The organism is Azospirillum agricola (genome assembly GCF_017876095.1).
Classification (GTDB): Bacteria; Pseudomonadota; Alphaproteobacteria; order Azospirillales; family Azospirillaceae; genus Azospirillum; species Azospirillum agricola.
Window position 1 is genome coordinate 1 of record NZ_JAGINM010000037.1, and the last position, 50422, is coordinate 50422.

Consider the following 50422-nt stretch of genomic DNA (forward strand, 5'->3'; position numbering starts at 1 on the left):
GAAGCCTCATCAGCCATCACGTTTCCACCCAAAGCCGCCTGAACAATGGCCACCTCAGCATCGCACGATTTTCCACCATCTTGACGGACGCTATCTTCGTCTCACGCGGATCACCAATCACGAAGATGCGCCGGTTCTGGTCCTTCGGTATGCGATCGAGCAAGTCATAAGGATCAAACCATGTCTCCGGCTTGGCCAGCCGGGCTTTGGCCCCGTGTGCTTCGAGATAAGCCCGAAAGGCAGATGCTCCAGAGGAGATAATGGCGCATCGCAGGTCGCTGCGGCTCGCCAAGAACTCGGCCACCAACGTTCCTCCGGCGCTGTGTCCACCAAGGGACCACTCGGCAATGCCGTAGCGCTTCTTGAGCACATCGAGGTGAGCATTCATCAACGCCGCTTCCCGAGGGGTGTGGCGGAGATCCCAAAACCGGCCGGAGCTTCCATAGGCGCCTGGGCGGGCCAGAAAGATGAAAGGCACACCGAAACGCTCGGACAACGCGCGTTCCTGCTCAATCATCGCGGTGACGCTGAGTCCCTCCTGATGCCCGATCTGGCTCGGCTTCCTGCCCATGATGTCGCCGTGCATCCAGGCAGCAACAACGGGGTTGGGGCCCGGGGCGGAGCGTAGCCCGGCAGCATAGAAGCGCAGGCATTCACCCTTGCCGTCCACTTCAACCCAGTTCGCAGTTTCCTGCACCTCCAGCAAAGCGCACGCCTTCCGCGTGAGGACAAGCCCAGCGGCCACGATCGCGTTCGAGAACGCTTCATTGTTCGGGCGCGACTGTGCTGATACCGGGTACGAAGGCAAGGTGTTGGCAAACCCAAGAATGCAGCCGAAGAGAACTCCCATCAGACGCATGGCTCGATGCTCCCGATACAAGGGACGATCATTTCTCGGAAGTGCTCAAGACCCGTCAAGTTCGACACCAGACGGATAACCCCGGAATCAGGGAGCGAGCCAGCTTACCAGCAGGGTGTCGAACCCTTGGGCGGTGGCGTCCTCCGCCAGCCGCGCGGCCGCGGTGGCATCGTCGCGTGGTCCCAGCGTAACGGTCAGCCAGCCACTGGGGTCGGGAGGGTCGGCGACGACGACGACCGGCTGGAAGCCCTTGGCCTGTGCTTCGGCCAGCCGGCGGGCGGCGTTGTCCTCCAGCAGGAAGCGTCCGACCGCAACCGAAAAGACCAGCGGCTCGGCTGGCGGCTCCTTCGGAGCGGGCGCGGGGGCTGATGTGGCGGCTGCCGCAGGCTGGGCTGCCGGGTTGGTGCCCGGTGCCGTGCCCGGCGCTGCGCTGGCCTGCTCCAGCAGATGGCCGCGCAAGGCCGAGGCGGGCGGACTGGACGGCGGAGCGCCGTAACCGAAACCCTTCACCTTCAGCGGTTTGATCGCCGGCGCCGCTTCCGGAGCGGCATCGCCGCCCTTGGCCGGTGGGGATGCGGGAGCCGGAGCCGCCGCATCGGGTGCGGGGGCCGTCGGAGCCGCTCCGCCGGAGGCTCCGACGGGTGCAGGGACAGGAGGAGCGGGCGCCACCGCCGCCGGGGTGCCGTTTCCTGCCTGCGGGGATGCCTGTGAAGATGCGGGAGCGGATGACGACAGGTTGAGTCCGACCAGCAGCCCCAGCAGGAACAGCAGAGCCCCGAACAGCAGCGTGCCGCCGAGAATGACGGGAAGGGAACTGCGCGGAATTGTCACTCAGCGTCCCTTTCCGCCGGGTGCGGGAGCAGCGCGTGCCGCTGCCTTCTCCGTTCCCTTGCCTTGCGGCTGCGGAGTCGGCGTCCCCGCCGGTCCGGTTCCAACGGATGCGGCCTTTGCGGGATCCGGCGATCGGGGGGCCGGCTTGGGCGTGGTGGCGCCCTCCGGCTTGGCCGGCACCGTGGAGGCCCGCTGGTCGGACAGCATGCCGCGTTGCAACCCCACCCCACCCATCTGAAGTTTCTGCCAGGGCACGAAACGCTCGTCCGGCAGATGGGCCTGTTGGCGGAAGGCGGCCATCGGCTGGTAGGTGCCGGAATAGTTGCTCCACCAGTCGAGCGAACCGCTGTCAAAACGCACCGTTCCGGCGTACAGCACCGGCCGTCCGGCGGCCAGCCCGGCATGGCCGCTGTTCGCCGACACGAAGGTGCGGGCCTCGTTGCGGGTGTTCCCCTGGACCCGGACGAAATTGTAGGTGCCGTCCGGCTTGACCCGCAGGTTGCGCTCGGCGGTGCTCAGCAGGAACTGGTCGCCCTGCATGCGCACAAGCTCGTCGCCGACCTTGCCGCGCTCCGCCTTGCCGCTGCGCAGGGCGTTGAAGGTCGTTTGCGGCTGCGCGACCTGCCGCTGGATCGCCGGCCCCGGCTGGCGCGGCGACGCACATCCAGGCCAGCTGGGCGGCGGTGGAGCGAAACGCTTCGGCGGAGCGGACATCGGTCGGCCTTGCGGTCGATGGTTTGGGGGGCGGGACCTCGCGTCATTATAGCGCCGATGCCTTGAACCGCAACCGCCGGGCCGTCCGCTGGGGTCCCGATCGCTCAATCCTGCGTCTGGAACTGCCCGGCCATGCTGACGCTGATGGAGCCGCCCCAAGCGCACATGCACTTGCAGCCGTCGTTCAGCGCCGGCATGCCGCCGATCAGCACCTGAGGAACGCCGGGCGTCCAGGGCGTGGTGACCGGGATGCAGGGCATCGGCGTCAGCACCCCCATCGCCGCCGCCGTCGCCGCGATCACCATCGGGTTGGCCGGGCTGTTGCACATGGCGAAGGGCAGGATGTTCATCATCGGAGCAAAATCCATGATGGTCGCGGCCGGCACCCCGCCACACATCACCCGGTTGGTCGGCAGCACCATCAGGCTGCTCGGCGCCGCCCCGAAGCTGCACTGGGTCATCGCCCCCATCACCACCTGAAGCCCCATGCCTGCCCTCCCCTACTTGCCGATCAGCCGGGCCAGCAGCGACGTCCTGCCCGGAGCGTCCGGATCGGCGAAGCGCTCCGGCCCCTCCACGACGGTTCCGGCGCGGAACAGGCTGCGCTCGGCCGGGCTTCCGCCGGGATGGAATTCGACCACCTCGCCATCCAGCCGGTCATCGGCGTAAAGGGCGCGTCGCCGCAGCGTGCCGTCCGGACGGTATTCCAGCATCGGCCCGTCCAGCCGGTCGTCGCGGTACTCGGCGGTCATCAGCAGCGCGCCATCCACCGTGAAGCACTCCATCCTGCCATTCTTGCGCCCGGCGGCGTAGCGCACCACCGAGAGCAGGCGTCCGGCCGGGTCGTAGCCGCGCATCTCGCCGTCGAGCCGGCCGGCGGCGTAGCCCATCTCGGTCTGCACCCGGCCGTCGCGATAAATGGTCGCCGGCCCATCCGGCTGGCCGTCGCGGTAGGTCATCCGCATCTGCACCGAGCCGTCGGGAGCGTAGGCGACGAACTCCCCGTCCGGTTGTCCCCCGGCGCCGAGCGTGACCAGCGACAACAGCTGTCCCTCCGCATCGCGGGTCTCGATGCGCGTGGGTTCGGACGGGAACCCGCTGGCGGGGGGCGTGTCCTGGTTCGTCGGGGGCATCGCCACGGGCTCAGTTCAATTGGACCAGCCCGCCCTTCACCGAGGTCATGCCGCCGCCGTCGATGGTGGCCTGGGCGCTGCCCTTCACGGTGACGGTGGTGCCGCCCTGGAGCGTGGCGCCGGTGTCGGCCTTGACCGTGGCGCTCATGCCCTGGAGCGTGGCGTCGCTGGTGGCCTTGGCGGTCAGCGCGGCCGACGAGGTGAGGGCCATGTCCTGGGTCGATTGCACGGTCAATCCCTTGCCGGCCTTGATGGTGACGGCGCCGCTGGCCGAGATGGTGATGTCGCCGTCCACCGTCAGCGTGAAATCCTTCGACACCGTCTGGGTGAAGGCGTCGCTGTTGGTGCGGGTCTCCGCCCCCGTCACCGTGACGTCGCGGGTGCCCTTGACCGAATGGGTCTCGTTGCCCTTGGCGATGCTGGAGGTGCGGTTGCCCTCGCTGACGGTCAGCGTGTCGTTGCCCTTGGTGATGGTGACCGAGCGGTTGCCCTTGTTCAGCGTCAGCGTGTCGTCGGCGGCGTCCACCGTCGTCGTCCGGCCATTGTTGACCAGCACCGTCATGTCCTTCTGCGCCTGGACGAAGATTTCCTCGGCATCGGCCTTGTCCTCGAAGCGGATTTCGTTGAAGCCGTTGCCACCCTCGGAGCTGTTGGATTTGATCGTGCTCTTGGTCTGGTCGTCGGTCAGGGTGTAGGGGGTGGTGTTGGTGCCGTTGTAGACGCAGCCGGTGACGATCGGCTGGTCCGGGTTGCCGTCGAGGAAACTGACGATCACCTCCATGCCGACCCGCGGCAGGAAGAAGCTGCCCCAGCTCTTGCCGGCCCAGCCCTGCGCCACCCGCACCCAGCAGGAGCTGTTTTCGTCGTTGCTGCCCTGCTGGTCCCAATGGAACTGCACCTTCACCCGGCCATACTGGTCGGTGTAGATCTCCTTGCCCGACTTGCCGACCACCACCGCGGTCTGCGTGCCGGCGATGCGCGGGGCCGGCGTCCGGCGTGGCGGGCGGTAGGTGGTGGCGGACGGCAGCGCCGTGAAGCTGTTCTCGTACTCCCGGAAGGTGGCGCGGTGGCTGACCGCGTGCAGCACCCACTCGGCGTTCAGGTCGCCGCGCGGGTGGCCCGACAGGGTGAAGCTCTGCCCGGCGGTGAAGGCGCGCACGACGCCGCTCCCCGACAGGCGCTTGGCTCCGGCCTGGAGGGCGGCCAGCCGGATGGCGGCCGCCGCGTCGCCCTGGTCTTTGCTGGTGTAGTTGCCGGGATATTCGTAGACCAGTGGCGTGCCGGTGACGCTGGCCTTCAGTTCGGTCGCCGGGGTGGTGAAGTTGTAGTCGTCGGCTTGGTAGCCGCCGCTGGTCACCGCCTGCTCCAGCGAGCAGGAGGTCAGATGCAGCCCGTCGATCCAGTCCTTGCCCCGCGGCAGCCCGAGATAAGGCACCGTCGACGTCCCGGCGATGGCCGCGAAGGCCGAGGAATCGTCGGCCAGCACCAGCGTGTGGGTGCCTGCCGTGTGCGTGAAGAAATAGCAGATTCCCTCCTCCTCCATCAGCCGGCTGACGAAGTTCAGGCAGCTCTCGCCATACTGCACGCAGTAGTCGCGGGTGGTGTAGGTGGCGGTCGTCGAATCCTTGAAATCGGTGTAGCCGAGGTTGCCGAACACCGCCTTGATGATGTCGACGGCGGTCTGGCTCTGATAGATGCGGTTGTCGCTGGCAAGCCCGAGCATCCACAGCCAGGGCCGCAGCTCCGCGACATAGGAGGTCGCGGTCTGCACGACGCGGGTGCAGATCCCGTCGACGACCCGCTGTGCCCCGTTGCCGTCGGTCAGAGTCACCGTCAGGTGCTGGCCGACGAGCTGCGTCAGGTCGAGGTCCATGGCGCCGGTCGCCGACTGCATGACCAGCGTGAAGTCGAACAGGTCGGAGACCGTCTCGGTGCCGCTGAACTCGCGCAGGATCAGCGCGTCCTTGCCGAGCGGCGTGCTGACCGACAGCGAGGCGGAATCCTGGGTCGTCGACTTATCGCTCATTGATCGCCTTTGGGGGTCGCCTTGGGGGAGGCCGCCGTTCAGGGCGCCCGCGATGCGGGCATGCCGAAGCTGTAGCGCAACGCCCCGGCCCCGTCGAGATCGACATGCACCAGATCGACCCCCCGTCCGTCGGCCAAGCGGTCGAGCACGCCCGCCGACAGGTCGGGCAGCAGCGTGTTGGTCAGCAGATGGTCGACGGCCCGCGCCCCGGCGTCGGTGGCGGCGCAACGCGCGGCGATGTGGGCGACCACCGAGTCGGCGTAGGTCAGCTCGGCACCATGCGTCTCGGCGACGCGGGCCTGGATGCGGGCCAGTTTCAGCCGGACGATGGCATGGACGCGCGCCTCGTCGAGCGGAAGATAGGGCACCACCACCATGCGGCCGAGCAGCGCCGGCTTGAAGTGACGCACCAGCTCCGGCCGGATCGCCTCGGCGACGCGCCCGGCGGTCAGGCCGCCGCCGCCCTGCCCGGCCAGCCGCCCGATCGTCTCGCTGCCAAGGTTCGAGGTCAGCAGGATGATGGTGTTCTTGAAATCGACCGCCATCCCCTCGCTGTCCTCCAGCGTCCCCTTGTCGAACACCTGATAGAACAGCTCCAGCACGTCGGGGTGGGCCTTCTCCACCTCGTCGAGCAGGACGACCGAATAGGGCGCGCGCCGCACCGCCTCGGTCAGCACCCCGCCCTTCCCGAAGCCGACATAGCCGGGCGGCGCACCCTTCAGGCCGGAGACGGAATGCGCTTCCTGATACTCCGACATGTTGATGGTGATCAGGCTGCGCTCTCCGCCGAACAGCAGTTCGGCCAGGGTCAGCGCGGTTTCCGTCTTGCCGACGCCCGACGGTCCGACCAGCAGGAAGACGCCGGTCGGCTTGCCCGGCTCGCCGAGCCCGGCGAAATAGGTGCGGATGCGCCGGGCCACCGCGTCGAGCGCCGCGTCCTGCCCGACCACCCGCTCGCCCATGCGGGCGCGCAAGCCGCGCACCGCCTCGACATTGTCGGTCAGCATGCGGCCGACCGGGATGCCGGTCCAACCAGCCACCACGGCGGCGACGGTGTGGCGGTCCACCGCCACCGGCACCAGCGGGGCGGCGTCCTCCTGCACCAGCTCCAGTTCCAGCCGCAGCCCGTCCAGCTCGGCCCGCGCCCGCAGATAGGCGGCGCCGTCCTGGTCCGGTAGCGAGTTCTCCAGCGCACGGATGCGGGCGACCGTTTCGGCCTCCTGGGTCCAACGGGCCTCCAACCGATGGCGCTTCTCCTCCAGGGCGGCGCGCTCGTCGGCGAGACGCTCCAGGCGCTCGGCGTGGTCGTGGCCGGCGGTGCTTTCGCGGGCGAGCTGGGCGATCTCGGCGGACAGCCCGGCGCTGCCCTGGGCGGCGGCCTGGAGTTCGGGCGGCGGCGACGCCTGCGCCAGAGCGACGCGGGCGCAGGCGGTGTCGAGCACGCCGACCGCCTTGTCCGGCAATTGCCGGTCGCTGATGTAACGGTGCGACAGCCGCACCGCGCCTTCCACCGCCGCGTCGAGGATGCGGACGCCGTGGTGCGCCTCCAGCCCCGGCACCAGGGCGCGCAGCATGGAAACGGCGGTCGCTTCGTCCGGCTCGGCCACCTTCACCACCTGGAAACGGCGCGCGAGTGCGGGATCCTTCTCGATGTGCCGCTTGTATTCGCCCCAGGTGGTGGCGGCGATGGTGCGCAGTTCGCCGCGCGCCAGCGCCGGCTTCAGCAGGTTGGCGGCGTCGCCCTGCCCGGCCGGTCCGCCGGCGCCGACCAGCGTGTGCGCCTCGTCGATGAACAGGATGACGGGACGGGGCGACGACGCCACCTCGTCGATCACCCGGCGGAGCCGGTCCTCGAACTCGCCCTTGACGCCGGCACCGGCCTGGAGCAGCCCGAGATCGAGCGTGCGCACCGCGACGCCGCGCAGCGGCGGCGGCACGGCACCCTCGGCGACCATGCGGGCGAAGCCCTCGACCACCGCCGTCTTACCGACGCCGGGATCGCCGGTGAGGATCGGGTTGTTCTGCCGCCGCCGCATCAGGATGTCGATCACCTGCCGGATCTCGGCGTCCCTCCCGACGATGGGGTCGATCCGGCCGGCACGGGCCTGGGCGGTGAGGTCGATGGTGTAGGCATCGAGCGACGGGGTTCGGGATGGCGTCGTGCCGGACGTTGCGGCGGGAGCAGGCTCCCCGGCCCCCTCCGGACTGCCGCGCAGCAGGTCGGGCAGATCGTCGGCCAGTTTGCCGCGCGGGATGCGGGCGAGCGGCGGTGCCGCCTCGACCAGCATGCCGCGCAGCGCGTCGTCCTCCAGCAGCGCCGCCAGGATGGCGCCGGACCGGATGCTGTGTTCGTCGAGCCTCAGGGACGACACCACCCAGGCGCGCTCCAGCAGACGCAGCAGATGTTCGGAGAAAGCCGGCGTCTGCCGGTTCCCGCGTGGCAGAGCCTCCAGCGCACGGGTGAGGTCGGCGGACAGGGTGCCAGCATCGACGCCGTAATGCCGCAGCAGCCGCGCCACGTCGCTGTCCGCCATGCCCGCGAGCTTGAGCAGCAGATGCTGCACCTCCACCGCGAAGTGCGTCTGCACGAGGCAGAGCTGCGCCGCCGTCTCCAGGGCACGCTTGGAAGTGAAGGTGAGTTTGCCGATCAGAGTTTTTAAGGAGGACATTGGTGGATTCATTCAGGATCTAGAGGGTACAGATCCCACCATTCGCTGCTGGGCATTTTCCAAGATGCATTACCGAGGTGTAAAGTCCGTAAGCGCCGCTTTTATGAGGTTCAGCGCCCACGATGCTGCGTGAGATGAAGCAGGCGGAAGAAAATGAGACGTCGTTGAAGCTGGTTGCAGCACCCGGTGCGGAGCAATAAGCCGGTTTTTATCATTCGGTTGGGGTGGTGGCAGAAGATTTTTCTTCATCGTGCTTCTCGGAGAGGTGGAGACATTCGTTTTGGCTCAAATCTTCCGATAGAAGTCTCGTGGTCCCCGCACCGGCCCTGCGCCGAACGCATTCACCCCCGCCGCCTTCGCCACGTCGCTGGCAAACGCCGTGCATTGGCGGTTCGCCAAGCTGAACCGGGCGTTGCCGCTCCGGTACTCGCCGATCTTCGCCATGGCGCGCTCCGCCTGCTCACGGCTGACGGCGATGCTGCGTGTGCGCACCCCCGGCTTGGAGAACGCCGCCTCGTCACGATGCACGCGCCCCGGCACGCCCGTGGTCAAGCGCCCGAGGTCGCGTTTCGGGTCCATGCCCGACAGTCCCGCCGGCGAGAAACCCCATGCCTCGCGCTTGCCGCCGGGGCGCTCCACCGCGACGAAGCCGTGGCCGGCCATGGCGTCGGGCAGCCCTTTCTCCTGGTGCAGGTAGGCGCCAACGATCAGCCGGTAGCCGGAACCTTCCTTCCTTTGGATCGGCGCGGCCAGCCTTTGCGGTGCCGGCTTTGCCTGCACGGTCGGCGGGGTGAAGTGCGAAGCCGCACGCATGCCCATGCGGTCGGCCTCGGCCTCCAGCGCGTGGTCCTGCACGACGGCCACGCCGCTGCCGAACGGGTTGCGCACGCGGCCCGCCCGCTGCTGCACCACATGGGTCAACTCATGGCCGAGAAGCTGCTGGCCATGGAGGGTATCCGGATTGTACTGGCCCGGCGCGAAATACAGGTTCGAGCCCAGCGTGAAGGCCAAAGCGCCGATGGCCGGCGCCTCCGACCCGACATGGACGCGGACGTCGGAGAAATCCGTCTTGAAGAAGGTCTCCATCTTCTGCCGCACACCGTCGGGCAGCGGCCGACCGCCGACGCCTCCCAGGCGCAGCAGGCCCGGCGGCAATTGCCGGGCGTTGCCGTTGGCTTGGGGTTGCGCGACCCGTCCCATCTCCGGTCCGGGCAGGCGCGGCCCCGCCGACAGGAAACGACCCTGGAGAACAGCGCAAGCGGTCATGGTGGCTTCCTCTCGCAATAGACGAAGTATCGGTCCGCCATGGTTTCCCCGTCAACGATGATCGGTGCGGCTACGGATGGAAACGCGAAACCGGGAGACAGAGATTTACCCGTGCGTGCCTCCTTGCCCGTCCATTGGCTGAACGATCCCCTCCGTCGTGCGCCGCCGCGTGACCAGCCAGCTCGTCCAGCCGAGCCGTGGAGCGTTCGGCCCGGCGCGCGTCAGCAACCGCCCATCCTCCGCGCCCAGCCGCACCCCCGCCGCGCGCGGCCGTTCGGCAAGAACGCGGGGGGAATGCAGATGCAGCCGGTTGGCACCCACCAGCCGGCTCGCCGGCACCCGTTCCGGCGCAAGCCGCAGGCGCAACGAGACGTCGGTGCCCGGTCCCAGATAGAAACGCGCGAGATCGCGCAACGCCCGCGCCGCGTGCCCGCCAGGCAGAAAGGCGCGGAACGCTTCCAGTCCCAACGGCCCCAGTTCCAGCGTCACCGCCGCCTGCTGGTCCCACACCCGCCGTCCCAGCACCGTCCCGTCACCCAGCGCCGAATTCAGTCGCCCCAGCCGTGTCACCTGCGTGTCGTCGAGCGCCAGCCAGCGCCCTTGCAACGGCACCGCCCGCACCGGCACGCCGAAATGATCGCCAAGCAGGCGTTCCAGCCCGTGCAGCGTGCGCGGCTGCTGGGCCAGCACCCCGGCGTGATCAAGCAGCACCCGGTCGGGCACCGCCATGCGGCCGCGCAGGCCTGGCGTCCCCAACCCGATCAGGCTGTAGAGATGCTGTGCCATCGGCCCCTGGTCGGGTGTGCCGCGGTTCAGCGCCGGCCGGTGCAGCCGCCGCGCCCGGTAGAGCAGCGAGACCAGCCGGTGGTTGAGAATGTCGAGGAAATCGCGGGTCGCCGTGTCGCCCGCCCGCACCCGCTGGACGATGGCCTCGGTGAAGGGCGCCGGCAGCGGACCGAAACCGCCGGCCAGCCCCAGGAAATTCACCAGCAGCTCCCAGCGCGGCTCGCCGGGGCCGGGCGGCGTCGCGGCGGCGAGGTCGCTCGCGGGAAAGGCGGTGGCCAGGCTGGAGCGGAACCGCACCGCCTCGTGCCGCGAGTCGGCGCCCTCGCCGACGCTGCGGGCGTCGGGCAGCATCCGCTCGATCAGGCCGATCGCCTGGAGCGCGTCGAAGCGGTGGGCCTCGGCGGCCAACTGCTCGATCACAGAACGGGTCGATCGCCAGCCAGGGGAGGCCATGTCTTCCAGTGTCCGTTGCGTTGGCGGCTGGTCAGGACCAGCTGCGTGAAGGAGTTGACGGCGGCGTAGAGCCCGAGGAAACGGTTGAGCACCGAGGCCAGAAGGAAGGGATGGCTGCCGACAAAGCGCTCCTCGTCCAGCTCCAGCGTCACCTCGGTGCCCCGGCAGAACCCCCGCCACGCCTCGTTGCCGACCCGCCGCACCACCGGGCGGCAGGACAGGCCCGACAGGCCGGCGATCTGCCCCGCCACGCTGGCATCGTCGAAGGCGGCGTAGAGCCGCAGGATCTCGCGCAGCGCCGCCAGCCCGCCCTCCCCATCCAGCGACAGATGGTTCAGCGACAGGTGCGACACCAGCCGCCACAGGGTCTGACCGGCCAGCGGCGGCGTGCGTTGGCGGGTCGGTTTGGTCAGACAGGCGATGCCGCTGAGCGGCGCGTCGACCTCGATCTCCAGCCGGGCGCCGGCCGGCATCTGCTCCGCCACCCCGCGGTTGGTGCACAGCGTGTGGGCGAACACCACCTGGGCCGGCGGACGGGTCGGCTTGAAATCGAGGTCGAGAAAGGACAGCACCAGATCGGTGCCCGGCAGGTCGGCCCGCCCGGTCGGCTGGCGCCGTGCCGTCCAGAAGGCCCGCGGACCGTCGCGGCCATTCTCCCGTCCGGTGGAATGGTCGAAGGAAAAGAAGGGTTGGAAGACCCGGCTGTCGTCCTCGTAGGCCGAGCTGGCCGAAACCTTGAGGATAGAATGGATTTCGGTCGAGCGCTCGCGGTGGCTGTCGGGCGGCAGACGGTAATCCACCTGGGTCTGGTCCAACCGCACCGGCTCCGTCGTCCGGCGGAACAGGTTGACGATCGGCGCGCAGTTCAGCCGGAAGGACTCGCGGTCGAGCGGAACGGCGCGTCGTGGCGGGTTGGACAGCAGGAACAGCAGCTCCGTCTCCTTGGCATCGCCCAACCCCTCCAGCCCTTCGATGTCGACGAACAGGTACTTCTCCGGAAAGACGAAATACTCCTGGATCAGCCGGTAGCCCTGGTGGGCGTGGCGCGGCCAGGGCAGCACGTCCTCGTCCGGCGCGAAGCCGACGGGCCGGACCTGGGCGCCCGGCAGTTCCCGCACCGCGCCGGCGGCTTCCGCCGGCCGCACCGCGATGCCGCGCACCTCGTTGAGCAGCAGCTCGTGCAGGCTCCCCGCCGCCCCGCCATGCAGGTGGAGGCGCAGCCGTTTCGGCGCCATGTCGGCGAAGGTCAGACGGCCAAGCCCGCGCAGGGTGACGCGCAGAACCGCCCCGATGTCGGTGCGCAGGTCGAGGAAGGAGAAGGCCGCCGGTGTCTGGATCGCGGCGTCCGCCACCTCGACCGGCCACAGCTCCACCGGGTAGGCGGTGCGGAAGCGGCAGGTCAGCCCGTCGAGCGCCTCGGCGAACAGCGGGGTCTCGTCGGGCAGGGTGAAGCCGGTCGCCGCGCGCGCCTGGTCGGGATCGACCGTGAACTGCGCGATGGCGAGGCTGGGCACCGGTGCCACCAGATGCGGGTAGAGCACCCCCAGCAGCGCCGCCGGGATCATCGGGAAGTCGGAATCAAGGGTCCGCTGGATGCGGGCGGTCAGGAAGGCGACGCTCTCCAGCAGCCGCTCGACATGCGGATCGGGCGATTCCGCCCCGCTGAGGTCGAGGCGCGCCGCCACGCGCGGGTAGCGGGCGGCGAAGGCCGCCCCCTCGTGCCGCAGATAGGACAGCTCGCGCTGGTAGTAATCCAGCAGGTCGTTGCGGTCCTCACCGGCCATCGACCCCGCCTCCCCCATCCCCCAGCCCGTCCCCTGGCATGTCCCCCAGCCCATCCTCGACGCTGTCGGTCAGCAGGATGGGAAAGCTCACCGGCTCGACCATGCCGTCCAGCAGGACGGATCCGGTCACCGTCGCCCGCAGCCGGCCGCGCTCGTTGCCGGCGCGTGCCACCGTCACGCGGGGATTCACCAAACGGGGTTCGAAGGCCGCGACCGTGGCGGCGACCAGCCGGGCCAGCCGGGCCTCGCTGTCGGCGTCGAAGGGCCAGAACAGCGACAGGTCGGGCAGCCCGTAGTCGAGCGTGCCGCGCGGCCGCCGGCCCAGCTCGTCAGCGGCGAGCGGCGTTCGCGTGTTGAGCAGCCGGTCCAGCTCTCGCCGGATCGAGGCCCGCAGCCCATCGCGGTCGAGCATCCGCCCGCCGCTCCCGCCGCCCTCCCGAGGGTCGGCGGCGAGGCGGTCGAACAGCGGCGCCCGGACGCCCTGCGCGATGCGCGGTCCCGGCATGGCGGGTTACGACACCGTCTGGGCGGCGAGATCGTGCTTGATCGGCTGGTTGCCGCCGGCGGTGCCGTCCGCCGTCTTCTGCTGGATGTAGGTGTACTGGACCGAGGAATAGCTGAGCGTCACGGTCTCCGTCGGAATGTCGCCGGTGCCGCCGCCGACCGAGACGTTGGAGACGATGACGTTGGTCATCACCACCTCCAGATACTTGATCGCCGTGTTGGCGCCATCCGAGCGGTAGGCGGAGAAGGTGGCGGTGCCGATCTGCTGGCCGCTCCAGCACATCTTCAGCAAATCGTCGGTCGCCGCGTCCATGTATTTGGTGAAGGAGAAGTCCGAGTGGTTGGCCTGCTCCACCGTGCCCGAACCGGCAGAGCTGCGCGTCGGCGAGGTCGGCTGGTTGAAGGAATGGCTCCAGGACAGGACCTGGATGGCGTTCGTGTTGTTGCTGTCGGCGCTTTCACCCGTGATATCCGGCGTCTTGAAGACGATGAACATATTGGAGGCCATGGCGGTCTTCCTTCTGTCGGCGGGCCTCGGTCGGCGGGCCGTGAAATCGGTTCGGTGGGGATCGGTCGAATGAGGATCGGCGGGTGTGCGCCCTCTGACGTCCGGCCGGCGGCACGGGCGTCAGAGGGGCGTCGGCGCTCAGGCGGCCGGCGGCGGCAGCTCGGCCACCAGACGGATCGACGCGGTCAGCTCCTCCAGTTGGAAGTGCGGACGCAGGAAGACGGTGGCGTTGTAACAGCCGGGCTTGCCGGGGATGTCCGTCACGTCGACGCGGGCGTCGCGCAGCGGGTACTGCGCCTTCAGGTCCTGCCCCGCGTCGTCCTTGCCCAGGACATAGCCCATGATCCAGGTGTTCAGGTAGGTCTGAACATTCTCCTTGGTCATGAAGCTGCCGATCTTGTCGCGCATGATCACCTTGATGTAGTGGGCGAAGCGCGACGCGTTCAGGATGTAGGGCAGCATCGCCGACAGCCGGCTGTTCGAGTTGGCGGCGGCGGTGTTGTAGAGCTTGGGCTTGTTGGTGGTCTGACCGCCGAAGAAGGCGGCGTAGTCGGTGCCCTTGCAGTGGACCAGCGTGATGAAGCCGAGGTCGTTCAGCTCCTTCTCGCGGCGGTCGGTGATGGCGATCTCGGTCGGGCATTTCAGGGCGATGTCGCCCTCGTCGGTGTGGAAGGTGTGGGCCGGCAGCCCCTCCACCTTGCCGCCGCCCTCGACGCCGCGGATCGCCGCCGTCCAGCCATGCTTGGCGAAGGCGTCGGTGATGCGCGTGCCCAGCATCCAGGCGGGGTTGCCCCACAGATACTTGGAATGGTCGCGCCCGTCGGTGTCCTCGACGAAGTTGATGCCCTCGACGGGCACGGTGTCCGGCCCGTAGGGCAGGCGCAGCAGGACGTGCGGCAGGCACAGCGTGACGTAGCGCGAATCCTCGCTGGCGCGGAAGGAGCGCCACTTGATCAGTTCGGCGCTCTCGAAGATCTTCGACAGGTCGCGCGGAACGCCCAGCTCGGTGAAGCTCCCCATGTCGAACAGCATCGGGTTGGCCGAGGCGATGAAGGGGGCGTGCGCCGCCGCCGCGACGTTGGAGACCTTCTCCAGCAGCGCCATGTCCTGCGGGTGGCGGCCGAACTCGTAGTCGCCGATCAGCACGCTGTAGGGGTAGCCGCCGAAGGTGCCGTACTCCTCCTCGTACACCTTCTTGAACAGCGCGCTCTGGTCGAACTCGACGGCCTTCTCCAAATCCTTCAGCAGCTCGGCCTTGGTGATGTTCATCAGCCGCAGCTTCAGCATGGTGCCGGTCTCTGTGTTGAACACCAGATGGGCGAGGCCGCGCCAGGAGGCCTCCAGCTTCTGCAGGTCGGGGTGGTGCAGGATCTCGTTGAGCTGGAGCGAGATCAGGTCGTCGATCTCGGCGATGCGGTCGGTGATGGCGGCGACGACGTCGCCGCTCACCGTGCCGCCGGTCTCCGCCAGCACGGAGGTGACGAACTCGTCCACCAGATCGCGGGCGTAGCCGCGCTGCGTCTCGTCGCGCGCCAGCTTGCCCTCGACCAGGATGCGGTCGAGGATGGACAGGGTCTGGGTTTCCGTGGCCGTGCCGCCGCCGGCGGTTTCGGTCTCGTCAGCCATGGCAAGAATCTCCTCACGCGGGCGTCGCCGGATGGGTTCGGGCCGGCGACGGTCGGGATTGTGGTCGGTTCCGGGACGTCAGCGGCTCATTCGGCCGCCGGTTCGGCGGGCGGCGCGTCGCCGGATGCGGCGGGGGCGGATGAGGCGGGGCCGGCGAGTTGGGTCTTCAGCGCCTCCTGCTCCTCGGTGCTCTGCATCACCTGCTTCAGCAGGGCGTCGAGGTCGTCGTTGCCGTCCAGCTTGGTCAGCAGGTCGCGCAGGCGCGAGCGCGCCTCGAACAGGCGCTTCAGGGTCGGGACCTGCTTCAGCACCTCCACCGGACCGAAATCGTCCATGTGCTTGAAGCGCAGTTCGACGTTCAGGACGTCGTTGCTGTCGGGCTGTAGCCTGTTGGGCACGCGGAAGGCAACGCGCGGGCCGATCGAGGACAGCACGTCCTGGAAATTGTCGCGGTCGATCTCGACGAACTTGCGGTCCTTGACCGGCGGCAGCGCCTCGGCCGGCTTGCCCGACAGGTCGGACATGATGCCGACGATGTAGGGAAGCTCCTTCTTCTCGATGGCGTCGCCGATCTCCACGTCGTAGGTGATCTGGACGCGGGGCGGGCGGACTCTGCTGAGTTTGTGCTGGGTGCTCTCGGCCATGGTTCGACCTCTGCCAGATGTTGCAGCGCACGCCCAACGCGAGTATCAGGCGCGATTATTGACCATTCGTATTAGGCTAGAATTTCCTGACGCCCATAACAAGAATGATTACGCAACAAATTCCCTCATTTTCCCGTCCTCCCTCCATTCTGTTGCGACATCTCGGAAAAGTTGAAGCCGAGCAGGTCGAACACCGCCGACAGGTCGTTGCGGCCGCGGGTGACCTCCAGCAGGACCTCGTGCAGCGGCATGTTCGCCCAGCCCAGCGCGCGCTGGATCAGGTAGGGGGTGGGACTGTGCGGTTCGGTCCGCATCAGGAACTCCGACGCCTCGGCCAGCCAGAAATACGCCTCGTCGCGGGTCTGGATCGGGCCGCTGCCGTAGTGCGGCGGAACGGCGCCATCCTCGAAGGACTCGTCGAAGGCTTCGAAAGCCTCGTCCGTCGCCGCGCCATTGCCGTCGGCGCTCAACGCTGTCGGGACGGGCATCTCGGGTTCCTCCCCCTTCGCGCGCAGCATGGTGTCGATCCAGCCCTGAAGTCCGGCGCAGGTGCCGCGCAGCCCGACCAGCCCCGGCGCCTGCCGTCCGCAGCGATCGTCGAGCAGCGCGGACAGCGTGTCGATGGCGACGACCGCCTCGGCCAGCCGGGCGTGCAGGGCGCGGTGAAAGGCGACCGGGGTGCCGGCGGCGCTCGCCTCGATGTCGGCCAGGGTTGCGCCGCCCTTGGCAAGGATCGCCGCGGCCCCGCGCGGATCCCGCGCAGCGGCGAGCTGGCGGCGCTGGGCGTTCTCGTAATCGGCGTAGGAATGGCTCACCACCGGCGGGCCGCCCGAGCGGGTCAGCGCCAGCGTGTGCAGCAGCGCCGGCAGCTTGCCGTTCAGCCATTCCAGCGGAGCGACGCGGGCGGCCATGTCGCCGTCCTCCGGGTCGATCTCCGGGTGCAGCCCGTCCCAGAAGGCGTCGCACAAGCCGGCCAGCAGGCGCAGCGCCGGCGCCAGCGCGGCGAGGCCATGGCGCTGGACCAGCGCCTCGGCCAGCCAGCACGCGACCTGGAGATCCTTGGAACGGGTTTCCAGAACCTCGCGGCACAACCGGATGGCAAGATCCCAGTCGGCGCGCTTGGCGGTGGTCTGCCAGACTCCCTGCGGCAGGCTCGGGTCGTCCTGCCGCCGCGCCTCGCGGATCGCGTCGTAGACCGGGTCGTAGCGAAGCGACGGGCCGGCCGGCGACTCCCCCGGCAGGGGCGCCAGGATCGCGGCGGCGTCGAACGGCAGCCCGTGGGGCTCCGCACCGGTCATCGCTCCGTTCATCGGCTGGCTCCCTTCGGGGCAGGCTTGCGGGGGACCAGACGCGTCGGGCGGGGGGCCAGAGGGTCGTCCAGCTCCGCGTCGTCGAACCGCGGATCCAGCGCCACCCGCGCGCCGGCCGGCACATCCAGACGCGGGGCGGCGTAGGGGAAGACCGGCAGGCTGTAGGAGGTCCGGGTCTTGCCGTCCGGATTCGCCGTGGACAGGGCCAGACGCAGGAACACGCTGGTCCGGCCGCCGGGCGCCGCCCGCGCCGGCGGCTCCTCCCCCATCACCGGAACGTTGCCGGTGTCGGCGGAGAATTTCAGCGTGTGCGGCTGCGGATCGGTCAGCTTCGGCAGGTCGGCCGGCGGCGCCCGGTGAGCCTGGAGCAGACGCACCAGCGACCAGCGGTCGGTGAAGGAAAAGGCGATGGCGCGGTCGGGCTGGACGCTGCCGTCGGGGCCGATGATCGACAGCGGCACCACCGGCGCGTCCTTGGCCCAGCGCAGCGACACCGACACCGGCTGGCCCGGGCTCCAGCGCGCCGCCTTCGCGTCGCCGCCGCGCTGAAGCCGCTGGTCGCCCACCGTCACCGCCCAGTCGATGATCTGGTTGCCGCCGCTCTCGCGCGGGCGGTTGACGCGGAAGTCGGCGGTCACGTCATAGCCCGGCGGGGCGGCCGAGCTGGCGGCGAGGAAGGGCGCCAGGAAGTCGCGCACCGCCGCCATGCGACCGACGAACTCCAGCGCCTGGGCCGTCGGCGTCCCGGGGGCGGGCGTTCCGAAGCCGCGACGGATGCCCGGCTCGGCGATGGCGAAACGCTCCAGGAAGGCGGCGACGGCGTCGGTGTCGGCCTGCGGCGTGTCCGGCCCCTGATATTCGGCGAAGGGGTAGCGCCCGGCCAGCAGGCCGTTGAAATCGGCGGCGAGCCGCGCATAATCGGTCGACATGGTGCGGGCGGCGACCCGCTGGCACTGCGCCAGGGCCAGACGCCGCAACGTGTCGCGCCGCTGGAGGAAGAAATCGGCGCCGCTGCCGAAGCCACCACCAAGCCCGCCGCCGGCCGCGAGTTGCTGGAGGCAGTTGTCCGGTTTCACCGCCTCGCCCAGATCGAAACGGATGGTGCGCTCCAGCGCCGCCAGCGAGCTGTTCGGGTTGTCGGCCTTGTAGCGCTGCTGCTCGATCAGGATGCGCTGCCATTTGGTGACGTGCGGATCGTTGCGCAGCGCGCCCGGCGTCTGTTCGCGCAGGGCGAAGGTGACGATCGGCGCCGCGATCTCGTTGCCCAGCCAGTCGAAGCGGCCGCGCGTGTTGTCGAGATACTGCGACAGCTCGACGTCGCTCAGCACCTGCCAGCCGTCGGCGTTGAGCGGCAGCGTGCCGTCCCAGTCGCGGAACTCGTCGATCGGCAGATAGGGCGCGCCCTGGTCGGCGATGCGGTCGGCCTGCTCCAGCATGCCGACCAGATGCTGGACGACGATGGCGCTGACGGTGGTGTAGCCCTGCTCGAAGCCACGCCGGCCGAAGGCGCCCAGCAGATCGCCCAGCGGGCGCGAAGCGCGGGCGAACTGGCGCACCTCGCGCAGCAGCCCGGTTTCGTCGGCGACCATCCGGAAATCCTGGCCGCGCTTTTCCACCACCCGCGCCTCGGCCACGGCGGTCAGCATGGCGCCCTGGAGCCGTTGCGCCACCAGCGCCTGAAGCATCGGCCGCAGCGCCTCCGGCACGCGGGCCAGCGATCCCGCCTCCATCGCCTCGAAGGAACGGTACTGGCGCACCGCCTTCTCGAGCGGCTCGGGCATCCACTGGATCGCGGCGCCGCGTTGCGACGGCACCTCCGGTTGGCGCACCGGGATGTCGGCCATGAAATCGTAGCGCAGGATATCGGGCAGCGCCGTCGCCAGATCGGCCAGCGCCGGGGCCAGCCGCAGCAGGCCGTCGGCCCCTTCGTCGGAGACCAGCAGCGGTCCCAGTCCCGGTGCGCGGATTCCAAGCAGGTTGGCGCGCAGGGTATCGACATGCTCGATCGCCTTCGCCAGCGCCTCGCTGGCGGCCTCCGGACCGAGGAACAGATTGCTGCGGATGCGCGGCAGCCGGTCCTGCCAGACGGCGTCCCGCTCCGGATTCCTCACGAACAGCCAGCGCAGGTTGGGATCGTCCAGCACGGCCTGGGCCCGTTGCAAGGCGGTGCCCAAATCCTGAAGCGCGCCGCCGGCGCCCTCGGGCGGGCCGAAGCGGGCGAGTTCCACCCGCTCCAGCGTGCTGGCCAGCACGCTGAACGGGCGCACCAGCGGGCCATCCTGCACGGTGATCAGCCGGGCCGCGTCACCTGACAGCCGGGCCATCGTCGCCCGCGAGGGCGCCAGATTCCGCTCCGTGTCCAGCGGCCGGATGACGACCCGGTTCATCACGTCGGCATAGAGCAGCGGATCGTTGCGCAGCGCGGCGCCCAGATCGATGCCGAGCAGCTCCTTGACCAGCGCCGCGACGTCGCGCACCGGCAATTGCTTGGCGTTGCGGTAAAGGGTGACGGCGACCGCGAGCCGGTCGATCTCGTCCAGGTAACTGCGCGCGCGCTGGAAGGCGACCATCTCGTCACTGCCGGCCGTCAGCGGCTTGGCGTTGCGGGCCTGAAGGTCCGTCCAGCGGCTGATCAGCTCGTATCGCAGGGAATCGAGCACCACAAGGCGGAAGCCTTGGACGAGCTGCTCCTTGACCTCTTCCGCGATCGGGCTGATCCAGGAGGTGGGGATGAAGGGCACCCACAGCGCGCGGTCTCCGACCGTCTTGAAGGCCCCCAGGATTTGCGGAGCCACTTCGCGCAGCTTGCGGTAGGCGGTCAGGCTGTCGCCGGCCTGCCGGGCCTTCTGCATGTCCTCGATCGATTCCTCGATGATGCTCATGGGCTGAGCCAGGGAGGCGATGGCGGCGCCAGCCATGCGGTGGGAGTGCCAGAGCCCGGCGGCAAGGACCAGGATGGCGCCGCCGATCGCCAACTGAACGTTGCGCACCGCCCGGCTGCGCGCCACCAGACTGCGCCGGGCCGGCTGCACCACCCGCGCCTCGCGGAAGATCTTGTCGCCGAACAGGCTGGTGACGAACAGCGGGCGGGCGCCTGGCGGCTCGACCATGACAGCGTCGCCCAGCGCCGGAACGGCCAGCGGAGCCGACTCCAGAGGAACCGGCAGGCCGCTCCGCCCACCGGCGCCCGCCAGGGCGCCGCCGTCGCCGGTAACGAACAGGCCGCGGAAGAAATGCGGATCCTGGAAGGAGTCGGCACGGAACAACCCGTCGGCCAGACGGCCCAGCGGGGCCGCCAGCTTCTGGAATTCGGCCGGGAACAGGAAGGCCATGTCGCTGATGCCGCCGGTCGCCGCCGCCCCGCCGATCAGGGCGCGGTGCAACGCCCGGCCCATCGCGTCGAAGGCCTCGCCGACCAGATGCGGGCCATAGGCCGTCTCCAGCGTCTGGCCGTTCGACCAACCGAACATTTCGGCGCCGCGCTCCGCCGCCAGCGGCTCGCAGAAGCTGGCGAAGCCCGGCAGCGCGTCGCATTTGGTCACCACCAGATAGACCGGCAACCGCAGGCCGAGCTGCTGCTGAAGCTCGCGCAGGCGCAGGCGCAGGCGCTTCGCCCGCGCGACCAGCATGGCCGGGTCGAGCCGGTCCGGCCCCACCAGATCGGTGCAGGGGACGGTGACCACCACGGCGTCGAGCCCGCGCTCCGCCCGGTGGCGCAGAAGAAGTTGCAGCAGCCGGCGCCAGCCGGCCTCGGCGCCGCCCTTGCGCCCGTCACCCCACAGGATGCCGCCCGGCGGGTCGAGGACGATGCCGCGTTCGAACACGTGCCAGGCGCAGCCCTGCTGGGCCAGCTCCGGATCGGCGTTCAGGTCGAAGGGCCGGTGCAGCCCGATCGCCGAGGCCAGCGCGCTCTTGCCCGAGCCATGGTCGCCCAGCAGCAGCACCCAAGGGGTATCGTATTTCCAGGCGGCCCCGGGAACCGCGGTCTTCAGGGTCCGCAAGGTGGCGATGAAGCTGGCGGACAAAGCCTTGATGTCGACCGGCCGCCGCGCCGCCGCCGCGTCCACCGGATCGAACCCGACCGTTCCGGCCACCGATCCGGCCGGCGCCTTCCACTCGGCGCGCCACACCGCCCAGGCCAGCAGAAGCAGCACGATGATCGCCAGCAGCGCGAGGGCGAGGCCGACCAGCAGATGGTTCTCGGGAGGAATGAGCGGAGTCCAGGTCGGCATGGTCCCGTCACTCCGCCGGCTGACCGCTGCCGGCGTGATCGATCCGCTCGATCTTCTCGATCCGGTGGACCGTCTGGTCGAGGTCGAAGATCAGCGCGATCCACAGCGTGTGGCTGCCGGCGAGATAAAGGACGAACAGCGCCGACGCCACCAGCAGCCAGGGCCGCAGATGCGGCAGCCGGACGGCGCGGCCCTGCTCGATGGTGTGACCGTAGGCTTGTTCGAACAGCGGGGCGCCCTCGCGCGCCAGGGCCGGGTCCTCCCTCGCGATGATGCGGGCCAGGGCCGTGCGGTAGACGCGCAGTTCCCCGTCATCCTCCGGCCGCCAGCAGCGCCCCCGGAAGCCAAGCGCCAAGGCCACCAGATAGATCGTCGCCAGATCGGCCGGCACCCGCGAATCATCGGCCAGCAGCGCGTCCAGCCGCTCGAAGACCCGTTCCCCGGCGACGCGGGTGCCGAACAGGGCGGTCTCCAGCAGCCGGTCCTGCCACACCGCGCGCCCCTCCCACTGCACACGCAGCAGCATCGTCTCGTCGGCCAGCGCCGCCATGACGTATTGCGCCTCGCGGTACAGCGATTCACCATAGCTGCCGCCCCAATGGCGGGCGCGCGCCGCCTGCGCCTCCAGAAGAACACGCAATCTCTGGTGGACGAGCCCGGCGAGATCCGCGGGGGTCAGCCCCCCTTCGTCGCCGTTGGCCGCACCGTGCAGCCGGCCGGCGGCCAGCGCGTATTTCAGGCGCAGCAGCTCGGCGAAGAAGTCGCCGAACTGGACCAGCAGCGAATCCCCGCCGCGGCTGCCCATCAGCAGCGATGCCATGGCGACGCCCGGATCGGCGCTTTCGACCGGCAGCGTCGACGTGTCCAGGCCGGATCGTTCCATGGTGGACGCCTCCCCGTTCCGGCGGCTCAGGCCGGCTCGCCGGCCGGGCGGCTGCCCGGCGGCATGACGAACAGGGTGATCTCGGCGGGGCGGCGGGCGCCCATCCGCTCGCCCGGGTTGGCGATCTCCAGCACCCGCCCGGCCTCGACGTAGGACGGGTCGGCGGCGATGCGGAACAGCAGGACTCCGCGCTCCGGCGTCAGGTCCAACCGGTCGTCGCGCTCGATCCGCTGGCGGGCGACGCCGCGCAGCCGGCGTTCGCGCAGCACCCCCATGTTCTCTCCCGACGCGACCAGCGCGTCGGCCATCCAGGACTCGGCCTCCGCCTCCGTCTGGCCGGGGGCGAGGCGCAGGCCGACGGTCAGGCTGCCGCCCTCCAGCCAAGCCGCCTCGATCTTCAGGCGGAAGCCGGCCTCCTCGACGGCGAAACGGACGGCGACGTAGGTCTGGCTGACCGTGTCGATCATCCGCTCGATGAACTCCATCACCGGGCGCAGGGAGGCCAGCGGGTCGCGGTGGTCGTAGCGCTCGAAGATCGGCGGCAGCAGCCCAGGCCCCAGCGTTGCGACATGACCGGCGACCCCGCACAGGGCCGCATGCAAGGCGAAGGGATGCAACGGGCCGGCGGCCAGCAGCGCCTCCAGCGGCGGCAGGCCGGCGACCATGCACTGCACGGCGTGGCGGGTGTCGGCGAGCACCGGCGCCTGCATCGCGCCGCCGGGCGCCCGCAGCCGGCCGGCAAGGAAGGACGCCTTCTCGCGCAGCCGCTTGGCCAGCGTCCGCCCGGCCTCCGCCAGGGGCGAATCCGCCGCCGCCGCGAAGACCGGCGGCACATAGTCGGTGAGTTGGAAGCTCTCGTCGCGGTAGACCACGCGGGCGATGGGCAGGGCGACGAACTTGCCCGGCACCTCCTCCCCCACCAGCAGCGACAGGCGGGGACGCAGGCGGGGCATGTCCTGCTCGTTGTCGCCGGTGTTCTCGTCGACCACCGGCGGGCCGTCGACCGAGCGGTAGCGCGACAGTTCGCCCCCCGCCGCCGAACCGGGCCGATGCACCGGCACCACCAGATGGACGGTCGCCGGCGCCTCCTTCACCCGGTCGGCGTGCGGCAGCAGGCTGACTTGCAGATCGTCCGCCCCACCGGACGGGTGGCTGACCACCAAGCCGTCGGGCAGCACCGCCTCCAGCGCCACGATGCGGAGGATGCCGACGACCAGCATCGCCTGGTCCACCATCAGCGTGCGCAAACCGTAATGGAAGGGCGACAGCCGCGCCAGATGGTAGTGGAGCAGGTCGTCCTGCCGCAGCCAGGATTGCTGGAAATGCTGCGGGGTCAGCAGCATGCCCTCGTACCACTGGATGGGGTCGGGAAGCGGGGCGGAAGGGCTCATGCCGTCTCGGGATCGCGGATCGGAAGGGTTGCGGGGCGGAACAAGGGGTCAGGAGGGTGGCGCGGCCACGGCGAAATCCTTCTCGCCAAGCCTCAGCAGCACGGCGGGAAGACCGTCGATCCGGGCACGGTGCGGGCCCGGCGTGTCGTAGTTGGCGAAGACGAAGGCACCGAGCGCGTCGCCCCCCCGCCCCTCGACGGCGTAGCGCGGCCCCTTCTGGCCGGGAACCACCTCGAAGGACTGGACCTCCAGCCCGGTCGGATTCGCCAGCCTCAACTGGTCGCGGGTCTTGAACCAGACGGCGGCGGCCATGTCGGCGAAGGCGGGCAGCAGGGTGGTGTCGTAGACCAGCACGAGATCGACGGCCACCGCGTTGTCGGCGTTGGCGTTGGGGGCGACCTCTATGTCGAGCGTCCGGGTCTTGATCCGCGAATCCGTCAAGGAACAGCCGACCAGCGTGGCCGCCAGGACCGCTCCGGTCAAAACCGCGCGCACGCATGCCTGTCGCAATGCGGCACAAGACACGCCGATTCCTCCCCATTCCCGCGTATTGACTACCCCCGATTTGCCGATGGTTGCAAAACGGGATATGCCAGGAAGGCTATGGAAGAAACGATCGCGAGTCTATTATCACGAGCATGCGATTCGAAAAAATAGATCTGGATTTATTCGATTCGACGGATTCGCCCCAGGGAGGAAAGAGGTCCGGCCGCATCAGCCTGGGAGGAGCTTCCGCAGCAGCGACTTGACGGAATCGAGCAGACGGTCGCCCAGCTTCCGGTGCTGCTCCTCGATACCGGCAAGCAGTCGTTGCTCCAGGTCCTGCAACGCCCGCTGGTGCGCGGCTTCGGCGGCAACCAGCTGCTCGACCCGGTGGAGCAACGCATGGTTCTGCGCCATCAAATGGTCGAGAGCCGGCGAAGGCCGCCCGGTGTCCGGAGGACTTGCGTCCGGCAGGGTGGCGGGCGATGACGGAACGGACGGCGCCGCCGACGGGCGCGGCGCCCCCAGACGGGCGGGCAGCGGCGGCAACGGTGGCACGGCAGCCTCCGCCCCGTCGAGCCAGCGGGAGACGGTGGCGTAGCTGATGTTCAACTCGTCGGAGATGCGGCGGTAGCTCCAGCCCTGGCCGCGCAGCCGGGCAACCAGGGCCCGCCGCTCCTCCTCCTTCAGCCGCCGCCCGGCGCTGAGCGGCAGCCGGTTCGCGGGGTCGGGCATCCCGGCGACGACCCGCATGTAACCGCCGTCGCCACGCTCCATCCGCCCCACCTCCATCCATGCGCCAGCCGATCCGCCAGCCACGACCGGCAGGCGAGCATGGTAGCCGGATTTCCCGCGAGAGCAAGCGGAACGCCGGAAGCGCTGCGCCGGTTCAGGGATAGCGGACCGGCGGCGGCGGGGTTTCCGGGAGGGGGATGACCTCGCCCTCGCCGGGCACCGGGGTGAAGCGCCCGGCCCGCCAATCCTCCTTGGCCTGCTCGATGCGGTCCTGCGAGCTGGACACGAAGTTCCACCACATGCGGCGCGGCCCATCGAGCGGTTCGCCGCCGAGCAGCAGGACGCGCGACGCCTCGCCAGCCTCGAACAGGATCGGGTCGCCCGGCCGGAACACCAGCAGGCGCCCGGCCTCGAACAGGTCACCGGCCACCGTGACCCGGCCGGACGCGATGTAGGCCGCCCGTTCCTCGTGCGCGGCCGGAAGTTCCAACCGCGCGCCGGCATCGAGCGCGGCGTCGGCGTAGAACATGTCGGACAGGGTCGGCACCGGCGACCGCCGGCCGTACAGATCGCCGGCGATCAGCCGCACCCGCGCCCCTTCGCCCTCGACGACCGGCAGAGTGTCGGCCGGGTGGTGGGCGAAGGCCGGGGCGATTTCCTCCAGCGGCCTGGGCAGGGCGACCCACATCTGGATGCCGGCGAGCGGGTTGTCGGCGTCGCGCGCCTCGGCGGGCGTGCGTTCGGAATGAACGATGCCGCTGCCGGCGGTCATCCAGTTCACCGCGCCCGGCCGGATCGTCCGCACCGTGCCCAGGCTGTCGCGGTGCAGAATCTCGCCCTCGAACAGGTAGGTCACGGTGGCGAGGCCGATGTGTGGGTGCGGCCGCACGTCCAGCCCGCTGCCGGCGCGCAGCAGCGCCGGGCCCATCTGATCGAGGAAGACGAAGGGACCGACCATCCGCCGCTGGATGGAGGGCAAGGCGCGGCGAACCTCCAGCCCACCGATGTCGCTGGTCCGCGGCACGACGATGGTTTCGATCGCGGGGTTGGGTTCGCTCATGTCTGCCCCTCCGTCCATTCGCGCGGCGGTGCACCCCGCCCATGCCTTGCGCATCCGGAATATGGGGGACGCGCCACCCGATGGGAACGGCGGTGTGCGGAACGGGTCCGCCCGACGCTGGAAAACGACAAAAAATGACAGAAATCGACAAAATCCCTCATTGGGAGTTTCCTGGAAAAAAATACTCGTTTTAGGAAGTTATCTTCGGCAAATTTCTCTGAAAAATACAGAGCGGCGCTGCCGTGCACGAACCGGATGGATGGAAATGCTGAAGAACTGGCTTGAGAAGCGCGCGATCTCGCGGCGGTCGGCCCTGCTGGGCGGTACCGCCGTTCTTGCGGCGACGGCGGTGGCAGGCGGAACGGGCGGCGCGCAGGCCCAGGTGGGCGGTCATGTCGGACACGCCGCGACCCATCCCGGCCTGCTGGGCAGCCGCATCCGCACCCCCGCCCAGCGCACCCGCGCGGCGCTCGCCCGCAACGCCCAGCCCCTCGGGCTGGTGGCCGACGCCCTGCCGACGCCGCCGGTCCTGGCGCTGGCCTCCGGCGTTCCCGGCACGCTCGGCATGAAGGCGCAGAGCTACCAGCTCGGCGACCGCGCGGCCAGGAACCTGCGGGTCTACGACAACGTGTCCGCCCCGCAATACCTGATGGGACCGACGCTGGAGATGGGGCAGACCGGCAGCTTCCGGGTCCGTCTGGCCAACGGCCTGCCGCTGAACCCGGACCAGGCCCAGCCGCATATCGTCAACATCCCCAGCCAGTTCAACACCACCAACCTCCACACCCACGGCCTGCATGTCTCGCCGCAGGGCCATGGCGACAACGTCTATCTCGAAATCCTGCCGCAGGGCACCGACGCCAAATACGCCGACAACAGCGGCAGCTTCGTCGGCGGGTTCGACTATGTCTACGACCTGAAGGACCACACGCCGGGCACCTTCTGGTACCACCCGCACCGCCACGGCTCGGTCGCGGTGCAGGTGGCGAGCGGCGCCGCCGGGGCGCTGGTCGTCCGCGGCGGACCGGGCACCGTCGACGCCGTGCCGGGCATCGCCGGCATCACCGAACAGGTGCTGCTGATCCAGCAGGTGGTTCTGAACGCGGCCGGCGAACTGCCGGATTTCGACACGCTGTGGAACGCCGCCGGGCCGGATACAGCCGCCGACTGGACGGTCAATGGCACCATCGGCCGGACGCTGGGCATGCAGCCGGGCGAGGTGCAGCGCTGGCGCATCGTCAACACCGGCTTCCAGGCCGAGGCGAAGTTCGTGCTGACGGCCCAGAACGGCTCCGGCGCGCCGACCCCGCTGCCCCTGTCGCTGATCGCCATGGACGGGGTGAACTTCAGCCCGAAGGCGGCGTCGGTGAAGGCGGTCTATCTGCCGCCTGGCGGGCGGGCCGACATCCTGGTGCAGGCGCCGGCCAAGCCGGGGCAATTGCTGGCGCAGGTCGGGCGCTACGTGCAGTTCGACAAGAACGGCGCGCCGCTGCCGGCCGGCCTGACCGCCGGCTTCGAGATCGGCGGCGTCTGGCAGGAGGCCCCCTTCAACGGCGACCCCACCACCCTCTTCGCCGTCGCCGTCGCCGGCCCGGCAAAGCCGATGCCGCTGCCGACCGCCCCCCTGCCCCGCCCGCTGGTGCCGGCCATCACCGCCGCCAGCAAGCCCGACGGTTACCGCTACATCAACTACGACGTCAACGCCTTCACCAACCCGACCAAGCCGCCAAGCGACGGCCTGCCGAGCTATCGGCCCGACGCCACGCCGACCTCCCTCAAGTTCCAGGTCAGCGGCGAGCTGTTCTGCCCCGGCCGCGTGCTGTTCCAGCCGCCGCTGGGGTCCGTCGATCAGTATTTCGTCGACAGCCCCGGCCTGCATGTCTTCCACATCCACGTCAACCCGTTCCTCGTCACCGAGGTGGCCGGGAAGACGCTCTCGACCCCGATGTGGCGCGACACCATGCTGGCCGGCCCGAAGGGCTACAAGGCGCTGACCCAATACACCGACTTCTCCGGCAGCTTCCCCATCCACTGCCACATCCTCGACCACGAGGACGTCGGCATGATGACCAACGTGACGGTGGTGGATCCGGCCGACCGGGCGGCGTCCTTCCCCAAGCACACCGGCCACTGAAGGCTGCCCCGTGCGGGCCGGCCAGGAGCGTTGACAAATTTTGCCAGCGCTCCCACTCTTCCCTGCGGAATCCGCGGGAGGGAACGCCGATGCCAACCATGAATGTCAGCCTGCCGGCGGAGTTCGTCGCCTTCGTCGAAAGCGCGGTGGCGTCGGGCGATTACGGCAGCGCCAGCGAGGTGGTGCGCGACAGCCTGCGCCTGCTGCGGCGGGAGAAGGCCGTGCAGGACGAAAAGCTGGCGATCCTGCGCCGCGAGGTCGGGAGCGGCCTGGAGCAGGCCCGCGCCGGGGACTTCTCCGGGCGGACCATCGCCGACATCGCGGCGGCCGCCCGCGAGGCGGACGACGGGCTGAATTGACCGGCCGGCCGGCTGGACGGACGCCATGACGCCCTACCGCCTCACCCGGCTGGCCGAGCGGGACGTGACCGACATCCTGCGCGAGAGCGCGCGCCGCTTCGGCCCGCTCCAGCGCGACCGCTACGCCGCCCTGATCGAACGCGCCGTCCTGATGGTCGCCGACCGGCCGGAGCGCCCCGGCTCGCGCCCCCGCGACGAGCTGGCCGAGGGGGTGCGCTCCTTCCATGTGGAACTGGCGGCAGGCCGGCGGGGGGCGGCGTCACACACGCTCTATTACGTGCCGGGATCGTCGATCGGCCTCGCCGACGCGGTGCTGATCCTGCGCGTGCTGCACGACGCCATGGAGCCCGGCCTGCACCTGACCGGCGGCGTCGAGTGAACGCCGCCGGCACCGCCGCCATCAGGCGGCGTTGAGTGAGCGCCGCCGTCAGACGGCGGCGGTGACCACCACCTCGATCTTGATCTCCGGCGCGCCCAGGTCGGCGACGCCGATGGTGGCGCGGGCCGGCAGGTCGTCGCCGTTCAGCCAGGCGAGCCACGACTCGTTCATCTCGTTCTTCAGCGACATGTCGGTGATGAAGAGCTGGGCCGAGAGCAGCTTGGTCTTGTCGGTGCCGGCCAGCGCCAGGACCTGGTCCAGCTTGGCGCAGATCTGCGTCACCTGACCGCCCATGCCGACCGTGACGTCGTCGGCGATGATGCCGCCCAGGAAGGCGATGCCGTTGTGGGTGACGACGCGGTGCATGATCTTGGTCTTCTCGATGCGCTTGATCACAGGAACTCTCCCGGTTTGTGTTTGGTGATGGTGGAGTTATGGAGTGATGGAGAAATCGACGTAGCGGGCGGCGATGCGGGCCAGCGTGCCGTCCTTGACCACCGACTGGATGGCGGCGTCGAAGGCGGCCTTCAGCTCGGCATCCTCCTTGCGCAGGCCGACGCCGATGCCGGGGCCGAACACCGCCGGGTCGATCACCGGCTGGCCGACCAGACGGATCGACTTGGCGGCGTCGCTCTTCACCCAGTCCGACGCGGTGGCGCCGGTGGTGATGGCGGCGTCGATGCGGCCGGCCTTGAGGTCGGCCAGCAGGTTCGACGCGGTGTCGTAGGTCTTCAGCGTCGCGGCACCGCCGAAATGCGTCTCGACGTAACGGGAATGGGTGGTCGAGATCTGGGCGCCGATCGTCTTGCCACGCAGGCTGCCGGGCGAGCCGTCGACGGCGGAGTTGGCCGGGGCGACGAAATAGGCGGGCACCACCATGTAGGGCGTCGAGAAGCCGATGGCCTTGGCGCGCTCCGGCGTGATGTTCATCGTCGCCATGATGGCGTCGTACTTCCTCGCCAGCAGGCCGGGGATGATGCCGTCCCAATCCTGCACCATCACGGTGCAGGGCCGCGCCATGCGCTCGCACAGAGCGTTGGCGAGGTCGACCTCCAGCCCGGCGACCTTGCCGTCGGGCTGGGTGAAGTTGAAGGGCGGGTAGGCGCCCTCGGTGGCGATGCGCACCGGCGCGGCGGCGTAGACCGTTGACGACAGGCACAGCAGGGCGGCAACGCCCAGCGCGAGGCGTTTCATGGTGGGCTCCGTGATGGGTGGAAAATGGTCGGGACGGGCCCCCGCCCTCCCCCACTCCGGCGGGGAAGGGTTGGGTGGGGGCAAAGTGGCTGTTGCTTGTCAGCGCGCCGCGACGACCAGGATTTCGACCAGCAGCGCCGGATCGGCGAGCTTCGCCTCCACCGTCGCGCGGGTCGGGGCGTTGGCCGGATCGACCCAGGCGTCCCAGACGGCGTTCATCTCGGCAAAGGTCGCGATGTCGGCGAGGAAGACGGTGGCGCTGAGCAGGCGGTCCTTGCCGCTGCCTACCTCGGCCAGCCGGGCGTCGATCTGGCGCAGCACGTCGTGGGTCTGCGCCTCGACCGTGGTCGAGCCGTCCTCGGCGATCTGGCCGGACAGATAGATGGTGTCGTTGTGGATCACCATTTCGCTCATGCGCGGGCCGGGGTCGATGCGCTGGATGGGCATGGAAGGCTCCATAATCATTCAGGATTTCAGGCGGCGAAGCGCCCGATGTGGAAGGGCTGGATGGGCAGGTCGGTTCCGCCCCGCGTGATCAGGTCGGCGGTGATCCGCCCGACGATCGGGCCGAGCTGGAAGCCATGGGCGGAGAAGCCGAAGGCGTGGAAGACTCCCGGCTGCGTGCCGCTGGGGCCGATGACCGGGATCTGGTCGGGCATCCGCGCCTCGATCCCCGCCCAGGAGCGGACGATGGTGGCGCCGCGCATCACCGGGAACAGATCCCACACCGTGCGGGCGTTGACCGAAACCTGCGAGAAGTCCAGCTCGGTCCGGTTCTCGTCGCGCACCGCCCGGCCGAGCAGCCCGCCGCCGATCAGCACCGTGCCGTTGGGGAACTGCTTGAAGGACAGGGTCCGGCCGCTCGCCCCCACCACCGGCTTGATGAAGGGCGGCACCCGCGCGGTGATCATCAGCATGGGGGCGATGACCTCCAGCGGCGCCGGCTCGCCGAGTTGGGCGGCGATGCGGTCGGCCCAGGCTCCGGCGCAATTGACCAGGATCGGCGCCTCGTGGCGGTCGCCGCCGGTGGTCTCGACGCTCCAGACGTCGCCGACGCGGACGACGCGCGCCACCCCGGCGCCCTCCTCGAATCGGGCGCCCAGCGCGATCGCCTTGCGGCGGAAGGCGAAGGTGGTGCGGAAGGGAATCGCCGCCCCGTCGCCGCGCGAGACCAGGGCGCCGACGCAATGGCCGGCGATGGCCGGCACGAGGTCGCGCAGCTCGGCCTGCCCGATCACCTCCTCGTGGTGGAAGCCCAGCGCCCGCAGCGCGGCGGCCCGCGCCTCCAACCCGGCCAGTTCGGCCTCGTTCTCGGCGACCTTGAGCTGGCCGTGGCTCTCGAAGCCGCAATCATCGTCCACCAGCTCGCCGATGCGATGCCACAGCGCCATCGAGGCGACGGTCAGCGGCACCTCGGCGACGTCGCGGCCGAGCTGGCGGACGCCTCCGGCGTTGACGCCGGAGGCGTGGCGGGCGACGTGATCCTTCTCCAGCACCAGCACCCGCACGCCGCGCATCGACAGATGCAGCGCCGCCGAGCAGCCGTGCAGGCCGCCGCCGATGACGATGACGTCCGGCTTCCAGATTGACATTGAAGGGGCTGGCGTCGGGCTGGCCATCGCGCGGCGCCCTCAGTGCTTGTCGACGGCGGCGATGTCGGCGGCGCTCTTCGGCAGCGCCGCCAGCTCGGCGAGCGTGATCGGCTTCACCGGGGGGCGCAGGCGGTAATAGCCGACCTCGGCCGGCGACACGCCGCGCTCGGCGGCGATGACCTCGGTCACCGTCGGCCCGCAGAGCCGGCCCTGGCACGGCCCCATGCCGCAGCGCAGGAAGGACTTCGCCTGGTTCGGGCCGCTGCAACCGAGCCGCACCGCCTCGCGCACCGCCCCGGCGGTGACCTCCTCGCAGCGGCAGACGATGGTGTCGTCGGCCGGCGCGCGGAAGATGTCGGCCGGGCGGTAGAGCGTGTCGAGGAAGGCACGGCCGCGGAGCGCGCGCTCCAGCGCCTCGCGGTGGGGGACGGCGGCGCGGTCGCGCTCGGCGCGGTCGATGCGGCCCAGCCGGTGCAGCACGTCGAGCGCCGCGACGCGCCCGGCATGCTCGGCCGCCAGCGCGCCGCCGATCCCGGCGCCGTCGCCGGCCAGCGACACGCCCTCGACCGAGGTGGCGCCCCAATCGTCGGTGGTCGGCCGCCAGCAGCGCTGGGTCTCGTCCCAGTTCTGGGCGCAGCCGGTGGCATTGGCGAGGTTGAGGTTCGGCACCACGCCCTGGTGCAGCAGCAGCGTGTCGGCGGCGAGCCGCTGTTCCGCTCCGTCGCCCTGGCGGTAGACGATGGCGGACAGCTTGCCCTCGCCTTCCGCGCGCAGGTCGGTGACGCCGTCGATGACCTTCACCTTGCGGCGGACCTCCAGCAGCAGCTTCGCCCCCTTGCCGAGGTAGGGCGAGCGCAGGAAGGCGGGCAGCAGCGGCAGCGCCGCGCGCCAGTTGCCGCGCGGGGTGGTGTCGAGGATGGCGTCGAGCGCCGCCCCGGCCCGCAGATACTGCCAGGCCAGCAGCCACAGCAGCGGCCCGGTCCCGGCCAGCACGGTGCGACCCGAGGGGACGAGCCCGGAACTCTTCAGCAGGATCTGCGCCGCCCCGGCCCCCAGCACGCCCGGCAGGGTCCAGCCGGGGATCGGGAAGGGCCGCTCCAGCGCGCCGGTCGCCATCAGGACATGGCGCACCGTCAGCATCGCCGCCGTGCCATTGCGCGACAGGCCGATCTGCAAGGTCCGCCCGCCGTCGGCGCCGTCCTCGCGCGGGCGGGCGACGCTCCACACGGTGGTTCCCGGCCAATGGGCGGCGCCGCTGTCGCGCAGCGGCCCCAGCAGCTCGGCGCCGTGCCAATAGTCCGGGCCCAGCACATGGCGGTCGCGCACCGGCGTCTCGGTGATGGCGCGGTAGATCTGGCCGCCGGCCTCCGGCTGCTCGTCGAGCAGAACGGTGGACAGGCCGCGCGAGGCCGCCAGCGCCGCCGCCGCCAGCCCGGCCGGACCGGAACCGATTACCGCAAGGTCGAAGTCGTGGCCGCTCATCGCTCAACCCCCCGCTTGCCGTCCTGCGTCTCCACCGCCATGCCGGGCGCCACGCGCACCTGACAGCCCTGGCGGTTGCCGGTCCCGTCGATGGTGACGAGACAGTCGAAGCACACGCCCATCATGCAGTAGGGGCCGCGCGCCGCGCCCGAGACGGGGGTGTTGCGGCAGGCGGCGACGCCGTTGGCCAGCAGGGCGGCGGCGACGCTGTCGCCGCTGCGCGCCTCGGCCGGGCGGCCGTCGATGGTGAAGGACACGCGGTCGCCCGCGATGTCAGGCAGCCTGCGGAACATGGAACCTCCGGGCGCTGAAGACCGTGAACGCGTCGCTCAATCCCCCGGCCGCGATCAGCGGCGCCAGGGTCAGCGCGTGGTTGGCGGCGAGGGTGACGCCGCTGTGGCAGGTGACGACGAAGGCGCCGGGCGCCGTCGCCGACTGCTCGTAGATCGGGTAGCCGTCGGGGCTGAGCACCCGCAGCGCCGCCCAGCTCCGCACCACGTTCAGCTTGCCCAGCAGCGGGAAGAAGCGGATCGCCCGCTCGGCGATGGCCGAGGAGACGCCGGGCCGCAGCGTGGTGTCGAAGCCGGCCTCCTCGAAGCTGTCGCCGATCATCACCCCGCCCTCGTCGGTCTGCCGGACATAGCCGGTGGGGTGGTGCAGGAAGGGGGCGGTCTTCTCGGTGACGATGACGTGGCCGCGCTGGGGCCGTACCGGCGCCTCCAGCCCGACCATCGGGGCGAGCCGGGCGCTGTCGTGGCCGGCGGCCAGCACGACCTTGCCGGCACGGATCTCGCCGGCAGCCGTGGTCAGGCGGAAGCCGCCGTCGCGCGGCTCGATCCGGTCCACCCGGTGGTTGGGGCGGTAGGCGACGCCGCTGCGCTCCAGCCCGGCGTGCAGGGCGCGCAGCAGCCGCAGCGAGTTGCAATGCCCGTCGAGCGGGCAATAGGTGCCGCCGGCGACCTCCGGCCCGATGAAGGGCATCTCCTTCAGCAGGGCGGCGCGGTCCAGCACCTCGTAGGGGTAGCGCACCATGTCGGGCTGGTTGTGCAGCCGTTTCATGGCGTTGGCGCGGTCCTCCAGCTCCTGCTCGGAGAGCACGGGCATGAAGCCGCCGGGCTTGCGGTAGGCGACGTCGATGCCGGTCTGCTGGCGCAGCGTGTCGGCGAAGCCGGCCCAGATCTCGGTCGAGGCCCTGGTCCAGCCGGCGTATTCCGGCATGCCCATGCCCTTGCCCTGGAGCCAGACCAGCGCGAAGTTGCCGCGCGACGGGCGCACCGCGATGTCGCCCTCGTCCAGCACCGCCACCTTGACCCCGGTGCGGGCGAGACCCCAGGCCACCGCCGTGCCGACCAGCCCGCCACCGACCACGGCGATGTCGAACTCCCCGCCTCGCTGATTGGCGCCCTGCCCTGCCTTGCCCTGATTGGGCTCTGCCATGCTCTCCACTCCCGTCCTCGGCCTCTCGCGGACTCAGACCGCCCACCTGATCGTGGGGGGAATCCGCTCCGCCCGCCCGAACCGCCGGTGCCGCCGGTTCTTCCGGATGATTCCGTTTTTCTGGTGGGTTTCCGGCCGCGACCATGCGGTCATTGGACGGAAGAGCCCGCGGACCGGCCCGTCATGCGCGGCGCCCCCGTCGCTGGAGACCGCCGCCAAGGGCCGGTGCCGTCCGATCCTTGCAGCAGCATCCCCAGCCAACTTATAACTGTCAAATCAGATTGGACGGGGCATTCATACGTGAATGTTATGAAAAGCCCACAACATGGCGAATGGACGGGGAACGGCGGCGATGATCAATCCACGGCAGATCGAGGCGTTCCGCGCGGTCATGCTGACCGGCGGCATCACCTCGGCGGCGGAACTGCTGAACATCTCGCAGCCGGCGGTCAGCCGGCTGATCAGCGACCTGCAATACGCCCTGAAGCTGACGCTGTTCGAGCGGCGCGGACCGCGCATCGCGCCGACCAGCGAGGCGATGTCGCTCTATCAGGTCGTCGACCGCTCCTTCGTCGGGCTGGAGCTGATCGAGCAGACCGCCCGCGACCTGACGGCGCGGCGCAGCGGCACGCTGCGCGTCGCCTCGATGCCGGCGCTCGGCGTCGGCTTCCTGCCGCGCTACGTCGCCCGCTTCCTGGCGGAACGGCCGAAGGTCGACATCGCGGTGCGCGGCAGCACCTCGCCGATCATCCTCGACTGGGTGGCGACCGGCCAGTGCGAACTGGGCCTCGCCCACACGCCGATCGACCACGCCGCCGTGCTGACCGAGAAGCTGCCGGGCCTGCCCGCCGTCGCCATCCTGCCGCCCGGCCACCCGCTGGCCGCCAAGGACGTGCTGGTGCCCAAGGATTTCCACGGCGAGAGCTTCATCTCCACCACCCCGCCGACGCTGCTGCGCTACCGGATCGACACCACCTTCGCCGACCACGAGGTGTCCCGCGTCATGCGGGTGGAGGCGCAGCTCACCATGAGCGCCTGCGCCATGGTCGCCGCCGGCTACGGCGTGTCGATCGTCGATCCCTTCACCGCCTACGACTACATCCCGCACGGGCTGGTCGTCCGCCCCTTCGAGCCGAAGATCACCTTCGACATCGCCATCCTGCGCTCGGCCCAGGTGCCGCTGTCGATGATCGCCGAGGATTTCCTGGCCGGCTTCCTGGAGGAGGCCCGGCGCTTCCGTAGCGAGCTGGGTGGCCTTGCCGAGCCCGCGAAGTGATTGGGTCCACGGAATTATAACATTGCCGGATGAATGGAGGCGGGAATTCGATTTGACGGTTATGTGACCGTCCCGTCACCCTTCGATGGGCGTCAGAACGCACCAAGGCGCCGGCCAGGATGAAGGGACCGGCGTTCCCGCGAAGGGACAGCGAAAACCGGACAGGGACAAGAGGAGATCGGATGATGCGCTCCGTGCTTTGTGGACTGATGGCGACGACGGCCCTGTGCTGCGCCGCGATGGCCCCGGCGATGGCCCAGGACAAGACACTCTACGTGGCGGCCTATGGCGGCTCCTTCGAGCAGACCATGCGCAAGGAGATCATCCCCGCCTTCGAGAAGGCGGCGGGCGTCAAGGTCGAGTATGTCGCCGGCAACTCCACCGACAACCTCGCCAAGCTCCAGGCCCAGAAGGGCAACCAGCAGATCGACGTCGTCATCCTCGACGACGGCCCGATGTACCAGGCGGTGGCGCTCGGCTTCTGCGCCGATCTTGCCAAGGCGCCGGTGTACGACCAGCTCTACGATCTGGCGAAGATGCCGTCGGGCAAGGCGGTCAATTTCGGCGCGGTCGGCACCGGCATCGTCTACAACAAGACGTGGTTCGAGGAGAACAAGGTCCCGGTCCCCTCCAGCTGGAAGGACATCGAGGACGCGCGCTTCAAGAAGAAGCTGGTGATCCCGCCGATCAACAACAGCTACGGCCTGCACGCGCTGGTGATGATGGCGCGGCTGAACGGCGGCGGCGAGAAGGCGATCGACCCCGGCTTCAAGGAATTCAAGGACAGGATCAACCCGAACGTGCTCGCCTACGAGCCCTCGCCCGGCAAGATGACCGAGCTGTTCCAGAGCAATCAGGCGGTCGTCGCCGTCTGGGGTTCGGGCCGCGCCAAGGCGCTGGCCGACACCGGCTTCCCCGCCGCCTTCGTCTACCCCAAGGAGGGCGGCGTCGTGCTGGGGTCCGCCGCCTGCGCCGTTCCCGGCAGCAAGAACGCCGCCGAGGCCCAGGCCTTCATCCAGCACATGCTGATGCCGGAGGCGCAGACCTCGCTGGCGGTCAGCGCCGGTTTCGGCCCGGTCAACAAGACGGTGGAACTGCCGGCCGACAAGCAGGTCGGCATCCCCTACGGCCCCGAGCAGGTCGGCAAGCTGCTGGTCGTCGACTGGGCGACCATCAACGAGAACCGCGAGACCTGGAACAAGCGCTGGACCCGCGAGATCGAGCGCTGAGCCAACAACATCGCCCCCTGCCTTGCCCTCTCTCCCCCGGGGAGAGGGTTGGGTGAGGGGGACGCACCGCGTGCCGTGAACGCACATGAAACGGCTTCGCGTGATTCTTTCTCCGGCCTCCGGCCGTAACGCCCCCTCACCGGCCCTGCGGGCCAGAGGTCGTTCGCAAGCCTCACGACCGCGCTCCGCCTATGAGTGCCTCTGGCACTCATCCGGCCTGCGGCCGTCGGCTTCACGCCTCCCCCGGGGGAGGAGAGGGTTGAGCTGGCGCTTTCGCGATGATGGCGACGGGAGTTGACGGTATGCCCTATCTGGTTCTCGACAAACTGACCAAACGCTTCACCTCCTGGACCGCGGTCGACGACCTGTCGCTCACCGTGGAGAAGGGCGAGCTGATCTCGCTGCTGGGACCGTCGGGCTGCGGCAAGACCACCACCTTGCAGATGATCGCCGGCTTCCTCGACCCCAACGCCGGCCGCATCACGCTCGACGGCCAGGATCTGCTGGCGAAGAAGCCGAACGAGCGCGGTCTCGGCATCGTGTTCCAGAGCTACGCCCTGTTCCCCCACATGACCGCCGCCGAGAACGTCGCCTTCGGGCTGGAGATGCGCGGCACCAGCCGCGCCGACCGCGACCGCATGGTCGCCGAGACCCTCAAGCTGGTCGGGCTGGACAGCTACGGCGACCGTTACCCGCGCCGCATGTCGGGCGGCCAGCAGCAGCGCGTGGCGCTGGCCCGCGCGCTGGTCATCAAACCGCACCTGCTGCTGCTCGACGAGCCGCTGTCGAACCTCGACGCCAAGATGCGCGAGGAAATGCAGATCGAGCTGCGCCGCATCCAGCGCAGCGTCGGCACCACCATGATCCTCGTCACCCACGATCAGTCGGAAGCGATGGCGCTGTCCGACCGCGTCGTCGTGATGAACAAGGGCCGCATCCAGCAGGTCGCCACCCCGCAGGAGGCCTACGACCGCCCGGCCAACGCCTTCGTCGCCAACTTCCTCGGCCGCACCAACCTGCTGCCGGGCACCGTGCGGCAGGACGCCGAAGGATCCAGCATCACCGTCGGCGACGCGCGCTGGCCGGTGCTGCAGCCGGTGCCGCCGGGGCCGGGGGCGCTGGCCGTCCGTCCGGAGAAGATCAGCTTCGTCGCCGCCGCCGGCCTCACCGGCGTCGTGCAGGCCCGCGTCTTCCAGGGCACCCAGTGGCTGTTCGAGGTCGAGACCGCCGCCGGCCGCATGATGGTGATCCGCCAGCACGACGGCAGTGTCCTGCCGAACGAGCGCGAGCGGGTGATGGTCGGCTGGCGGCCCGAGGACATGGCGGTGATGCCCGCCCAGGAAGCGGCATGAAAGGCGGCATGACCATGGCGGCCTCCACCGACGCCACCACCAGCACGACGACCGATGCCGCGCCCTCCGCCCCGCCGCCGGTGCGGACGGGCGCCGGCTGGTCCTGGACGCCCTACCTGCTGAGCCTGCCCGGCCTCGCCCTGTTCGCGGTGCTGCTGCTTGTGCCGCTGCTGATGACGGCGCTGCTGTCGCTGAACAGCTTCAGCTTCTACGGCGGCATCCAGGACGTCTGGCGCTTCGACAATTACGCGGAAATCCTCGCCGACAGCTATTTCCACGAGGTCTTCCTGCGCACCTTCCGCATCGCCGCGCTGGTGACGCTGCTCTGCGCCCTGCTCGGCGCGCCGCAGGCCTACATCCTGCGCCGGATGAAGGCGCCGTGGCGCGGCCTGTGCCTGCTGATCGTGCTGGGGCCGCTGCTGATCTCGGTGGTGTCGCGCACGCTGGGCTGGGCGCTGCTGCTCGGCTCGACCGGTCTGGTCAACCAGGGGCTGATGGCGCTGGGTCTGGTCGCGGAGCCGATCGAGTTCATGTACACCGAGACCGGCGTCGTCATCGCGCTGACCCATGTGCTGGTGCCCTTCATGGTGCTGTCGGTCTGGGCCTCGCTCCAGCGGCTCGACCCGCAGGTCGAGAACGCCGCCCTGTCGCTCGGCGCCGGGCCGTCCACCGTGCTGCGCCGCATCGTGCTGCCGCAGATCGTGCCGGGCATCCTGTCGGGCTCGATCATCGTCTTCGCGCTGGCGGCGAGCGCCTTCGCCACCCCGGCGATCATCGGCGGGCGGCGTCTGAAGGTGGCGGCGACTCTCGCCTACGACGAGTTCCTGAACACGCTGAACTGGCCGCTCGGCGCCACGGTGGCGATCCTGCTGCTGCTCGCCAACATCGTCATCATCGTCGGCTGCAACCGGCTGGTCGAACGGCGCTACAAACAGGTGTTCGAATGAACCGCAACGGACCGATCGCGCTGATCTTCAACGCGCTGTTCCTGGCGTTCCTGCTGGCGCCGATCCTGGTCGTCTGCGCCGTCGCCTTCACCCCCGACGGCTATCTGTCGCTGCCGACCAAGGGGCCGTCGCTGCGCTGGTTCAAGGCGATCGGCGACAACCCGGAATTCGTCCGCGCCTTCAAGGACAGCCTGCTGCTCGGCGCCGTCTCCTCGACCATCGCCATCGCCGTCGCGATCCCTGCGGCGCTGGCCATCGCACGCCACCAGTTCTTCGGGCGCGAGGCGATCCAGGCGCTGTTCCTGTCGCCGCTGATGGTGCCGCACATCGTGCTGGGCATCGCCTTCCTGCGCTTCTTCACCCAGATCGGGCTGGGCGGCACCTTCACCGGGCTGGTGCTGAGCCACGTCATCATCATCCTGCCCTTCGCGCTGCGGCTGATCCTGGCGGCCTCGACCGGCATGGACCGCTCGATCGAGAACGCCGCGGCCTCGCTGGGCGCCTCGGCCTGGACCAGCTTCCGCCGGGTGACACTGCCGCTGATCCTGCCGGGGGTGGCGAGCGGCTGGGTGCTGGCCTTCATCAACAGCTTCGACGAGGTGACGATGACCGTCTTCATCGCCTCGCCGGAGACCACCACCCTGCCCGTCCGCCTCTTCCTCTACATCCAGGACAACATCGACCCGCTGGTCGCCGCGGTCTCGGCCCTGCTGATCTTCATGACGGTCGGCGCCATGCTGGTGCTCGACCGGGTCTACGGGCTGGAACGGCTGCTGGTCGGGCGCGGGCGCGACTGAACTCTTGCCCTGGTCTTCCGCCACCAAGTCCAGATCTGTCCCTGACGGATTTTCCTGTCCGATAATCCACGTCGAGGATTTTGACCGGCCGCCCAATCCTGTGTGAAGACTGCCGCTTCCCCTGACGAAACGACTTCGTTACAGTCCACGCCATAAGGTCCCCGCCGCGCGGCGGGGACCTCCCATGGGGGGTGTTTGCCGCGTTCGCCGGTTGTTCCGGCGCGGGGTTGGGGAGAGTCGCGTGTCGGAAACGCCGGGGGAGGGCGGCGGCTGGTCCATGGGGGACGATGTGGTCACCCTGCTCGATCAGGTCAGCCGGCTGGTCTACGGGGTCGGCTTCGCCGAGGGCCTGTTCCCGGCGCAATGGGTGGCCCTGCGCTATTTCCACGATTCGCCGGAGACGGCACGGACCCTGAGCGCGCTCGCCCGTTTCCAACGAATCCACCTCGCCCCGGTGTCGCGCACCGTCTCCACCCTGGTGGACAAGGGTCTGCTCTCGCGCCGCCCGCATCCCGGATTCAAGCGCGGCCTGCTGTTCGACCTGACCGACGAGGGACGGGCCCTGCTCAACCGTGATCCCCTCCGCCTGTCGCTGGGACCGCCCATCGCCGGAATGGCGGAGGACGAACGGGCGATGCTCGGCCGCCTGATGAAGCGCATCATCGCCCACATGCAGGAACGTGCCCCCGCCGAAGGCGGCGCGGCCAGCCCCGACACGCCCACCGACACATCCTCCCCCGTCTGACGCCGGTGCGGTTCGCAGGTGCGGTGCGGGGGCGGCGCACCGCCCCCTTCCCGCCCGTGCCGGATCAGAAGGTCAGCCGCTCGATGTTCTGCAACACCAGCTGGTGCCCGTTCTGGTCCTCCAGCGTTCCTGACCACTCATGGTTGAAGGTCAGGCCATGGCCCGAGGGGTCGAGCGTGTAGCTGTTCGAGTCGATCTGGTCCAGCCAGTTCCCCACCCCTCCGGCGAAGTTGCCCATCTCCACCACGTCGGTCCAGCCGGCCCCGCCATTGATGAACAGGCTGCCATCGCGCTGCGCGAAGATGAACAGGTCGTCCCCGGCCCCGCCGTTCATCGCCATCGTCCCGGCGGCGGCGTGCAGCGTGTCGTTGCCGGCGGTCCCGGTCACCACCGCGTCGTTCGAAACCTCCACCTGAACGCTCAGCGGATCGCTGGCGGCCCCCTGCTGGTCGGTCACCGTCACCTCCAGCGTCCGTGTCCCGGCGCCGCCGGGTGTCAGTGCCAGATGGTGGAGAAGATCGGTGTAGGTGGCGGTCGGGGCGTCGCCGCTCAGCGAGAGCTTGTGGCTCGCGTCGTCCCACGTCACCTCGATCCCGGTGCCGGCCACGGTCTTCCGCCCGGTCACGGAATCGGTGGTGAGGGGCAGGCTGTCGAGGTTGAGCGTGTCGCCGCTCTGCGACCCGCCGGTGATGCGGACCGTCATGCCGGACATGACGCTGCTGTCCACGTCGTCGATCGCCACGCCCGCCACGCCGGCCGCCTGGCCGTTGGCGGTGAGGGTCGGGGCGTCGTTCACCGGATCGACCGTCACCGTCAGGGTCTGCGACACCGTGGCCGTGCTCGTCCCGTCATGGGACGTCGCCGTGACCGTCAGCGTCACCGGACCGTTGGCGTCGGCCGGCGGCGTGTAGGTGAGGCCGCTGAGCTGCGCCGCGGTCAGGCTCCAGCTTCCATCGGCGTTGTCGGTGCCGTGGTTCAGGCTGGCGCCGGCGGGCACGCCGTCGATCCGCACCGTCACCGTCTCCGACCCGTCGAGGTCGGTCGGGGCGGCGGTGATCGACAGGGCGATCGCCGTGTCCTCCGGCCCGTGGGTGGCGGCGACGGTCAGGGCCGGCGCGTCGGCCACCGGGTTGACCGTCACGGTCAGCGTATCGGCGACCGAAACCGGGGCGGCGGACCCGTCCCTGGCCGTCGCCGTGACCGTCAGGGTGAAGTCGTCCCCGCTGTTGGCCGGTGGCTTGATCGTCAGGCCGGTCAACTGCGACGGCGTCAGCGTGATCGCCCCGGCCACCACGGTCAGCGCCCCGGCGGCGTTCCGCAGGGTGGCGCCGTCCGGAATGCCCGACAGCGTGACGTTCAGCGTCTCCGACCCGTCGGTGTCGGTCAGCGCCGGGTTGATCGTCAGCGCGATCGCCGTGTCCTCGTCGCCGCTCGCCGGCTGGACGCTCAGCGTCGGCGCGTCGGTCACCGGGGCGACGGTCACCGTCAGGCTGCGGACCGTTGTCGCCTCGACCGCCGAGCCGTCCTTGGACCGCGCGGTGACCGTCAGGGTGAAGTCGGTGTCGCTGTCGTCCGGCGGCGTGATCGCCAGCCCGGCGAGCTGCGCCGGGGTCAGGGTGATCGAGCCGCCGCTGATGACCAGCACGTCGCCGTCGTCGTTGGTCAGGCTGGCGCCGGCCGGGATGCCCGACAGGGTGACCGTCAGCACCTCCGATCCGTCGGTGTCGGTGAGCGCCGGAGCGATCGACAGCGCGATGGGGCTGTCCTCGTTCCCGCTCGCCGCCTGCACGCTCAGCGTCGGCGCGTCCGAGACCGGATTGACCGTCACCGCCAGCGTCCGCACGGTGTCGGCGCCCGCCGCCATCCCGTCCCTGGACGTCGCCGTGACGGTCAGGGTGAAGTTTTCGTCGCTGTTCTCGGGCGGCGTGATCTTCAGCCCGGTCAATTGCGCCGGAGTCAGCGTCACCGTCCCGTTGCTGACCGTCAGGACGCCCCCGGCGTTGGCCAGAACCGCATGGTCCGGGATACCCGACAGGGTGATGGTCAGCGTCTCCGACCCGTCCGTGTCGGTCAGCGCCGACGCGATGTTCAGGGCGATGGGGCTGTCCTCGTTGCCGGTCGCCGGCTGGACGGTCAGGGTCGGCGCGTCCGACACCGGGTTGACCGTGACGGTCAGCGTGTCGGTGACCGTGACCGGGGCGGCCGAGCCGTCCCGCGCGGTCGCCGTGACGGTCAGGGTGAAGTCGGTGTCGCTGTTCCCGGGCGGCGTGATCTTCAACCCGGCGAGCTGGCCAGGCGTCAGCGTGATCGACCCGTTGGTGATCGTCAGCGTGTCGCCACCATCGTTGCTCAGGCTGGCGCCGCCCGGAATGCCGCTGATGGTGACGGTCAGCGTTTCCGATCCGTCGGTGTCGGTCAGCGCCGGGCTGATCGTCAGCGCGATCGCCGTGTCCTCGTCGCCGCTCGCCCCCTGCACGCTCAGCGTCGGCGTGTCGCTCACCGGCGTGACGGTCACCGACAGCGTCTGGCTGGTCGTCGCCTCGGCGGCGCTGCCATCCTTGGACCGCGCGGTGACGGTCAGGGTGAAGTCGGTGTCGCTGTTCTCGGGCGGCGTGATCTTCAGACCGGCGAGTTGGCCGGGCGTCAGCGTGATCGACCCGTTGGTGATCGTCAGCGTGTCGCCACCATCGTTGCTCAGGCTGGCGCCGCCCGGAATGCCGCTGATGGTGACGGTCAGCGTTTCCGATCCGTCGATGTCGGTCTGCGCCGGGTTGATCGTCAGGGCGATCGCCGTGTCCTCGGCACCGCTCGCCGCCTGCACGCTCAGCGTCGGCGTGTCCGACACCGCGTTCATGGCGATCGGCAGCGTCACCACGGTGGTGGCGGTCGTCCCATTGGATTCGTGGCTGATCGCGGTGATCGTCAGGGTGATGTCGACGTCGCTGTCGGCCGGCGGCGTCAGCGTCAGCCCGGCAAGTTGTCCGGGTTCCAGCGTCCAGCTTCCATCGGCGTTCCGCGTGCCGTCGGACAGCGTGGCCCCGGCTGGCACTCCGGTGATGGTCACGAGGCCGAGCCGCTCCGACCCGTCGGTGTCGGCAAGCGCCACCGAAAGATGCAGCGGGATGACCGTGTCCTCGGTTCCGGTCAGCGGGGTCCAGGTGACGATCGGCTGGTCGGCGACCGGGTCGACGGTGACACGGAAAAGCTGGCTGCTGGTGGCGGTGGTCCCCGTCGCCTGCTCCGTCGCCGTCGCCGTCAGCGTCAGGTTGAAGTCGGTGCCGCTGTTGGCCGGCGGCAGCAGCTTCAGCCCGCTCAACTGGGTGGCGGTCAGGGTGACCGCCCCGCCGGTCGGGATCAGGGTGTTGCCATCGGCATCGATCAGCTTGGCACCGCTCGGCAGGCCCGACAGCACGACGCTCAGCGTCTCCGACCCGTCGCGGTCGACCAGGGCGGCCGACAGGTTGAGCGCGATCGGCGTGTCCTCGCTGCCCGCCGCGTTGGCGACGCTGATCGCCGGGGCGTCGGCCACCGCCACCACCTCCACATGGAAGGTCTTGCTGGTGCTGGCCGTGTCCTTGTTCGAGCTTTCCAGGCTGGTCGCCGTCAGCGTCAAATCCATGCCGCCCGACATGTTGCGCGGCGGAATGACCTTCAGGCCGGACAGGTCGGACAGCTTCAAGGTCCAGGAGCCGTCACCGTTGTTGGAGCCCTGGTTCAGCACGGCTCCGTCGGGCAGACCGGACAGGATGATGGCCATGCTCTCCGACCCGTCGGTGTCGACCAGCGCCGCCCACAAGTCCAACGCGATCGCCGTGTCCTCGTTGCCGGTCGCATTGTGGACGGCGACGTCGGGGGCGTCGGCGACCGCCGTGAAGGTGACGGTGAAGCTCTTGGCCGACCAGGCCTCGGCCGCCGTGCCGTCCTTGGCCGCCGCCTCGACGGTCAGGGTCACGGTCCCGGCGTAGTTCGACGGCGGCGTCAGGGTCAGCGCCGCGCGCTCCGCCGGCGTCAGGCCGGAGAGGTCGTAGACGCCGCCGCCGAGCGCCGTGCCGGCCGACAGGGTGAAGCCGGTCGGCACTGTCAGGCGCACCGCGCTGATCGCCTCCGGGGTGCCCACCAGATCGGTGACCGCCACGTCGATCGACAGGTTGGCCGCCACGTCCTCCCGCGAGGTCGGAGCCGTCACGCTGATCGTGGGCGCGTCGCTGACCGGCGCCACCTCGACCGCCAGGGTCCGGGTGGTGGTTGCCCGGTCGGCGTTGCTGCTCTCGCGCGACACCGCCGTGACGCTGAGCTGGATGGTGCCGCTGGCGTTGGCCGGCGGGGTGAATTTCAGGTTGGCCAGTTGGTCCGGAGTCAGCACCCAGCGGCCGGGGTTGGTCGAGTCCTCGAAGCCCGCCGACAGCTTGGCGCCAACCGGCACATTGTCGATGACGACGCCGACGAGGCTTTCCGACCCGTCCGTGTCGGTGAGCGCCGCCGTGATGTTCAGCGCGATGGCCGTGTCCTCGTCGCCCGAGGCGGTCTGCACGGTCAGAGACGGGGCGTCGGCAATGGCCGTCACCGTCACCGCCTGCGTCACCGTGGTCTGGCTGTTGTTGGCGCCCGAGGTGACGACCACGCCGAGTGTGAAGTCAACGTCGCTGTTGGCCGGCGGCTTGATCGTCAGGCCGGCCAGCTTCGACGGATCGAGCGTCGCGCTGCCATCCGCCTGGACGGTGATGAGCGTGCCCAGGGAATCCCTCAGCTCGGCTCCGGCCGGAATGCCGGTCAGCTTGACGGCCGTTACGTTCTGCCAGTCCGACAGGCCGCTGTCGAGGTTGAGGGCGACGGCGGTGTCCTCGCCGGTGGTGAGGCCGGCCGGCCGCTGGTTGCCGATGCCGGTGTTCGGATCGACCACCGGCGGCGGGGGAGGCGGCGGGGGAGGCGGAGGCGGAGGCGGCGGGGGGCTGGTCGGATCGCCGTTCCCTCCTCCGTTGTTGCCGCCGCCGTTGTTGCCGCCGCCGTTCGAGGACTGCGCGACGCTCCAGCTCACGACGAAGCTGTCGGAGACGCTGGTGTTGCGGTCGCCTTCCTGCTCGATGCTGAACGGACGGACGGTCAGGGTCAGGCTGCCCTGGTCGTAGGTCTGGCCGTTCGTGGTGACGGTGGCGTGGCTGATGCCCGCCGCGTTGGCGTTGTGCACGGTCAGCTTGACGCCGCCGGCCGCCAGAGCCGCCGCGTAGTCGGTCGGCGACAGGGTCCAGGTGCCGTCGCCGTTGTCGATGCCGAAGTTCAGGAGCGAGCCCTTCGGCACGCCCTCGATGATGACCGCCAGAGATTCCGAACCGTCGGTGTCCTGAAGATGCGCGTTGAGGTTCAGCACCATGTCGGTCGGAACACCGCTCGCCGAGACCTGATCGTCGACATGGTAGGCGACCAGCGTGCCGTCCGCCGCCTTCGACATGGGCGCGTCGGCCACGGCGGTGACAACCACCGTCGGGGTGTAGGTCCTGGTCAGGCTGTCGCTGCCGTCGGTCGCCGTCACCGACACGGTGATCTGGAAATCATCGGCGTTGTGTTCGGGAACATGCAGGCGCAGGCCGCCCAGCTTGGACGGATCGACCGACCAGCGGCCGTTGCCGTTGTCGGTCAGCGCCCCCGCAATCGTGCTCGTCAGCGTCACGCCGGCCGGCAGACCGGAGATGACGATGGCGGAGATGTGCTCCGACCCGTCGCTGTCGCCGGTCAGGGCCGAGATCACCAGCGGGATGCCGCCGGGGTTGTCCTCGGGCGCGCTGGCGCTGATCGAGACGATCGGCTCGTCGGCCTTGGGATCGACGGTGACGGTCAGGTCGCGGGTCTGCTTCAGCACGCCGCCCGACGTCTCGCCGTTCACCACGATGGTCGCCGCACCGTTGCTGTCGGTGGTGATGACGTCGACCTTCAGGTTGATGGTGCCGGAGAAGTCGGCCTTGGTCGTCAGGGTCAATTCGTTGCGGTACTCGACGTCGACCGACCAGCGGCCGTTGCCGAGATAGACCAGACCGCTCTCATGCCCGGCCGCCAGCGACAGCGAGGCGCCGTCCGGCAGATTGCTGACCACCAGCGACAGCCGCTCGGACCCGTCGGTGTCGGTGAGTTGCAGGTTGCCGAGTTGCAGGTTGATCGCCGTATCCTCGGTGCCGCGCGCGCTGAGCGCGCCGGTCGGGGTCGCCACGTCGGCGACGCCCTGCACCTCGACATGGACCGTCACCGGCGCCGCGTCGGCGATCGAGCCGTTGGAGCTTTCCGTCGCCCGCGCGGTGAAGGTCAGATCGAAGCCGACGTTGGAGTTGGACGGTGGGGTGATGGTCAGACCGTTGAGGTCGGCCGGCGTCAGCACCCATTTGCCCGACGCGGCGTCGTAGGTGCCATGGTTCAGCGTCGCACCGGCCGGCACGCCACCGACCAGGATGGTCAGTGTTTCCGAACCGTCCCGGTCGGTCAGGGCGGCGTTGACCGACAGCGGAATGGCGGTGTCCTCGCGGCCGACCGCGCTCGACGCCGACAGAACCGGGGTGTCGGCGACGGCCTTGACCGTCACCGCGAAGGAAAGCGGCGCCGAGGTGGCGGTCGTCATCCCCTCCACCGAGGTGGCGGTGACGGTCAGCGTCACCGAACCCGAGTAGTCGTGCTGCGGCGTGAAGGTCAGGCCGTTCAGTTCCGCCGGAGTCAGCGTCCAGCTTCCGTCGGGGTTGTGGATGCCGGCGGACAAGGTCGCCCCTTCCGGCACGCCGGTGATGGTGATGTGGTCGAGCGTTTCGCCGGTCAGGTCGGACAGCGCGGCGGTGATGCCCAACGCGATGGCCGTGTCCTCGTTGCCCGAGACCGGTTGGACGCCGACGATCGGCGCGTCGGCGACGCCGGTCACGGTGATCGACAGGGGGACCGGAGCCGACACGGCGGTCGAACCGTTTTCGCGCTCCTCCGAGGTCGCGGTGACGCTCAGCGTGATGGTGCCGGAGAAGTCGTGCGGCGGGGTGATGCGCAGCCCGGCCAGCTGGGCGCGGGTCAGCGTCCAGGTGGTGGTGCCATCCGCCTCGGTCACGTAGCTGCCGGCGCTCAGCATCGCCCCGTCCGGGACGTTGGAGATGGTGATGGCGCTGATGCTCTCCGACCCGTCGGTGTCGGTCAGGGTCGGCGTGATCGACAGCGCGACCGAGACATCCTCCCTGGTCGTGGCGGCGGCGGCGGTCACGGTCGGGGCGTCGGCCACCGCGTCGACGGTGATGGTGCCGCTCGCCGTCTGCACGAGGCGCGACGCGGTGGCCCCGCTGCCGTCGACGGTCCCGACCTTCAGCGTGTAGTTGAGGTCGGCGTCGGAATTGTGGGCGGTGGTGACGGTCAGGCCCTGGACGCTCCAGGTCCCGGCTGTGCCGCCGACCGCGGCGAGCGCCGAGGTCGGGATGGTCCAGCTGTAGTTGCCCGAGGCATCGGGACCGCCGCGCGTCAGCTCGACCCCGTTCAGGTACAGCTTGGCGCCGCTGGCGTCCTGCTGCGAGGCCGGGATCAGCAGGGTGACGTTCTCCACCGCCTCCGGGCTGGCGGCGTCGACGTCGCTGAGCGTGATGGTCGGGGAGAGCGCGATGCCGCCCGCCTGGTCCTCGTTGCCGCGCGCGTTGAGCGTGCCGATCTGGAAGGCGTCGGCAACCGGCGCCACCGTGATCGTCTGGGTGGCGGTGGAGGTGCCGCCGTAGCTGTCCCGCACCGTGAAGGTGAAGCTGTCGGTGCCGCTGAAGTCCGGGTCCGGCGTGTAGGTGAAGCTGCCGTCATCGTTCACCACCACCGTGCCATGCGCCAGCCGCACCGGCTGGCCGTTGGTGCCCGGCCCCTGGTAGGTCAGCGTGTCGTCGGTGCGGCCGTTGGCGATGTCCGGATCGGTCGCCGCCAGCCGGCCATTGACCACGTTGTCCTCGGTGCCGGGGGTGTTGGCGGCGGTCGCGGTCGGCGGGTTCGGGTTGTAGTTCAGCACCTCACGGACGTTGACCGGCTGGCCATCGACGTAGATTTCCAGCTTCTCGAAATCAACCACGCGGAGTCCGAGCGCCGTCAGAGTCGTCGCGCTGTTGGTGGAGGTGTCGGCGTTGGCGGCGTTGGGCTTGGCCGCCGCCGCCTCGATGCTGTCGCGCAGCGTGCGCAGGTCGGCCAGGATCGCCGGGTTGGCGAGCTGCGCGCTGGTCAGCATCACCCGGAAGGTGTCGATGCCGGTGTCGCCGTCCTGAAGTTCGGGCTTGGCGGAGGTGCCGCCCTCGCCGACCACGAAGATCGACAGGTCGTCGCCAGCCCCACCATTGATGGTGTCCGTCCCGCCGCCGCCGCTGATGGTGTCGCTGCCGGCCCCGCCGATCAGGACGTTGGCGCCGCTGGAGCCGGTGATCACGTCGTCGAACCGGGACCCGGTGACGTTCTCCAGATTGCGCAGAACGTCATTGCCCTCGCCGGTTCCGACGCCGGTCGCCAGATTGGCGTTCACGGCGGTGGCGGAGTCGGCGTAGGTCACCGTGTCGGTGCCGGCGCCGCCGTCGATGGTGTCGTCGCCGAGGCCACCGGCCAGCAGGTCGTCGCCGTCGCCGCCGTCCAGGCTGTCATCGCCCGCCCCGCCGCGCAGCGTGTCCTTGCCGCCCCCGCCATAGATCGTGTCGTTGCCGTCGCCGCCGTCGAGGCTATCGTTGCCCTGCGGCGTGCCGGTGAAGGTGACCGACAGCGTCTTGGGCGTGCTGGTGGCGGTGCTGCCGTTCTCCTGCTCGATCGAGGTGGCGGTGACGGTAAGATTGATCGGGTGGGTGCTGTCGCCCTCCTTGGCGGTCAGCTTCAGGTCGTTGAGCTGCGCCGGGGTCAGGGTCCAGGTGGTGGTGCCGTTGGCCTCGGTCACGCAGGTGCCGGCGCTCAGGCTCGCCCCGGCCGGAACGCCGGAGATCACCAGCCTGTCGATCGATTCCGACCCGTCGGTGTCCGACAGGGTGGCGCCGACGTTGAGGCTGACGGTGAAGACGCCGGTGCCATCGCCGTAGATCACGTCGTCGCCGGCGCCGCCGTAGATGGTGTCGTGGCCGGAACCGCCTTGCAGCGTGTCGTTGCCGGCGGTGCCGGTCAGCGTGTCGTTCTGGCCGTTGCTCAGGTTGTAGGAGATCGGAGTCACCACGGCGGTCGGCGCGTCGGCCACCGCGATAACGGTGACGGCGAGCGTCTTCTGGACGTTGACCGCTGCGGCCGTGCCGTCCTTGGCGGTGGCGGTTACCGTCAGGGTGAAATCGACGTCGCTGTCGCGCGGCGGCGTGATCTTCAGGCCGGCCAACTGGCCGGGCGTCAGCGTGATCGACCCGTTGCCGATCGTCAGCGTGTCGCCCGCCGCGTTCGTCAGCGTCGCCCCGCTCGGGATGTTGCCGATCGTGATCGTCAGCGTCTCGGACCCGTCCGTATCGGTCAGGGCGGAGGCGATGTTCAGCGCGATCGCCGTGTCCTCGTCACCGCTTGCCGGCTGCACGGTCAGCGTCGGCGTGTCGGTCACCGGGTTGACCACCACCAGCAGCGGTTCGCTCCTGGTCGCCTCCACCGCGCTGCCGTCCTTGGCGACCGCCGTC

The 50422-nt window shown here is 69.8% G+C and carries 38 protein-coding genes; 9 read left to right on the plus strand and 29 right to left on the minus strand.

Translation table 11 applies throughout. The features are described from left to right. Positions 1–16: 16 nt before the first annotated feature. From J2847_RS31620 to J2847_RS31720, 21 genes are all read right to left on the minus strand, one after another. On the minus strand, positions 17–859 hold the full coding sequence (locus J2847_RS31620; protein ID WP_233474921.1) for an alpha/beta fold hydrolase: 843 nt from the start codon (positions 857–859) through the stop codon (positions 17–19). Positions 860–946: 87 nt separating this feature from the next. Continuing rightward, positions 947–1690: an SPOR domain-containing protein gene (locus J2847_RS34875; protein WP_209782705.1), complete on the minus strand. Its 744-nt coding sequence runs from the start codon at positions 1688–1690 to the stop codon at positions 947–949. Next, a complete protein-coding gene (locus J2847_RS31630; RefSeq protein ID WP_209782706.1) occupies positions 1691–2404 on the minus strand; it encodes a hypothetical protein in 714 nt (237 codons plus the stop codon). A gap of 104 nt (positions 2405–2508) precedes the next feature. Beyond that, a complete protein-coding gene (locus J2847_RS31635) occupies positions 2509–2892 on the minus strand; it encodes a DUF4280 domain-containing protein (RefSeq protein ID WP_209782707.1) in 384 nt (127 codons plus the stop codon). A gap of 12 nt (positions 2893–2904) precedes the next feature. Then, a complete protein-coding gene (locus J2847_RS31640) occupies positions 2905–3537 on the minus strand; it encodes a toxin-antitoxin system YwqK family antitoxin (RefSeq protein ID WP_209782708.1) in 633 nt (210 codons plus the stop codon). A gap of 10 nt (positions 3538–3547) precedes the next feature. Continuing rightward, a complete protein-coding gene (locus J2847_RS31645; protein WP_209782713.1) occupies positions 3548–5563 on the minus strand; it encodes a type VI secretion system Vgr family protein in 2016 nt (671 codons plus the stop codon). Positions 5564–5601: 38 nt separating this feature from the next. Further along, a complete protein-coding gene (gene tssH, locus J2847_RS31650; RefSeq protein ID WP_209782714.1) occupies positions 5602–8232 on the minus strand; it encodes a type VI secretion system ATPase TssH in 2631 nt (876 codons plus the stop codon). A 285-nt stretch (positions 8233–8517) separates the two neighbouring features. Continuing rightward, complete coding sequence (locus J2847_RS31655) at positions 8518–9498, minus strand: eCIS core domain-containing protein (protein ID WP_209782715.1); 981 nt, start codon at positions 9496–9498, stop codon at positions 8518–8520. 105 nt (positions 9499–9603) lie between these two features. Beyond that, on the minus strand, positions 9604–10704 hold the full coding sequence (gene tssG, locus J2847_RS31660) for a type VI secretion system baseplate subunit TssG (protein ID WP_209782716.1): 1101 nt from the start codon (positions 10702–10704) through the stop codon (positions 9604–9606). Further along, complete coding sequence (gene tssF / locus J2847_RS31665; RefSeq protein ID WP_209782717.1) at positions 10701–12521, minus strand: type VI secretion system baseplate subunit TssF; 1821 nt, start codon at positions 12519–12521, stop codon at positions 10701–10703. Before tssF ends, tssG begins: the two co-directional genes overlap by 4 nt. Then, positions 12511–13026: a type VI secretion system baseplate subunit TssE gene (gene tssE / locus J2847_RS31670; RefSeq protein ID WP_209782718.1), complete on the minus strand. Its 516-nt coding sequence runs from the start codon at positions 13024–13026 to the stop codon at positions 12511–12513. Before tssE ends, tssF begins: the two co-directional genes overlap by 11 nt. Positions 13027–13032: 6 nt before the next feature. Then, the gene (locus tag J2847_RS31675; RefSeq protein WP_209782719.1) at positions 13033–13533 is read right to left on the minus strand and encodes an Hcp family type VI secretion system effector; all 501 of its coding nucleotides are present in this window, start codon (positions 13531–13533) and stop codon (positions 13033–13035) included. Between the two features lie 138 nt (positions 13534–13671). After that, complete coding sequence (gene tssC / locus J2847_RS31680; protein WP_085558372.1) at positions 13672–15159, minus strand: type VI secretion system contractile sheath large subunit; 1488 nt, start codon at positions 15157–15159, stop codon at positions 13672–13674. Between the two features lie 86 nt (positions 15160–15245). Further along, positions 15246–15803 carry a type VI secretion system contractile sheath small subunit gene (gene tssB / locus J2847_RS31685; RefSeq protein ID WP_209782720.1) on the minus strand — a complete coding sequence of 186 codons (558 nt, stop codon included), beginning with the start codon at positions 15801–15803 and terminating at the stop codon, positions 15246–15248. Between the two features lie 125 nt (positions 15804–15928). Beyond that, complete coding sequence (gene tssA / locus J2847_RS31690) at positions 15929–17113, minus strand: type VI secretion system protein TssA (protein WP_209782721.1); 1185 nt, start codon at positions 17111–17113, stop codon at positions 15929–15931. Further along, a complete protein-coding gene (locus J2847_RS31695) occupies positions 17110–21345 on the minus strand; it encodes a type VI secretion protein IcmF/TssM N-terminal domain-containing protein (protein WP_209782722.1) in 4236 nt (1411 codons plus the stop codon). The genes tssA and J2847_RS31695 overlap by 4 nt, the downstream gene beginning before the upstream one ends. A gap of 7 nt (positions 21346–21352) precedes the next feature. Then, positions 21353–22228: a DotU family type IV/VI secretion system protein gene (locus J2847_RS31700; protein ID WP_209782723.1), complete on the minus strand. Its 876-nt coding sequence runs from the start codon at positions 22226–22228 to the stop codon at positions 21353–21355. A gap of 26 nt (positions 22229–22254) precedes the next feature. Next, positions 22255–23619, minus strand: coding sequence for a type VI secretion system baseplate subunit TssK (gene tssK, locus J2847_RS31705; protein WP_209782724.1), 1365 nt, complete (start codon positions 23617–23619; stop codon positions 22255–22257). A 48-nt stretch (positions 23620–23667) separates the two neighbouring features. Then, positions 23668–24114 (minus strand): hypothetical protein, encoded by a 447-nt coding sequence (locus tag J2847_RS31710; protein WP_209782725.1) that lies wholly within the window; start codon positions 24112–24114, stop codon positions 23668–23670. Positions 24115–24333: 219 nt separating this feature from the next. Next, positions 24334–24879 (minus strand): helix-turn-helix domain-containing protein, encoded by a 546-nt coding sequence (locus J2847_RS31715; protein WP_209782726.1) that lies wholly within the window; start codon positions 24877–24879, stop codon positions 24334–24336. Between the two features lie 112 nt (positions 24880–24991). Beyond that, entirely contained in the window at positions 24992–25897 is a 906-nt protein-coding gene (locus tag J2847_RS31720) for a pirin family protein (protein ID WP_233474922.1), read from the minus strand. Positions 25898–26156: 259 nt separating this feature from the next. Here J2847_RS31720 and J2847_RS31725 point away from each other — a divergent pair, with 259 nt between their 5' ends. From J2847_RS31725 to J2847_RS31735, 3 genes are all read left to right on the plus strand, one after another. Next, positions 26157–28031 (plus strand): multicopper oxidase family protein, encoded by a 1875-nt coding sequence (locus J2847_RS31725; RefSeq protein ID WP_209782728.1) that lies wholly within the window; start codon positions 26157–26159, stop codon positions 28029–28031. An 89-nt stretch (positions 28032–28120) separates the two neighbouring features. After that, positions 28121–28390, plus strand: a complete 270-nt coding sequence (locus J2847_RS31730; RefSeq protein WP_209782729.1) for a type II toxin-antitoxin system ParD family antitoxin — start codon at positions 28121–28123, stop codon at positions 28388–28390. 25 nt (positions 28391–28415) lie between these two features. Beyond that, complete coding sequence (locus tag J2847_RS31735) at positions 28416–28769, plus strand: type II toxin-antitoxin system RelE/ParE family toxin (protein ID WP_209782730.1); 354 nt, start codon at positions 28416–28418, stop codon at positions 28767–28769. 48 nt (positions 28770–28817) lie between these two features. Here the strand turns inward: J2847_RS31735 and J2847_RS31740 are convergent, their stop codons facing one another. From J2847_RS31740 to J2847_RS31770, 7 genes are all read right to left on the minus strand, one after another. Next, on the minus strand, positions 28818–29165 hold the full coding sequence (locus tag J2847_RS31740; RefSeq protein ID WP_209782731.1) for a RidA family protein: 348 nt from the start codon (positions 29163–29165) through the stop codon (positions 28818–28820). A 36-nt stretch (positions 29166–29201) separates the two neighbouring features. Then, positions 29202–29963, minus strand: a complete 762-nt coding sequence (locus J2847_RS31745; protein ID WP_209782732.1) for a transporter substrate-binding domain-containing protein — start codon at positions 29961–29963, stop codon at positions 29202–29204. A 99-nt stretch (positions 29964–30062) separates the two neighbouring features. Continuing rightward, on the minus strand, positions 30063–30410 hold the full coding sequence (locus J2847_RS31750; RefSeq protein ID WP_209782733.1) for a RidA family protein: 348 nt from the start codon (positions 30408–30410) through the stop codon (positions 30063–30065). Between the two features lie 26 nt (positions 30411–30436). After that, positions 30437–31555, minus strand: a complete 1119-nt coding sequence (locus J2847_RS31755; RefSeq protein ID WP_209782734.1) for an NAD(P)/FAD-dependent oxidoreductase — start codon at positions 31553–31555, stop codon at positions 30437–30439. Between the two features lie 39 nt (positions 31556–31594). Further along, positions 31595–33037, minus strand: coding sequence for an FAD/NAD(P)-dependent oxidoreductase (locus J2847_RS31760; protein ID WP_209782735.1), 1443 nt, complete (start codon positions 33035–33037; stop codon positions 31595–31597). After that, the gene (locus J2847_RS31765; RefSeq protein ID WP_209782736.1) at positions 33034–33330 is read right to left on the minus strand and encodes a (2Fe-2S)-binding protein; all 297 of its coding nucleotides are present in this window, start codon (positions 33328–33330) and stop codon (positions 33034–33036) included. Before J2847_RS31765 ends, J2847_RS31760 begins: the two co-directional genes overlap by 4 nt. After that, positions 33311–34474, minus strand: a complete 1164-nt coding sequence (locus J2847_RS31770) for an NAD(P)/FAD-dependent oxidoreductase (RefSeq protein WP_209782737.1) — start codon at positions 34472–34474, stop codon at positions 33311–33313. Before J2847_RS31770 ends, J2847_RS31765 begins: the two co-directional genes overlap by 20 nt. Before the next feature lie 352 nt (positions 34475–34826). Between J2847_RS31770 and J2847_RS31775 the strand changes: the two genes are divergently transcribed. The 6 genes from J2847_RS31775 (at position 34827) to J2847_RS31800 (ending at position 40820) form a co-directional block, all read left to right on the plus strand. Beyond that, on the plus strand, positions 34827–35750 hold the full coding sequence (locus tag J2847_RS31775; protein WP_209782738.1) for a LysR substrate-binding domain-containing protein: 924 nt from the start codon (positions 34827–34829) through the stop codon (positions 35748–35750). A gap of 182 nt (positions 35751–35932) precedes the next feature. Beyond that, positions 35933–36979: an ABC transporter substrate-binding protein gene (locus J2847_RS31780; RefSeq protein WP_233474923.1), complete on the plus strand. Its 1047-nt coding sequence runs from the start codon at positions 35933–35935 to the stop codon at positions 36977–36979. 302 nt (positions 36980–37281) lie between these two features. Further along, positions 37282–38331 carry an ABC transporter ATP-binding protein gene (locus J2847_RS31785; RefSeq protein ID WP_209782739.1) on the plus strand — a complete coding sequence of 350 codons (1050 nt, stop codon included), beginning with the start codon at positions 37282–37284 and terminating at the stop codon, positions 38329–38331. Further along, positions 38328–39278, plus strand: coding sequence for an ABC transporter permease (locus J2847_RS31790; RefSeq protein ID WP_233474924.1), 951 nt, complete (start codon positions 38328–38330; stop codon positions 39276–39278). Before J2847_RS31785 ends, J2847_RS31790 begins: the two co-directional genes overlap by 4 nt. Further along, positions 39275–40075: an ABC transporter permease gene (locus J2847_RS31795; protein WP_085558391.1), complete on the plus strand. Its 801-nt coding sequence runs from the start codon at positions 39275–39277 to the stop codon at positions 40073–40075. Before J2847_RS31790 ends, J2847_RS31795 begins: the two co-directional genes overlap by 4 nt. Positions 40076–40316: 241 nt before the next feature. After that, entirely contained in the window at positions 40317–40820 is a 504-nt protein-coding gene (locus tag J2847_RS31800; RefSeq protein WP_209782740.1) for a MarR family transcriptional regulator, read from the plus strand. Positions 40821–40884: 64 nt separating this feature from the next. On the opposite strand, the gene J2847_RS31805 is transcribed toward J2847_RS31800, so the two are convergent. Next, a complete protein-coding gene (locus J2847_RS31805) occupies positions 40885–50394 on the minus strand; it encodes a beta strand repeat-containing protein (protein ID WP_325169527.1) in 9510 nt (3169 codons plus the stop codon). Positions 50395–50422 lie beyond the last annotated feature (28 nt).

Bases quoted from the DNA above. Each gene is read 5' to 3' on its own strand.
- J2847_RS31620 (WP_233474921.1), bottom strand. From the start codon at position 859: ATGCGTCTGATGGGAGTTCTCTTCGGCTGCATTCTTGGGTTTGCCAAC.
- J2847_RS31630 (WP_209782706.1), bottom strand. From the start codon at position 2,404: ATGTCCGCTCCGCCGAAGCGTTTCGCTCCACCGCCGCCCAGCTGGCCT.
- J2847_RS31635 (WP_209782707.1), bottom strand. From the start codon at position 2,892: ATGGGGCTTCAGGTGGTGATGGGGGCGATGACCCAGTGCAGCTTCGGG.
- J2847_RS31640 (WP_209782708.1), bottom strand. From the start codon at position 3,537: ATGCCCCCGACGAACCAGGACACGCCCCCCGCCAGCGGGTTCCCGTCC.
- J2847_RS31645 (WP_209782713.1), bottom strand. From the start codon at position 5,563: ATGAGCGATAAGTCGACGACCCAGGATTCCGCCTCGCTGTCGGTCAGC.
- tssH (WP_209782714.1), bottom strand. From the start codon at position 8,232: ATGTCCTCCTTAAAAACTCTGATCGGCAAACTCACCTTCACTTCCAAG.
- J2847_RS31655 (WP_209782715.1), bottom strand. From the start codon at position 9,498: ATGACCGCTTGCGCTGTTCTCCAGGGTCGTTTCCTGTCGGCGGGGCCG.
- tssF (WP_209782717.1), bottom strand. From the start codon at position 12,521: ATGGCCGGTGAGGACCGCAACGACCTGCTGGATTACTACCAGCGCGAG.
- tssE (WP_209782718.1), bottom strand. From the start codon at position 13,026: ATGCCGGGACCGCGCATCGCGCAGGGCGTCCGGGCGCCGCTGTTCGAC.
- J2847_RS31675 (WP_209782719.1), bottom strand. From the start codon at position 13,533: ATGGCCTCCAATATGTTCATCGTCTTCAAGACGCCGGATATCACGGGT.
- tssC (WP_085558372.1), bottom strand. From the start codon at position 15,159: ATGGCTGACGAGACCGAAACCGCCGGCGGCGGCACGGCCACGGAAACC.
- tssB (WP_209782720.1), bottom strand. From the start codon at position 15,803: ATGGCCGAGAGCACCCAGCACAAACTCAGCAGAGTCCGCCCGCCCCGC.
- tssA (WP_209782721.1), bottom strand. From the start codon at position 17,113: ATGAACGGAGCGATGACCGGTGCGGAGCCCCACGGGCTGCCGTTCGAC.
- J2847_RS31695 (WP_209782722.1), bottom strand. From the start codon at position 21,345: ATGCCGACCTGGACTCCGCTCATTCCTCCCGAGAACCATCTGCTGGTC.
- J2847_RS31700 (WP_209782723.1), bottom strand. From the start codon at position 22,228: ATGGAACGATCCGGCCTGGACACGTCGACGCTGCCGGTCGAAAGCGCC.
- tssK (WP_209782724.1), bottom strand. From the start codon at position 23,619: ATGAGCCCTTCCGCCCCGCTTCCCGACCCCATCCAGTGGTACGAGGGC.
- J2847_RS31715 (WP_209782726.1), bottom strand. From the start codon at position 24,879: ATGGAGCGTGGCGACGGCGGTTACATGCGGGTCGTCGCCGGGATGCCC.
- J2847_RS31720 (WP_233474922.1), bottom strand. From the start codon at position 25,897: ATGAGCGAACCCAACCCCGCGATCGAAACCATCGTCGTGCCGCGGACC.
- J2847_RS31725 (WP_209782728.1), top strand. From the start codon at position 26,157: ATGGAAATGCTGAAGAACTGGCTTGAGAAGCGCGCGATCTCGCGGCGG.
- J2847_RS31730 (WP_209782729.1), top strand. From the start codon at position 28,121: ATGCCAACCATGAATGTCAGCCTGCCGGCGGAGTTCGTCGCCTTCGTC.
- J2847_RS31735 (WP_209782730.1), top strand. From the start codon at position 28,416: ATGACGCCCTACCGCCTCACCCGGCTGGCCGAGCGGGACGTGACCGAC.
- J2847_RS31745 (WP_209782732.1), bottom strand. From the start codon at position 29,963: ATGAAACGCCTCGCGCTGGGCGTTGCCGCCCTGCTGTGCCTGTCGTCA.
- J2847_RS31750 (WP_209782733.1), bottom strand. From the start codon at position 30,410: ATGCCCATCCAGCGCATCGACCCCGGCCCGCGCATGAGCGAAATGGTG.
- J2847_RS31755 (WP_209782734.1), bottom strand. From the start codon at position 31,555: ATGTCAATCTGGAAGCCGGACGTCATCGTCATCGGCGGCGGCCTGCAC.
- J2847_RS31760 (WP_209782735.1), bottom strand. From the start codon at position 33,037: ATGAGCGGCCACGACTTCGACCTTGCGGTAATCGGTTCCGGTCCGGCC.
- J2847_RS31765 (WP_209782736.1), bottom strand. From the start codon at position 33,330: ATGTTCCGCAGGCTGCCTGACATCGCGGGCGACCGCGTGTCCTTCACC.
- J2847_RS31770 (WP_209782737.1), bottom strand. From the start codon at position 34,474: ATGGCAGAGCCCAATCAGGGCAAGGCAGGGCAGGGCGCCAATCAGCGA.
- J2847_RS31775 (WP_209782738.1), top strand. From the start codon at position 34,827: ATGATCAATCCACGGCAGATCGAGGCGTTCCGCGCGGTCATGCTGACC.
- J2847_RS31780 (WP_233474923.1), top strand. From the start codon at position 35,933: ATGATGCGCTCCGTGCTTTGTGGACTGATGGCGACGACGGCCCTGTGC.
- J2847_RS31785 (WP_209782739.1), top strand. From the start codon at position 37,282: ATGCCCTATCTGGTTCTCGACAAACTGACCAAACGCTTCACCTCCTGG.
- J2847_RS31790 (WP_233474924.1), top strand. From the start codon at position 38,328: ATGAAAGGCGGCATGACCATGGCGGCCTCCACCGACGCCACCACCAGC.
- J2847_RS31795 (WP_085558391.1), top strand. From the start codon at position 39,275: ATGAACCGCAACGGACCGATCGCGCTGATCTTCAACGCGCTGTTCCTG.